Origin of the sequence: Providencia sp. 2024EL-00732, from assembly GCF_044006275.1 — a bacterium.
In the GTDB taxonomy this organism is placed as follows: Bacteria; Pseudomonadota; Gammaproteobacteria; order Enterobacterales; family Enterobacteriaceae; genus Providencia; species Providencia huashanensis.
The window spans coordinates 749,729-807,399 of sequence record NZ_JBIPDG010000001.1 but is presented as its reverse complement, the minus strand read 5'-3'; the positions used below and the strand labels follow the sequence as shown (position 1 = coordinate 807,399).

Genomic DNA, 57,671 nt, shown 5'->3' with positions numbered 1-57,671 from the left:
TCCAGAGATATCGCCAAAAATTAACGCTACATGATCACGACCAGTTGCTATTTCTTCAAAACCTACCATTAAGAATTCACCGAAAGGTGTGGGTAGCTTTGCCTCGGCAACACGTTTTAGCTGCATATTTTCATTCATTAGTTAAAGTAACTCTTGCTTAATTAATAACGTTTATCGATATAAAGTACAGTGAGTATAATGTATCGACGATATATGACGTTTAGCATATAGAGGTTGGTTTTCTTTGCACACTACCAATGGTGTATTACTATAACAGAGTTAATAATGGGTGAATGTAATATTTATTGATTTAGTTAGATTTATATTTATGGAATGCATTAAATGAGAAAAACTATTTTGGTCGTTTGTGCTTTTGCGCTGTTGTTGATTATTCCACCCATGTTAATGATTATGGCGGGCTGGCATTGGTCACCAGAAAACCAATCAGGCGTCGGTAAATGGTTACTATGGTTAACTAATTCTGCTGGCGCTCCATACAGCATTTTGACTTCTTTATTATTTATCGGGGCTGTCATTTTCGCGTTTCGTACAGAGAAAACGCATCTGCTAAAAGTTTTACTGGTTGTTATTAGTGTGATCTTACTTCAACAAGGGGTAAAAACCCTGCTAAAAAATTCGTTTAAAGAGCCACGGCCTTATGTGGCCTGGTTAGCAACTGAACATCATATTCCAACAGCCGAATTTTATGATTTAAAAAGATCTGAGCGGGCAGCATTAGTTAAAAATACTGTTAAGCAGGATAACACTGTTGCTAAATGGCAACGTAAGCATTGGCAAGCTGAAACAGGGTATTCATTTCCATCAGGGCACATGTTATTTGCTGCTGGTTGGGCTTTATTGCTGATTGCTCTTTTTTGGCAGCAACGTCTGTATATATTAGCGATAGGCCTCGCTGTTTGGGCGGAAGGTATCGCATTTAGTCGTATGCTATTAGGAATGCACTGGCCAATTGACATTATTGCTTCAGTAGTCATCAGCGCTAGCTTTGCAATATTAGGGTACGGGGTATTGCAATTTCGTTGGTTTAGAAGCAAAGCAGACTAATCTTTCAGCAAGCAGTGATAGATAGGGTATTTTTAGGTTGAATTAAGCGTTGTATAAAATAAATTACTTTGTCTGAATGCGCTGGAAATGCTACCTTATCAGGTAGATATTATTGAATGAATAAGAACTGATAACGGGAAAAAATGTGAAATACTTTCTGATTTTATTACTAGCTGTCGCATTTTTTATTATTTCGATTACGCTAGGTTCAAGCAATGATCAGGTTATTACATTTAACTACCTGATTGCAAAAGGGGATTTCTCATTATCGACCCTGCTTGCATCACTTTTTGGTGTCGGTTTTGTGCTAGGCTGGTTGGTGTGTGCGGTATTCTATCTGCGCATGGTAGTTAGTCTAAAAAATGCACGTCGTAAAATTAGACGTTTAGAATCACAATTAGGTGCTGGAGAAAGTAATATTTCTGACTCAACCTCATTAGTGACGGCTCAGAACAAGGAATAATCCTGTATGTTCGAGTTGCTGTTTCTGCTGCTACCAGTCGCTGCTGCTTATGGTTGGTACATGGGGCGCAGAAGTGCTCAACAAGATAAGCAACAACATGCGAATCGCTTGTCACGTGATTATGTGACAGGCGTGAACTTTCTATTATCTAATCAACAAGATAAAGCTGTCGATTTATTCCTCGATATGCTAAAAAATGAAGATAGCTCCGCTTTTGAAGCCCACCTTACTCTCGGTAATTTATTTCGTTCACGCGGGGAAGTTGAACGCGCCATTCGTATTCACCAATCGCTGGTGGAAAGTGCGGCGTTATCTTTTGAACAGCGTCTTTTGGCAACTCAGCAACTTGGTCGTGATTATATGGCGGCGGGGGTTTATGACCGTGCTGAAAGCATGTTCCAACAACTCACTGATGAGGTGGATTTCAAACTCAGTGCATTACAATCGCTTTTAAATATTTATCAATTAACGAGTGATTGGACAAATGCCATTGAGGCCGCCGGTAAATTGGTAAAGTTAGGTCATAATGAATTACGTGAACAGATTGCACATTTTTACTGTGAGTTAGCGACTCAACAATTAGCCAGTGATGACCTTGACGATGCCCTTACATTATTAAATAAAGCAGAACAAGCGGATAAAAACTGTGCTCGTGTCTCAATAATGAAAGGGCGGTTATTTATTGAGCAAGGTAATTATGATAAAGCAATTAATGTGCTAAAACAGGTCTATGAACAAGATAGAGAACTTGTTGCAGATACTCTTCCTTTACTTTATGACTGTTATCAACATACAGGGCAATCTAATGAATGGGAGAATTACCTTCGTCAATGTGTTGCGGGTAATTCAGGTGCAATTGCCGAACTCTATCTTGCAGATATTATCGTTGAACAACAAAATCATGAAGCTGCGGCGAGTTACATTAATGACCAAATTCAACGTCACCCAACCATGCGCTTATTCTATCGCTTAATGGACTACCATTTACAAGAAGCTGAAGAAGGTCGAGCAAAAGAAAGCTTGATCTTATTACGTAAAATGGTCGGGGAACAAATTCGCACAAAACCGGATTATCGCTGCCATAAATGCGGTTTCACTTCGCACTCATTATATTGGCATTGCCCATCTTGTCGCTCTTGGGACACAATAAAACCAATTCGCGGGTTAGATGGGCAGTGACAGCGTCACTTTTTTCAAATAAATATGACTTTTTAAAGGCTAAGAAATGATTTCCTCAACTGAGAACCAGACATATTCGCCAATCATTGTGGCACTTGATTATGAAGATGCTAACGCAGCTTTGGCGTTTGTTGAGCGCTTAGATCCTCGTGATTGCCGCTTAAAAGTAGGCAAAGAAATGTTCACTTTTAATGGTCCTCAATTTGTTAAATCGCTCCATGAGCGTGGTTTTGATGTTTTTTTAGATTTAAAATTCCATGATATTCCGAATACCGTTGCTCGTGCTGTAGCGGCTGCTGCAGAAATGGGGGTATGGATGGTAAATGTTCATGCTGGTGGCGGTGCTCGAATGATGGAAGCTGCCCGCCAAGCACTTGAGGTCTATGGGAAAGAGGCACCGTTGTTGACGGCTGTGACCGTGTTAACCAGTATGGATGAGTCTGACTTAGTGGGTGTGGGTATTAACGTACCTCCTGCTATACATGCAGAACGATTGGCTTTGCTCACTAAAGAATGTGGTCTTGATGGTGTGGTTTGTTCCGCCCATGAAGCACAACGACTGAAAACATTATGCGGCTCTGACTTTAAATTAGTCACCCCAGGCATCCGTCCTGCTGGGAGTGAGGTTGGTGATCAGCGTCGTATTATGACGCCACAAGATGCAATAAAAGCAGGGGTAGATTATATGGTTATTGGCCGGCCTATAACGCGTAGTGAAAACCCCGCATTGACCTTACAGCAAATCAATCAATCTATTAAAGGTTTAGTATGAGTGAACACAACAGCCGATTGGTCTACAGTACAGATGTAGGGCGTATAGCAGAAGAAAAACCACAAATCGAAAGGCCCAAAGGTGATGGAGTGGTAAGGATACGCCGTGAGACTTCTGGACGTAAAGGGAAAGGGGTTTGTGTGATCACTGGAACTGATCTTGACGATACTGAACTAAATAAACTGGCTGCAGAACTTAAAAAAAAATGCGGCTGTGGTGGTGCAGTAAAAGAGGGTAATATCGAAATTCAAGGTGATAAGCGCGATGTGATAAAACAACACCTCGAAGCCAAAGGTTTTCAAGTTAAATTAGCGGGTGGCTAAAGCCATAAAATAGCGCTCGTAAAGAGCGCTATTTAAAAACTAAGGAGCGTGAATGAAAGTGCGGGCAAAGTGTAGTCAGTAGTGCCTTATTTGCCAACCTGATGACCGATAATCCCACCAATAGCAGCACCACCTACGGTACCTAATGAACTTCCTCCCGTTAGGACAGCACCACCAACAGCACCTACACCTGCACCAATTGCTGTGTTTTTATCACGCTTAGACATGTTGGAACACGCACTGACACTAATAGCGACAGTGGCGATCACCATGAATGATAAAATACGTTTGCTGACTATTTTCATTTTTATAACCCTTAGTGCGTATTAGACAAATCATAAAATACCATGATACGTACAATTACGAATAAGAATAATCAGGAAAATGTTTTGCAAGGACAGCGAAATTTAACGTTTAATGCGAACTTTAACCAAATGACGGATTGTTAGACAAAGAAAAGACCATAAGCATTAACTTATGGTCTTTAAATATTAGCACAAGAATAGTTATTCTGCTGGGCGTGCAACAATATTACGTGTTTCCATACGAACTTCTGCGATAGTAACGTTAATAATATCGTTCAATTGATAGGCTTGTTCACCTTTAATGAGTACAGCCCCGGTTTCTTGGCTACATTGGATTTCATCACGTACACTATGAATAAACGGTGCAGGAACAAATGCGACTGCGCCATTATCCACTAACCGAACTCGTATACCGCCACGGGTGATATCAATGATTTCTGCTGGGAACTTTGTGTCAGTCCCTGCAAATGGTTTTAAGTATCGAGAATATAACCAGTCCCCAACATCACGTTCCGCCATGCGGTTGGCACGACGGCGTTCGGCTAGTTTTATTGATAGTTCCTCTGAGGGTTTATCAGGTGAAGGTTTGCCTGCAATGATGGACTTTAATAGCCGATGGTTAACAATATCGGTATATTTCCGGATTGGGGAAGTCCATGTGGCATATGCATCAAAACCTAAACCAAAGTGTGGACCGGGGTCCGCTTTAACCTCTGCAAAGGTTTGGTAACGACGGATGCGGCTATCAAGGAATTGGGTTGGTTGTGCATCTAACTGACGACGTAGTTGGCGGAAACCTTCTAGGGATAGCAAAGACTCAGCAGTTGTTTCAATACCATGGTCTTTGAGTGTTTGGACAACCTGTTCAATTTGCAGAGGTTCAAACCCCATATGCACGTTGAATACGCCAAAACCTAATTTTTCTTTTAATACAGCAGCTGCGCAGAGGTTAGCGGTGATCATTGCTTCTTCAACAATACGATTTGAGCTGCGACGACGTTCAGAAACGATATCTACTACATTTCCTTTATCATCTAGCACGAAACGATAATCTGGGCGGTCTTTAAAGACTAAAGCATTATTTTCACGCCATTGTAACCGTTTATCAGCCATTTCTTTGAGTAGTTCGATTTGCTGTTTATCTGTATCATTTGCTGGTTGCCAAGTACCTACATTTTCAAGCCAATCAGAGACTTCCTCATAAACCAGTTTTGTTTTTGATTCAACCCAAGCACTGAAAAACTCAATATTATTATCGATACTACCATCTGATTTAATTAACGTTGTACAAACTAAAGCAGGGCGACGTAAATTTGGGCGTAAGGAGCACAGGTCATCAGATAATTTACGCGGCAGCATCGGGATATTGAAACCGGGCAAATAGTTGGTATAAGAGCGCGCTAATGCCAGTTTATCAAGTTCACTCCCTTCGTGGATATAGCTTGTAGGGTCGGCAATGGCGATGAAAAGTTTTAAATCGCCATCTGCTGTTTTTTCAACATACAGGGCGTCATCCATATCCTCAGTGCTTGCGCTATCAATAGTAACGAAATGCAAATGGGTTAAGTCAGTCCGTTCAATGCCTTGATCGTCACGTTCACTATCAACCATTTGCGGTTCGTCACGGTCTAATTGGTGACGCCGTAACGTTACCCACCAAGGTGCAAAATGGTCATCACCCTCAGTAATGTATTCGGTAATTTCTGCATAAAAGCCTTTATCACCTTTTAAAGGGTGACGGCGCATGTGGGCAACAACCCAATCATCTTGCTTAAATTCGTGGGTAAGGCCGTTAATGGGACGGCAGGAAATCATATCTTTGAGTGAAGGATGGTCGGGAATGACAAATAAGCGATTATCATTTTCTTTTTTCTGAATTTTCCCAACAAACCTATCTAAAAAAGGCTCAACAAGCTCTTCCGGTTCAGCAAATTCACGGTCTTTATCTGTATGAACACTGGCAATTACACGGTCACCGTGCATTACTTTTTTCATTTGTGGAGGTGGAATAAAGTAACTTTTTTGGCCATCAACTTCGAGAAAGCCAAAACCTTTTTCTGTGCTTTTTACCAGCCCTTCAACGCGTGGGGTCTGGGCATGTAACGTCTGTTTAAGTTGCGCGAGTAGTGGGTTGTTTTGAAACATACTTACCGTTTAATTGAGGTTGAGTTTGGCTCTATTGTTACGTAAGACAAAGTCTTAGAGCAAGGAAAAAATGCGTTACAAACAAGATTAGTCGCTAACAGACTGTTTTTCCTATAACCAAATAGAGCCATAACTAAGTTAATCTTCAGGGTATATTTTTTCTTTAAATTCACATAAATCTTCAATAATACAGGAGCCGCAACGAGGTTTGCGTGCAATACAGGTATAACGGCCATGTAAAATAAACCAATGATGGCAATCGACTTTAAACTCTGCAGGAACAACCTTGAGTAGTTTCTCTTCGACTTCAACGACATTTTTCCCCGGTGCAAAATTAGTGCGATTACATACCCGAAAAATATGAGTATCAACCGCAATAGTTGGCCAACCGAACGCGGTGTTAAGCACAACATTTGCTGTTTTACGGCCTACGCCGGGCAAGGCTTCGAGTGCATCTCTATCTTCGGGTACTTGGCTGTGGTGCTTTTCGACTAAAATCTTACAGGTTTTATATACGCTTTCTGCTTTGGTATTAAATAACCCGATAGTTTTAATATATTCTTTAATACCATCGACGCCGAGAGCCATTATGGCTTCGGGGGTATTCGCGACGGGGTATAGTTTTGCCGTTGCTTTATTGACGCTCACATCAGTCGCTTGAGCGGAAAGCAATACAGCTATCAGTAACTCAAACGGGGAGTTAAATTGTAACTCTGTCGTAGGATGTGGGTTGTTATCGCGTAGACGAGTTAGTATTTCAATACGTTTTGATTTATTCATTGCTCACAATAATATCATTATTAAGAAATATGGCTGCCACAACCTTGTTGTTTTTCATACTCACGAGTGGGTTGTTGGCCCAATTGTAAAGCAGCTCTTTTTTTCATTTTTTCATCAATTAGGTATTTTGCCGCTAATAGCAAGGCTAGGCCAATAAAGGCGCCCGGAGGTAGCATAGCGAGTAAAAAAGGAGAATCAAGGTGTAATACCTCAATACGAAGAGATGTTGCCCAAGAACCTAATAAAAGGTCAGCACCATCAAATAAAGTTCCATTGCCTAAAATTTCACGAATAGAGCCAAGCACAAATAAGGTCGCTGTTGCTCCTAATCCCATGGCGAACCCATCTAACGCTGATAATGGAACAGGGTTACGCGATGCATATGCCTCTGCACGGCCAATGACAATACAGTTAGTGACGATCAGCGGGATAAAAATACCAAGAGACTCATATAGCCCAAATGCATACGCATTAATTAACATTTGTACTGCACTCACCACCGAAGCAATAATCATGACATAGATTGGAATACGGATCTCTGATGGTACCCAACGTCGCAGCGCAGACACCGCAATATTAGTGCAAACTAAAACTAATGTAGTCGCTAAACCGAGGCCTAGGGCATTTGTTGCTGTTGATGAAACAGCAAGGAGAGGGCAAAGCCCTAATAATTGGACCAAAGCTGAGTTATTTTTCCATAACCCTTGCAGTAACAGGTCTTTAGTTTCACTCATTATTCTTCTCCACAGCTCGGATAATTCGACAGTTGTTGCGGAACATGTTGCATAAAAACGGCGGTGCGTTTAGTGGCGTTGACCACCGCACGAGGGGTTATGGTTGCCCCTGTAAATTGGTCAAACTCGCCGCCATCTTTTTTAACTGCCCATTTGGGGTCATTATCTGAATTAATCTTTTTACCACTAAAATAGGTGATCCAATCTGAAATGCGTGTCTCAATTTTATCACCTAGACCAGGCGTTTCATGGTGTTCAGTGACTCGAACACCAAGGACTGTCCCGTTGAAATCGGTACCTACTAATAGATGAATTGCACCTGAATAACCATCTAAAGCCGTTGTTTCTAAAGCAGCAGCAACAGGTTCACCATTTTTACGGGCAATATAGAGGTGCTTTGGTTGCGTATTGCCCAGTATGGCTTCATTTTTGACTAAATAACATTCTTTGGTTAAATCATTATCATATAAATTGCTAGGTATAACTTGGTCGAGTAACTTTTTCTGCATAATAGCAGCTTGTTTAGCAATGGTATCTTTAGTTAACGTATAGACAACTGCACTCAGAGCGGTAGTTCCTGCTGCAAAGATAGCTAAGATGACACCATGGCGTCGCATTGTATTTAACATCGGTGGCCCTTATTTATGTCCATGACCGTACGCACGTGGCTGCGTATAGTAATCAATTAACGGTACGGTTATATTCGCCAATAACACTGCAAATGCGACAGCATCTGGATAGCCGCCAAATACACGGATCACCCAAACCAAGAAACCAATTATTACACCAAAAATAATTCGACCTTTAGGGGTTGTTGAGGCAGTCACTGGGTCTGTCGCAATGAAAAATGCGCCTAACATCGTGGCACCTGAAAGTAATTGAACCAGTGGTGGTGCAAAGCGGCTGTCATCAATTAAATAGCTAACTACGGATAAAATTGCCAATGTCCCTAAGAACGAAAGCGGTATGTGCCAGCTAATTATCCGGCGGTTGATCATAATTAAACCACCAATCAGGTAAGCAACGTTGACCCATTGCCAACCAATCCCTGCTAGTGACCCTTGTAAAATAGGTTGCTGTAGTACTTCGGTGACTGAATGGGTCAGCAAACCGGTTTTAAAACTGTCCAGAGGGGTTGCTTGGCTCATTCCGTCAACTCCTGTTCGAAGCTGTTCAAGAGAGATACCCGTTAAGGTATGACCATTAAAAATGACGGACAAACTATCTAAGGGGGAGATAGAAAGGTTCTGTAACTCATGTGGTGGAAGCCAATTTGTCATGTGGACAGGGAAAGAGATTAATAACACCACATAACCCACCATCGCTGGGTTAAAAGGGTTCTGACCTAAACCACCGTAACATTGTTTAGCAATAGTAATCGCAAAGAAAGTCCCTAAGACGATAAGCCACCAAGGGGCTAAGGGGGGAAGACTAACCCCTAATAATAAGGCAGTGACAATCGCTGAATTATCTTTCAATACAGGAACAATGGGCTTTTCACGTAGCCTAATAGAAACAGCTTCCGTTAATACGGCTGTTAACATGGCTAACAATATTTGGAACAGAGTACCAACCCCAAAAAAATAAATTTGAACTGCGATACCGGGTATTGCAGCTAAAAGTACCCAAAGCATGACTAAACTCGTGCTTTGTTTGTTATGAGTAAATGGTGCACTCGCAATTTTTAAACGGCGATTTTTTGCGTCAATAGGCCTAAATTTCATCTGGTTATCACTTACTCTGTCGTCATTTGTTCATTTTGTTTTTGAGCCTGCTTCGCTTTTACTCGAGCTATAGCAGCAGCAACCGCAATTTTCCGCGGGTCAGTTTCTTCTTCAATAGGTTGTTTTGCGGCTGGAGTTAACTCTTCTTGGGCAACTTGCTCTGCTTGAGCCGCTTTTTTCGCCTTAGCACGGGCAATAGCAGCCGCTACCGCTGCTTTGCGTGGGTCGACATTTGTATCGGGAGTCGTTTCTGCCACCGGTTCAGCCGCAGTAGGTTGCTGAGCCGCTTTTTTCGCCTTAGCACGGGCAATAGCAGCCGCTACCGCTGCTTTGCGTGGGTCGACATCTGTATCGGGAGTTGTTTCTGCCACCGGTTCAGCCGCAGTAGGTTGCTGAGCCGCTTTCTTCGCCTTAGCACGGGCAATGGCAGCCGCTACCGCTGCTTTGCGTGGGTCGACATCTGTATCGGGAGTTGTGTCTGCCACCGGTTCAGTCGCAGTAGGTTGCTGAGCCGCTTTTTTCGCCTTAGCACGGGCAATAGCAGCCGCTACCGCTGCTTTGCGTGGGTCAACATCTGTATCGGGAGTTGTTTCTGCCACCGGTTCAGCGGCAGTAGGTTGCTGAGCCGCTTTCTTCGCCTTAGCGCGGGCAATGGCAGCCGCTACCGCTGCTTTGCGTGGGTCATCGTGAGTGTCTGGATTGTTCTGCTCAACTTGAGCCGCTGCTAATTTCTCAGCTTGTTTAGCTCGAGCTTGTGCTTTACGTGCTTCACGGGCTGCAATGACAGCACTATTATCTGGTAATTCGCCTGAAATGATTTTAACCGGATCAGAGGCGGTACTTTGTTTTGCTTTGACCCGAGCTAAAGCCGCATTAACAGCGTCTTTACCTGCGCTATCAACTTGTACGGCGGCTTTCTTATGCCGCTCTTCACGTGCTTTCTTATCTCGTTCCATCCGTAATTGCTTAGCTTCAAAACGAAGTTTTGCTTCTGCGGCTCGGCGTTCCTCTTGGGCAATTTCACGAATTTCTGCTTTTTCTTGGCGGTAATATTGAACTAGCGGAATATTACTAGGACAAACATAGGCGCATGCTCCACACTCAATACAGTCGAACAGATTGTGCTTTTGTGCTTTTTCATGTTCTTCGCCTTTGCTAAACCAATAAAGCTGTTGGGGTAACAAAGCAGCTGGGCATGCTTCTACACACAGCCCACAGCGGATACAAGCTTCTTCGGGAGATTCAGCCCCCATTTCTTCAGATGTTGGAACCAACAGGCAATTACAAATTTTAACAACAGGTACATTTAGGTCCGGTAGGGTAAAGCCCATTAATGGCCCGCCCATGATTACCATTTGTTCCGGCTCGGGATTAAAACCTGCTTGTTGTAATAGGTGTTTAACAGGAGTGCCTAAACGAGTCCAAAAATTCCCCGGTTTGCTAATAGCATCACCAGTAACGGTCACTACACGTTCAATCAATGGTTGCCCATCAATAACCGCGCGTTTTATCGCCACTACGGTGCCTACATTTTGCATTAATACGCCAATTTGTGATGAACGGGCACCAGAAGGGACTTCCTTACCGGTTAATATTTTTGTGAGCTGCTTAGCACCACCTGATGGGTATTTGGTTGGTATAACCCGTATGAATATCTGTTGATCTTGTTTGCTCAGCGCGTGTTTTAAAGCGCGGATCGCTTCTGGTTTATTATCTTCAATCCCAATTAAGACTTGGTCTGGGTTTAATAAGTGCTGTAATACTCGGCAACCTTCGATAACTTCCTGAGCATGTTCTTGCATTAACCTATCATCTGCAGTGATATACGGTTCACACTCGGCAGCATTAATAATTAAGGTTTTAATTGCTTCTTTTCCACCTGCTAATTTTGAGGCAGTAGGGAAGCCAGCACCACCAAGACCCGCAATACCCGCTTGCTCTATTTTTTGCAGTAATTCAGCTTGAGACAATTGTGTGTAATCTGCTTCAGGACTCAATGTGCACCAGGTATCATTGCCATCCGATTGAATACGAACACATAGCTCTTTCAAACCTGATGGGTGCGCTGTTACCATCGGTTCAATGGCTGTTATTACGCCAGATGTAGAGGCATGAACAGGTACTGTACGACCCAATCCTTTAGTGAGGGGCTGGCCTTTTAGGACATATTCACCCACTTGCACAATTAATTCACCTTCAGGGCCTAGATGCTGCTGTAATGGTATAATTAACTCATTAGGCACTGAAGCAATACGCATGGGAGTTTGACTTGATTGCAATTTCATTTCAGGCGGATGAATACCGCCGTTAAAATCCCAAATATTCTCTTTTTTTAACCAACTAAACAGCTTAAGCATGAGTATTACCTCTCGCTTGCGTTAATGGCTGTTCATTGGGTTCAACATTAATATTTTTAACGGGAATGGCGTTTAAATCCCATTTCCAGTTAGCGGTAGTCGTTTTCACAGGAACAAGTTCAATACAATCAGTAGGGCACGGGGCAACACACAGGTCACAGCCCGTACATAAATCTTCAATCACAGTGTGCATAGCGCGGGTCGCGCCAACAATAGCATCAACAGGGCAAGCTTGAATGCACTTGGTACAACCAATACAGTTTTGTTCATCAATGATAGCCACTTTACGCACAGGGTTTTGCGCCGCTTCGTCACCATCAATAGGTTGTGGATCAACATTTAGTAGCTCAGCAATTTTTAACATAACTTGCTCACCACCAGGTGCACATTTGTTGATCATTTCCCCATTGTTAGCCACGGCTTCTGCATAGGGGCGGCAACCTGGGTAGCTACATTGACCACACTGGCTTTGGGGTAAAATCGCTTCGACTTGTTCAACGATAGGGTCGGCTTCAACTTTAAAACGCAAAGAGGCATAGCCCAAAATAAGGCCAAATATAAGACCAAAAACGGCTAATATACCGATAGCAATCCAGACTGACATCATTAGAATTTCACCAAACCACTAAAGCCCATAAATGCGAGTGACATCAAGCCGGCAGTAATTAAGCCAATTGATGAGCCACGAAACGGGGCAGGGACATTGGCAACAGCTAGCCGCTCTCTGATTGCGGCAAATAACACCATTACTAATGAGAACCCAACAGCTGCACCAAAGCCGTAGACGGCAGATTGCATAAAAGTATGGGACATGTTGATATTTAGTAATGCAACGCCAAGAACCGCGCAGTTAGTCGTAATTAGTGGTAAGAAAATACCTAATAAGCGATAAAGCGTAGGGCTAGTTTTTCTGACAACCATTTCAGTAAATTGAACTACTACAGCTATCGCCAAAATAAAGCTTAGCGTGCGTAAATAGATAAGATCGAGTGGAACAAGTATCAGGGTGTCAATCAACCATGAGCTTATCGAAGCTAATGTTAGAACAAAGGTTGTTGCTAACCCCATTCCTATAGCGGGTTCAAGCTTAGTTGACACCCCCATAAAGGGGCATAAACCAAGAAATTTTACAAGGACGAAGTTGTTAACCAACACCGTTCCAATAAAGAGTAGTAGATAATCAGTCATGCTATTGCCTGAAATGAAAAAAGAACAAAAACTGACCTAAGCCAGCTAAACTATCATTATGATATCAAGCAATTTATCTGGCGCTTATCGATCTTGTGTGAAAGTCATTTTTACACGCTGTGAACGTTTTAAGTAAGGGACGAAGAAACCGGCTCCAAGTAATGGCCAGGCAAGCACTTGTAAGGCGGTATTATCATCAATAGGTGAAAATGCAAATGTTTTTATACCTAATAACAATAAGATAAGTAACCAAATAATAAAACGACGTGGAAAATGTTTTGAATGAGCAAACATCAGTTGCAGTACATGAATACTAAATAATGTCATGGCAATTGCGATAGCAAATGATAGATACCATGCCAAGGGAATATAGCTTGCCCAATTATCAACTGTGCTCACAATTTCATAAAATTTAATGCAATACATGACTGTCATACTGCATACGGCTAAAAACGTTAGCAACAGATACATAGCTGGCAGCAGTAACCAGCCAGTGATACGGTTAGCATTATAAATTGAAGACATAAGTAAACATCCATTTTTGCAAAATAGCGGTAGAAGATCCTAGGGTATTTTATAATCCTATCATAGATATATTTGCCATTTAATTCATTCTGATGGTACTTTTTATATCTTTCTGAGTTTGTTTTTGTATGAGGTCAATATGTCTAAACCGATTAAAGTAGGGGTCATAGGTTATGGCTATGCAAGTAAAACCTTTCATGCGCCTTTCTTAGGTTTTCTAAAAGAGTATGATTTAACTGCAATTTCAACGAGTGACCCTAATAAAGTTAAGGCGGATTGGCCAAATGTCAATGTTGTTGCATCTCCAGAAGCTATTTTTGCTGATAATGACATTGAATTAGTGGTGATCCCAACGCCAAATGAAACTCACTTTCCTTTAGCTAAAGCGGCATTATCCGCGGGCAAACATGTGGTTGTTGATAAACCATTTACTCTAGACGTTGCACAAGCAGAACAACTTAAACAACAAGCAGAACAGTCAGGGAAATTGCTTTCTATCTATCATAATCGTCGGTGGGACTCTGGCTTTCTAACTGTCAAAAAAATACTTCAAGATGGTTGTCTTGGTGATATTAAATATTATGAGTCACACTTTGATCGCTACCGGCCAATGGTAAGGCAAAGATGGCGTGAAGCGAATATTCCGGGCTCAGGTATTTGGTATGATTTAGGACCGCACTTATTAGACCAAATACTGCAATATTTTGGTAAGCCGATGGGGATCACCGCTGATCTTGCTATGATCCGCCCGAATGCGGAAGCGGTAGACTACTTTCATGTCATATTACAATATGCAACTAAAAAGGTGGTTTTACATGCGACCACGTTAGCAGCCGCACCTATGCCAATTTATGTTATTCATGGTATGAATGGTAGCTATGTAAAGTATGGTTTAGACCCGCAAGAAGATTGTCTAAAAAGTGGAATGAAACCAGAAGGTGAAAAGTGGGGCGTAGATGACAACACTGGAATCGTGACCCTGTCACAAGGTGAGGCGCTTATCACACAACCTTGGCCTAACGAAAAAGGTAATTATGGTGGGTATTACCAAGCTATTTATGATGCGATACGCCATAATAAACCCAATCCGGTCACACCAAGTGAAGCCATTGATATCATGAAGCTTATCGAAGCAGGAATACGTTCAGCAACAGAAAAGCGTACTATTGAATCAATTTTTTGAGTCCACGACCTATCATAAAGCCAGTCTATGTAACTGGCTTTTATTATGGAAAACAGAATGAACCTGCTAGCTAAACTAAGAATAGACCCATTTTTACTTATCATGATAGGCGTTGTAATTATTGCTAGCCTTTTTCCTTGTGAAGGGGAAATAAAAACGGGCTTTCAATATCTAACAACTGCCGCAATCGCATTGTTGTTCTTTATGCATGGTGCAAAGTTATCAAGGGAATCAATAGTGGCAGGTATAGGCCATTGGCGTCTGCACCTGTTAGTTTTTGCGAGCACGTTTATTTTATTTCCTATTGTAGGATTAGGGCTCGCTGTCATCGTTCCTGAATGGATGTCACCCACTGTCTATATGGGGTTTTTGTACCTTTGTGCATTACCTGCAACGGTACAGTCCGCGATTGCCTTTACTTCAGTTGCAGGTGGTAATATAGCGGCGGCGATTTGTAGCGCTTCAGCATCCAGTATTCTTGGCGTATTCCTTTCTCCTATTTTAGTCGGTGCTTTAATGGATGCAGATGGTAGCCAGGCGGTCGATACGCTTAATGCAATTGGCTCAATATTATTACAGTTAATGTTACCATTTGTAGTAGGGCACTTAGCGCGACCTTTAATTGTTAATTGGATTAATCGCCACCGTAAATTAGTCAATATAACTGACCGTTCCTCTATACTATTAGTTGTTTATGTTGCATTTAGTGAAGCTGTCGTTGAGGGAATATGGCAGAAAATCGACGCATTTTCTTTACTGATGATAGTGGTTGTCACTTGTGTCATTTTATTTATTGTCATAGTGGTTAACACATTAGCCGCACGCTTGCTTGGTTTTAGTAAAGAAGATGAGATTACTATTGTATTTTGCGGGTCTAAAAAAAGTTTAGCTAATGGGGTTCCAATGGCTAATGTATTGTTTCCTGCGGCAACGGTAGGGGTGATCTTACTTCCTTTAATGATTTTCCACCAAATTCAGCTGATGGTTAGTGCTGTATTGGCTCAGCGTTACGCTAAACGGTTATTAACTAAATAATATATTATTGACTTGAGGATATGGCACCACCTCAAGTCAATGCTGTTTACTTTCATTCTATTTTAGTTACAACATGCTGTGGGTGTTTTTTTATAAAGATCATACATTAACTCTGTGCTAATTAATGGCTTACTAGGGAAAAAGGGCGGGTCAAAATGCAGTGAGTGGAATGGATGAGGGCACCCAGTGTGATGCCCTTTAGTTTTTATCGTTTAGCTGCTTTTTCTAACAGTGCATTTTTCTCATTTGTGGATAAAAATGCGATAGCAAGGCCATTACGTTGAGCTTGCTCGATTTCAGCAGCGGTCAAGCCTGCTTGTGGTGCTGCGACTTCATATTCATAACGTAACTCAATTCCTTGCACTGCTGGGTCATCAGTATTTATTGATGCTAATACCCCATGCTGTAAAAAGGCCTTTAACGGGTGTTTAGCTAATGATGAGACAGTGCTAGTTTGGATATTGGAGGTTAAGCAACTTTCCATACCGATTTGGTGCTTCACTAAATAATCAATTAGAGCGGGGTCTTCAATTGCTTTTACACCATGGCCAATTCGTTGCGCACCTAATACATTAATTGCATGCCAAATACTCTCTGCTCCCGCAGCCTCACCTGCATGAACGGTAATATTTAAACCTGCATCTCTGGCTTTTATGAAGTGAGACTCAAATAATTCCCCTGGAAAACCAAGTTCATCTCCAGCGAGGTCTAAAGCACACAAATGATGGCGATGAGCTAAAAGCCCTTGTAATTCAGTAGAGCAAGCATGCTGCCCAAACGTGCGACTTAAAATTCCGATCAAATTAATTTTGATTTCAAATTGTTTGCAACTTGCTTGTACACCATCAATAATCGCTTCCACGACACCTTCGACAGGTAAGTGGTGCTTCATCGCCATGTAGTAAGGTGAAAAACGAAGCTCTGCATAATCAATCCCCGCATTAAACGCATCTTCTACATTTTCAAATGCAACACGGCGGCAGGCATCTAAATCAGCGAGTACTGAAACTCCCCAATCTAATTTTGACAAAAAACCGACTAAATCAGCTTCCTGTCCTATAATTTGTACATGAGGGCGTAATGCCTCAAGTTCTGTTGCGGGTAATTGAATATGGTGCTGTTCAGCTAGTGAAAGAATAGTTTCCGGTCGGATATTACCATCAAGGTGACGGTGTAAGTCGGTTAAAGGGAGACGGGTATTTATCACGGGATGATCCTTTATCTGTTTTCTTTCCTTATTTTGGCCGTTATTTAGCTAAAAGCAATTGTAAATCACGTAAAATGTGAAACATGATAAAAAATTACATTTAATTTGTGATGTGCGTCACCGAAATGTTGGTGATAAAAAAAACGCCAGTCATAATTGACTAGCGTTTTTTCTATTAGCTTGAGTTTGATTAGTTAGCAGGTGTTTCAGCTTGTGGTGCTAACTCAGGCTCATTACCAATTTCTGGTGCGATTTCCGCACCTGGAGCTGGTTGAGCGTCATATTCTAACTCGTCTTCAGGTCCAGACATGATTTTCATCTTAGTCAAGAACTCAGCTAAGGTGTACTTATCATTGTTGAATGTCAGGTCGTTACCAGCGAATTTGATCGTCATTGTTAAATCATTTTCGCTATCAATCATCCAAGGTGATTTTTTCTGTTTAGCTTTTTCAGCGCGTTCTTCATCGGTCATAAACATTTCTTCAAACGGGGAAGAGAACATATCCGAAGTCAACATTTGCTGTACACCTGCAAATTCAGATGTCACCATACCTTTCATTTCTTTTTTAGTTTCAGCATCAACTGGAACGCCTTGGTCTAAAATCATGGCTTGTGTCATGGATTCAATTACCATTGGCTTATTCAGCTTCAGGTTAAAATCAAAAGAAGAAATCAATTGTTTGAATGCTTCATCAACTTTATTAGACATTGCCAACGCGGTGATTTCGTCTTGGTTCCATTTATTGAAAGTGACATTTAAGTCAACAGAGCTTTGGCCAGCTTCATTTTTCCAATATAGCGGGCTAACTGTGAATACAGGTTTGCTTTTCATTAGCTCAGGCAATGTGGTTGACATCATTTCCATGGCTAAACGTTCAGTAGCTTCTGATGGGTCACCAGTTGCTAAACCTTCTGCTAAGGCTTTGTTGTATTGTTCTACAAATTTACCTAATGCTTTAGCATCTAGTTTTTCAATTGCAACAGTGACTTGGCCTGAACCTAAATTTTGTTCTAATGCTTTAATGTCACCAATACTGTAAGAAATGTTGCCTTTAACATCTTCACCGTTGATAGAAGTATCACTGGCGATTTTAAAATCTTTAAATGAGAATTTTGTTTCTGGGATATTGAAGTCTGTATCTGCAATCACAAATTCTTGTGTTCCTGTGTAGAAACCATATTGTGATTTTTTGACATTAGAAACTAATTTTAACCCTTTAACGGTCATTGTTTCTGATTTATCTGCTTTACCCATCACAAAGTTATCAGTGATTATTGATGCATCGACAGACTCTAAGTCTGCTGTAGTTGAAACATCAAATTTAGAGCCGCTAAACGATAGCGAAATATCATCTTTGCTATATTCAACTGGGATAAGCTCTAAGTTAGTATCGATACTTTTGCTATAACCAATGACAGCAGAACCATTAACAAACGGCTTTCCTTTGGTTGCTTCAAAAAGCTCTTTAGTTGTTGCATTATTTGCTAATTCTATTTGAGTAGCAGCCAGTTTTGGCAACAAATTAAACTTAGCAACTTGTGATAATGGGAATGGGCCATGATCAATATTTGTCTTAAATATGATAGAATCATCAGGTGTTACTGAATCAGCTGAAGTAATTACGATGTCAGCTTTAGAAGAGAAAACGCCTTTTTCATAGTTTTCTACTTTGAAATTCAAACCTGCTTCAGGCACATTTACAGCAAAAAAATCGTTGGTTTTGAGGATCACTCTGTCAAGTTCATCTTTTACTTTTGAACCTGTATACCACGATGCACCCGTCCATACAGCGCCCAGAGCTACAATAACACCAACCGCGACTAATGACTTTTTCATTATAAACATCCATCCTTTCAGTACGTTATAAACGTACTTATAAAATTATATAAGTTTTAAATAACCGTTTTTTAACAAAATAAACGGTTAAATACAGAATATGACACTACTTATTAAAAACTCGGGCAAGCTTACCATTGCCGTTAATGGTAATACTTTTCTCATAAGCAGGTAGAAAAACAGACTCACCAGAATCTATGCATATTTCTTCATTACCTGAACGGAAAACTAACTGACCTTCAATACAAAATAAAATTGAGGCTGTATCGTTAGATAGAGTAACCTCCGAGTTGTTTATAGAATATATATTAAATGAAAAATCTTCTACTGGAATATTATATTTCCAGATATTTCCAGATTTTTCGGGGATACTTAATAAATCCTTTGCTGACGTAGGGTTAAAGTCAATATTCGCAATCAGTTCAGGGACATCTATGTGTTTATTTGTTAACCCTGCACGCAGAACATTATCTGAATTAGCCATGACCTCTAACCCAACCCCTTCTAAATAAGCATGCGGTGTTCTTGCATATAAAAACATCGCTTCACCGGGTTGCAGTTCAACAACATTAAGAAGAAGTGGGGTAAATAAACCATTATCTTCAGGGTATAAACTTGCCATTTGCTTTATTGAGTTCCACGGTTCACCTTGGCGACTATTTAAAGCCGCTTTTAGTACTCCAAGTGCGAGCTCTTTTTGTTCACCTGTTAAATTAAGAATTTGTGCAAATAGGCGTGATAGCTTTTCTTCTGTTGGGTCTTGAACAAATAGTTGGATGTCCGGATGAGCCGCTGAAACAAAATCAAGCAATTGTGCTATTTCATTCAATGGACGAAATGCATTCATTGCTTTAAAAGGTGTTAAGGCATAAATTAATTCTGGTTTATGGTTATCATCTTTATAGTTGCGAATAGGTGAGTCTACTGGAATACCCGCTGCATTCTCTTTAGCAAACCCGACCTCAGCATAGGTTTTGTTGGGATGTACTTGTACTGACAGCGGTTGAGCAGCGCACAGTACCTTAAACAAGTACGGTAATCGATGATAAGTTTGTGCGATATGCGAACCCAAATAATATTCAGGGGCGCTCTCAATCAAGGTGTTAAGGGGGACAGTTTGATTTTTTTGCGCATCGAGAACTTCTGAGCTCGCTTTGGGGTGAGCCCCCATCCAAAGCTCAGCCATTGGTAGGTGGTTAGGGTTAGGGAGCCCATATAGCTTAGTTAGGGCCGTTTTACTACCCCAATCATAATTTTGGACTTTGTTTATCATTTTAAGCATAGCAAAATTCTCTTTTTTATAAAAATCAACTCATTTCCTTTTCATTACAGTACAATAAGCTCGACTAAGTCTCATAAATGAAATTCAATTTGTGGCATTATACTGCTCGGTTATTTGCTTACCTGCAAGCAGATGATTCTAAAATCAATTATTCTGTATATGTACCTAAGGAGATAGTAATGGCAGCCACTCGCATTGAAAAAGACTCAATGGGACCTATTGAAGTACCTGCTGACCACTTGTGGGGCGCGCAAACGCAGCGTTCTTTAGAACATTTCCGTATATCTGTAGAAAAAATGCCTGTCGCGTTAATCCACGCACTCGCTATCACAAAAAAAGCCGCCGCTAGTGTAAATATGGATCTAGGATTATTAGCCAAAGAGCGTGGCGATGCAATCATTGCTGCTGCTGATGAAGTATTAGCTGGCAAACACCCTACAGAGTTCCCACTGGCTATATGGCAAACGGGTTCTGGTACGCAAAGTAACATGAACATGAATGAGGTATTAGCTAACCGTGGTAGCGAAATCCTCGGTGGGCAGCGTGGTAATGATCGCCTTATTCACCCAAATGACGATGTTAATAAAAGCCAAAGTTCAAATGATGTTTTCCCAACAGCCATGCATGTCGCTGCGGTGGTTGCTATTCGCGAACATCTACTACCAGAACTAAAAGTTTTACACAAAACTTTAGATGCAAAAGCAAAAGAATTCAAAGATATCGTCAAAATTGGTCGTACCCACTTACAAGATGCAACCCCATTGACGTTAGGCCAAGAAATTTCTGGCTGGGCTGCAATGTTAGCACACAATGAAAAACATATTGAGAATTCAATACCTCATGTTTGTGAACTTGCTCTGGGTGGTACTGCTGTCGGTACAGGGTTGAATACTCATCCTGAATACGCAGTTCGTGTTGCTAAAAAAATTGCCGAATTAACGGGTCAGCCATTTATCACTGCACCTAATAAATTTGAAGCTTTGGCAACGTGTGACAGCTTAGTTCATGCTCATGGTGCACTGAAAGGCTTAGCGGCTTCATTAATGAAAATTGCGAATGATGTTAGGTGGTTAGCATCAGGTCCTCGTTGTGGCATTGGTGAAATTGCGATACCAGAGAACGAACCAGGCAGTTCAATCATGCCAGGGAAAGTTAACCCTACACAGTGTGAAGCATTAACAATGCTATGTGCGCAAGTGATGGGAAATGATGTTGCAGTTAATATTGGTGGCGCATCAGGCAATTTCGAGCTTAACGTTTTTCGCCCAATGGTAATTGATAACTTCTTACAATCTGTCCGTTTATTAGCTGATGGTATGCGTAGTTTCAATGAACATTGTGCTATTGGTATTGAACCAAATCGTGAGCGCATTGAAAAATTACTGCATGAATCATTGATGTTAGTAACCGCTTTAAATACCCATATTGGTTATGATAAAGCCGCTGAAATTGCTAAGAAAGCTCATAAAGAAGGGTTAACACTAAAACAATCAGCATTGAAATTAAACTATCTGACAGAAGAACAATTTGATGAATGGGTTCGCCCAGAAGACATGGTTGGAAGCATGAAGTCATAAACTTTATGGCTTGCTAAAATATCATGTAATAAACTGAGGAAACACCCATATTGGTAACAATTGGGTGTTTTTTAACGTTCTATATATAAATTTAAACGTGGGATTAATAATTCTACTGGTTTAGCTTTTGGCCGGTTACGTAGTGGGATATTATCTACATGGTAATCGTGTAATTCACCAACTTTTATTTCGGCAACTGTTTTCTCTAGGGCAAAAACAAATAAGGGGGTAGAGCAAGCAAATTGGGTTTGTTTTTGTTGAGAACTATCCCAGACTCGCGCTATCGGCTGAACTTTTACAGGGCGTTGAGTTTTTAAAATCGCATCATGGGGTAACGAGTAGATCAATTGAATATCGCTTTCTATTTGTAATTGCCAATGTTCTTTAGGGATATGTAAAGGGCAGCGACCACTTTCTAAACTTGCTTGTAAACGGCTTAATACGGTTTCTTTGGTCACTTTATTGATGATTTTTTTATTGGCCCATCCAAAATTAATGGTATCAATATCGACTAGTGAGGTGAGGGTGCGATAGGTATTTAATGTTAATAACCCATGAAGGCTTTCTCTAATAAATTCAAAACGTTGAGTTTCATTTATTTGTGTGACGATTGTTTTTATCTGTACTTTCAATTCATTAATCTTTGATATTAATGCATTAAATTCCCGATATGTTTTTAATTCAGTTTGGATACAGATAACACCAGGTAGACGGATAGCCGATTTATTGCTAATTTCTTCAGATTTATTATGGATAAACAGTAGGTTAATTAACTTAATTGTTGCTTCAATAGCACTATGACTAGTTAATTTTTGAACCGGAATATGGCTAATCTCGTTATTTTCTTCACCTTTGATTATATTAGGTAAAATAAACGTACTTGCTATAAATGGGACGAGTTGAGCTTGTTCTAACAATAAATGACTAAGTTGTTTTATTTCAATCTCTAAGTTATTGAAAGTGTCGATAAGTTTTTGTCTAGGGTTCATTTTTAGTTACAACATTCTATTTGTGATAAATAAAATGTAGCATTAACAATCATTATTAGCAATTTTTTAACCAGACTACGGGGGATTTTAGCGAAACTTAACGTTAGCGGGCAGGGGAACTGGTAGCTTTTTCTCTTCATTGGTACTTCAGGATGAGTTTTCCCCCCTGTACCGATAGCAGTACCATCGATATCTTTTCGATATAAGGCTTTGGAATACGCCATTATCCTCGAATAAAATTCAGTAAATTATATATTAAATTGAAAGTGTTAATGTCTTAATTATGGAAATATTAAACATTATAAATGATGTAATACTCACTCAATTTTAAAAGGTAAGGTATGCTGACTATCCCACCGCTGATCCAACCGTTTGTTGACCTTTTTCAAAAAAATACAACTACACAAGCTAATTACCAATATCTTGGTACCATTCAACATATTCAAGATGCTTTACCCGAAGGGGCAACACCAAGTCATCTTCGTTGTGCTTTACAAGGGGAAGGCGTTTTATCTAGTTACAGTACTAATAATGAGAATAATTATTTATGTTCTGTGAATGCGCAAACCTGTGTGGTCGCAACGCTATACAATAAAAATAATCAGACTGGAGCCGTTATTCATTTTGACCATAATATAATAAGTTTGATAGACCAAGCAGTTACAGCAACTTTATTACAAATAGCTCCTCAGAATAATAGCGATGTTGTATCAACGCTTACGGGAGGAATTTGGCTTATGGGTGGGGATAACATTGGTGAGCCGGTAAAAAAGGTATTAAGCAATCATGGAGTAAATTCATCTTGGGAACAATGGGCGATTTCATCGTGTATACCACATAATTATGGGGTTGTATTGAACTTACAAGATGGAAGTATTAACGCTTTTGAACAACCAATTCACTCAGTTATGCAATTTATTAATCCGTTATTAGCAGAAGCTGAGCATGCTAATAATTTTAATAGTTATTTGAGACCAGAAGTACGTCGAGCCAAAGACTTTATGGAACGTTTTCGATTACCCGCAATAAGTGAAAGAGAAAGTGGATTAACATTTACTGAAGGTACAAGGAGTAGCAAGGTAACGGTGGATGATGTCAATAAATACCATTTCAATATACATAACATATAGTATTGAAATGGTTTTAGATATAAATATACAGTTTAGCCTATTACTCAATTTTTGTTATATGAAAAACATTAATCCAATGATAAATCAATAACTTGATAGAATGCCTTTGACGTATCGTCTATCGTCCAAACAGCAAGAACAACCTGATATCCTGTTTGTTCTTGAGGCAACACACAGTTGTGTTTGACTGTGTTATCGGGGGTTTCTATACGGTGAAATTCGCAAAAAGGGGTTAATTCAAATTGAGCACGAGATAAGGGAATATTGGGCTCCCAATCGGGTTTAGTCATAAAATATTCCCATTTGGTCGTTTTATGTTTTGCAGTTAAATACCATTCAAATTCTACATTACGGGTCTTCAGGGGAACAGTCTTCCATCGCTCAGCTGTTTGTACATCGAGCGGTGAAAACTGAGAAAGGCCAGCGCTAGCAATTTCACCATCAGCAGGGCCTTGTTGTGGGAAACCTTTTGGACCTTCTAGTGACTGAGGTTCATATTGAATTTGACCACAATTGGTATTTACTTCTTTGCGGCACAAATACGAACGGCTTTCTGGAGACTTTACATATCCGTGGGGGTAGGCCAAAAAACTGCAGAAAAAAAGGATAGGTACAAGTAGTAATTGTTGTTTCATAGAATTTCCTCGTCATTAATAGAATAACTATCATCACTAACAACGAGGAGGATCGAAATTTCAACCTTTATTAAATACTAAGATAATTAATCATAACATCCTAATTTCAAACGATAGGCGATGATAATACCGATAAGTAATATTCCAGCAATAAATAAAGCAACACCGTTCCATCCAAAATAAGTCCAAAATACTCCACCTAAGGTGCCTGCAATACTTGAACCGGCATAATAACTAAAAAGATACATCGATGATGCTTGACCGCGAGCACGTTTCGCTCTTCGCCCAACCCAACTGCTTGCAACTGAATGTGCTGCAAAAAAGCCCGCCGTTAATACCGTCATACCAGATAGGATCACCCAAATATTTGGGTGTAATGTTAATAATATACCCACTAACATCATACAAATTGCAGAGATTAGTACACTACCTAAACCATATTTTTGTGTGAGACTACCAGTTTTAGTTGCGCTATATGTTCCCGTTAAATAAATGACAGAAAGAAGGCCTACAGTGGATTGTGAGAAATAGTAGGGGGCGTCAAGCAAGCGGTAACCAATATAGTTGTACATTGTCACAAAACCCCCCATCAGTACAAAGCCTTCTACAAAGAGCCAAGGCAAACCTCGGTCCCTAAAGTGTAGGTGTAAGTTTACCCATAAATTTTTAGGTTTTAATGAGCTTGCACGGAAATGTTGAGATGGAGGTAATAACCGCCAAAAGCCAATTGCAGCGATCAACGCTAATGCCCCTAAAAGAACAACAGCGACCCGCCATGAATAATAATCTGAAATTACCCCAGTCATTAACCGCCCACTCATACCGCCAATAGAGTTACCGCTAATGTATAACCCCATGGAAAGCGCAACATAACTCGGGTGAATTTCTTCACTTAAATAAGTCATTGCAACGGCTGCGACTCCGCTAAGTGATAGCCCAACCAATGCTCTAGCTATCAAAATACCATTCCAGCTTTGCATTACAGAGCTTAATAAAGTGAATAGCGCAGCACACATCAGTGCAATGACCATGACGTTTTTTCTACCAATGGCATCTGAAATTGGCCCTGTAATTAATAGACCTAGAGCCATTAAACCTGTACTGAGTGATAGCGACAAACTCGCGGTTGCAGGAGAAACATTAAAATCCTCAGACAACATTGGTAAGATAGGTTGAACAAAATATAACAGCGCGAATGTAGCGAACCCAACGGTAAAGAAAGATAAAGTGACACGTAAATATAGAGCATCATCTCTTTGAATATAATGCTTTTTAGGTTCGGTATGGGCAGGGGCGTCCGTTTTTTTCCCTTTGGCTGGTTGCTCAGAAGTCAGACTATTTGATGAATGTTCCATATGTATTCCTTGTCATACCAACTGGTTTGATTTCGATCAAAGAATAGAAATTTTTCAGTTTTTTGTCTAATATATTAATTATACACAATAATACTTTAAAGATATCAAATGAACTATGAGCATAGAACTTCGACACCTTAGATACTTTATTGCTGTCGCCGAGGAACTACACTTTGGCCGAGCAGCAGAGCGGTTGCATATGTCACAACCACCTTTAAGCCAACAAATACAAATACTTGAAGAAAAAATCCATGCGAAATTATTAGAAAGAAATAATCGTAACGTCGCATTAACACCTGCGGGAACGATGTTCTTGAAAGAAGCCTATCAAATTTTGGCTCAGGTTAATGCTGCGGCGACTAAAGCAGCGCGAATGGAAAAAGGCGAACTTGGTGAATTATCTATTGGGTTTACTTCCACCACACCCTTTATGCATAAGGTTACAATGAGTTTACGTCAGTATCGGGAGTCTTATCCTGAAGTTTCTATTCATATGCATCAGATGAATACTAAGCAGCAGATAGCTCCTTTAATTACTGGCCGTATCGATTTCGGTATTATGCGAAATACAGGGTTACCAGAGCAATTAGATTACAAATTATTATTCAAAGAACCTTTTATGGTGGCGGTTTATGAAGGACACCCATTGCTCGAATATGCTGATGTCGGCATTGATATAGAACAACTTGCTAATTACCCATTAGTTTTTTTCGAGCGCGATGTCGGGACTGCATTATACGATGAGATAAACCAGCTATTGACTTCTGCTGGTGTCGTACCAAAAATTTCTCAAGAAGCAGGTGAGGCAATGACTATTTTAGGCCTCGTCTCCGCAGGGATGGGGATTTCAATTATTACTGAGTCGTTTACACGTATGAAAGTTGATGGTGTGAAATATATAAAACTCGCTAATATTAATGCTTCATCTGAGGTTTGGTTAGTTTACAATACGCGTAGAACCTTACCTGCTGCGGCTAAAAAGTTAACCAACCTGTTAATGTCTAATATTGTTGGTGAATAAGTGTGATTAACATCACACTTATGCTGTATGCGAAATCATTAATATGCAGATTAAGGCATAATAACTAATTGCTTTATAAAGGATTTCAATTATTGCCATGGTGAATCAAACAGGTCATATTGACCAGATAAAACAATTAAATACGGGGATCGTATATCGAATAATTGATCAACATGGTCCTATTTCGCGTATTGCATTATCCAAACAATCACAACTTGCCCCAGCCAGTATCACTAAAATCACGCGTGAACTCATGGATGCTCATATAATAAAAGAGTTAGAGTTTCCTGTTCTCGGGTTGCGTGGTCGCCCAGCAGTAGGCTTAGTCGTTGAAAGTGAAGGGTGGCAGTTTTTAGCAATCCGCATACAAGACAAGAAAATCACTATTTCACTAAAGGAAATTAACGCTACAACATTAGCTCAAACAGAATATCCTTTTAAACCTATTAATAATGAACAATTTATAAATAAATTATCTGAATTAATTAGTCATTTTTTTGCTAGCCACCAGAGTATATTAGAAAGAGTTACAGCAATAAGCATTCTGTCTGATGGCGTCTTAGATCCTTATACCGGCGTTATCCATCACCATGCTCACTTTAATATTAACCAATTAGCTATTGGCGAATACTTAACTGAACATACAGGGCTACCTATTTATTTACATCCATCAGTGGATGCTTTGGCATTAAAAGATTATTTTTCCCATTTGGCAAAACGAAAAGCAAAAAACATTATTTATCTTCAACTACAAGATGTTGTCAATATTACAGTTCTAAACCATGGTATAACGTTAGATGCTAATACTCAGCGCCCCAATTTATTTGCTCATACCCAGTATAAAAAAACGCAAAACATCCCCTGTTATTGTGGAGGTGTTGGTTGCTTAGAAACACACACATCCCTACCTGCAATATTGCAACAAGCAAATAACTTACTCTGTAATTATTCAGACTCTTACTTGCAACATAATATTATTTCTATTGATAGCATTTGTAGCGGCGTAAAATTAGGCGATACTCTTTGCATTCAACTTATCGACAATATTGCGCAGTTATTGGCAAAACCATTAGCTTTAATGGTCAATGTACTCGGAACCGAATTAATCTTAATCAATTCGCCTATTAATCAAATCTCAGAATTATTTTTTGATAAACTTCATCACTACATCGACCAGCAGTCAATTCCTCTTTACTCATCAAAAATAACAATAGAAAAATCCACGTTAAGTGTTAGTGATAGTGAATCATCATTAATACAACGTGCTTTATATGATGGTTCGCTATTGATGCAGTTATTACAAGGTTAAATTAATTCGATAATCTTTACATTATCCCACACAAAATTGAGCTAACGCAAACTTATCACTTTCCCATTCCAATAAACTGAATCCATATCATTTTTGCAGCTTATTGCTGTGTAAGTCTGTCACTTCAGGATAGAAAAAGACCATGATCAATCTATTTATTACCGGGACAGATACAGATGTCGGGAAGACAGTATCGACGCTTGCCATATTGCAGGCACTAAATGGCCAAGGAATTAAAGCCGTCGGATATAAACCCATCGCGGATCAATGCATTGATACGCCAGAGGGGATAAGAAACAAAGATGCATTATTAATCCAAAGTGTATCTAAAGACCGTGTTTCCTATGATGAAGTCAATCCAGTGCGGATCAGCGATAATTATAGTCACGAAAACAGTATTGATTTCAATCAAATCAAACAAGGCTTAGAGCATTTACACAGCCAATGTGACATGGTTGTCATTGAAGGTAATGGAGGATGGCGATATCTTCTTGATGATAATACGTTTTATGCAGATTGGCTAAAAGGGCAACCAGTAGGTGTTATTCTTGTTGTAGGTATTCAACATGGCTGTGTTAACCATGCCTTGTTAACTGCGGAAGCGATTAGAGCTGACGGACTACCTTTGGTTGGTTGGATGGCAAATCGCATTAACCCTGGGCTCGCACATTACGCTCAAATCATTGAAAGATTACAACACCACATTAAGGCCCCACTAATTGGTGAGATACCCTATTTATTGCGCCCTGAAGAGAAAGAACTTGGGCATTATCTAGATGTGGAAAAACTTCAACAATTTATTGCTATACCCGCCTAACTCGCAAAATAAATCAAGGGCGCGTAAAAAATATCGCGCCCTTGATTTTAGCCATTAGAAATCAATCAATGACGTGTATAAATAATTTTATACGAATCATTTTGGCAGTGCCCAACAACTTGCCCTTTAGATGAATCGACCTCATCATTAGGGACTGCGACTAAACTAAAATTGTCAGCAGGTACACCGTTATTGATGATTTTCTGCTTGATCTCTTCAATTACGCTTTCACATGAAGCTTGTGCAAAAACCGGTGCTAGCGTTAATACTAATAATGGAACTAATAATTTCTTTTGCATTATACCTCCTTGGTAATCAATCCATAAAACAGCAAGCTAGAAATTATGGATTGATTGGACGGCCTGTACTGACATCAAGACAGCGCTTGGTGCTAGGTTCCCAATAAGCATTCAGATTAAGGCTTTTTTCACATTTATCTTTTGCATCAAAAGCGGCATCTATCTTATCAAATTCTTTTTCAGTACGAGTATTGACTTTATTACGTAGCATACGGGTATTATCCCATTGCTCTTTTTCCTGACGCGCTTGCTCTTTGTTAAGGGAATCATCACCTTTACCAACAGAAACACATGTGCTTCCGGCGGTACAGGATGTGGTTGCTTGTGCTGCCAAAGAGGATGTTACCCAAAATAAAGGGAGACAAAAACAAAACGCAGTTAAGCCAGTTTTCAAAGTTTTATGTGGGCTCATGTAAAAATTCCTTACTTGAGTAGGGGCAATAACCAAAGTATAGCCAAAAGTATATGATTGCGTCAGTATAGAATAGTACTAAAAATCAAAGTTGTTTATGTACGGTTAAACCTGCAAAGGTTTGGCATACTGGCATCAATTCAAGTGTATTCACATTCATATGAGCAGGTAATGTTGCCACCCAATAAACCGTTTCAGCGATATCTTCAGGCGTCAAGGCTTCTGCACCTTGGTACGTATTAGCGGCTTTATCATCATCACCTTTAAAACGAATATTGGAAAACTCTGTTCCACCCACTAAGCCTGGTTCTATATCAGTAACCCGGATCTTTTTGCCTTGAAGGTCAGCACGTAGACCTAAAGAAAATTGTTTTACGAAGGCTTTAGTTGCGCCGTATACATTACCGCCTTTATAAGGCCAGCTCGCAGCCGTTGAACCGATGTTAATGATATGACCATGATTATTCGCGACCATACCTTGTAGTACCTCATAAGTCATATTAACTAAACCTTTAGTATTGGTATTAATCATAATTTCCCAATCATCAGGGTTAGCATCAAAAGCAGGTTCTAAACCGAGCGCTAAACCAGCATTGTTAACTAGTACATCAATATTTTTGAGATGAGCAGGCAAACTTGCAACAGCTGATTGAATTGCTTTTCTATCTTGGACATCCAAAGTTAATGGATAAAATTTTTCACCTAGTTCCTGATGTAGCGCTTCTAAACGTTCTGTTCTACGGCCTGTTCCAATAACGGTATAATTATGTTGAATAAATTTGCGAGCTATAGACTCACCAAAGCCCGATGAAGCACCTGTTACTAATATAATCATGAGAACCTCAAATTGTTATTGTTGTGTCAGCATGTAGCGATTTTAACGCTTTCTAATGTGAACTACAAAAGCTGTTATAATCCTAGGATATGTTTATCCTTAGGGTAACTTAATGTGTAACTAAATGGGATCTGAATCTCTTCATTCGGTTTTAGCTCAACATTCCAAGTTATTTTCCCTGTTTTTTTGTTGATCACAGCGTCTTTATTATCTACATCTGACACTTTTATATCACTGTCTTCACTAATAGGCAGTTGGTCATAAATAGTTAATTTAACAGGGTTTGGATGTATGTTTTTAGCTTTGATGAGATAACTCTCTTTTTGCTCTACCGTTGAACCAATGAAGCTTGGTTTTTTCTTCATTTTTTCATTGTTTTCACGTGAAATCTGAATATTTTTATCGATACCAAAAGGAACTTGTAAAGTATCAGTCAGTCGATTTGCATCGATTTTAACGTTTCCAATATACGTATTTCCATAGTAAATATTGGCATTTCCGTTCAATAAGTTTAGAGCTTGCCAATTTTCAATATTTGCTTGTAAGAAGACATCCTCTGCAAGTTTTGGTGTTGCGGTGTACTCATACTTAGCCGCAATATCTTCTTGTTTAATCGTCAATGAACTTGGCTTGGATGTACTTTTCAGTGTGAAAGGAAGGGTGATTTGATAGTTTAGGCTAATACCGTTATTTGCGGTGGTCACAAAATCAGCAATACCTGACCCAACCTTTTTTTTGCTAGCAGTCATACTTTCTTCATACATAGCAACAGGTGCAGCTGGCATTGGTTTCATACGGACTTGACGTTCCAACTGTTTATTTTCATCATAAATTGACAGACGCCAAGGCTGTAAATCAAAAGGGGTGATATTCTTTGATGGATTAATGGTCGATAAGGTTAGGTCAATATTTTCCCAATCAATACCTGTATTTTGAATGACATCCGCTTTATAAGTTAAAACTATAGGTGATTCTGTGTTCTGACTGCGTATATCATAGCTAGGTGACCAAGCGGCATCCTGTGTTAAATAAGAAAGCTGTAGTTTTGCTGTTGTGGCTTCAGGTGCGTCTATCGACATAACAACCTGTGTTTGTTTGCCAAGGGAAGCCGGCATATTTTGGTCAATTTGAGCTTGTAGCAGTGCTGATTTTTCTTCAAGCTCATCGATAGTGAGTTGGTATTTTTGTTGTTCTTGTAAAATTTTCGTCATTTGCTGACGTATAAAGTCTAGCTTTTGGGATGATTGCTCTAAAGATTGAGCATTATTTTCCCCAAAAAAGCGTTGGTCTTTCAATAAGCTTAATTGTTCTTCTCCGACTTTAATCGCAATAATAGCATCTTCTATTTGCTGCATTAATTGCTTTTGTTGAGTTTGAAGTGCCTTGATATTTTCGGGATAAACAACTTCAGTAGGGACAGTTTGAATATTAACAGAACGAATTATTACATTTTTATCATTTAGGTTAACTGATAACGTACGTGGGTCAACGTTATGGGCTATATTCGTTAAAATTACCTTATTTTGCCCCTTATTAAGTGACAGCGTCACATCATTATCTAATTCAGCCCCGTGTAGAAATACAGTGGCATGATTTAATTTAACTGGTTGATTTAAATTGTTTTTAGCTTCAGCAAATGCATATTGAGACGTAAAAAGTGCCGTCAATATCAAACTACTTGCCAGTCGAGTAGATACGGTCATATGTGAACTCCAATAATGATAAAGTTATTACACACGAAATTATGTAACCATCCTATTTAACTGATCTTTTCAGCGATAGCAGATAAAACCGAAAAGTTGATTATAAAAATTAAGTTATTAAACCTAAAAATATCCATAAACAGAAAATAGCTAAAGGAAAATAAAAAAGATTAAGGTAAATATTGAAAGATGTTTTTTACTTTTGTGGAAAAATAATACATCAAATTTTTTAAATTGAGAATAGGTGTATTTTATGAATATAGCCCCGACTAGCTCCACATTTTATTACAAAGCTGATCACAATGATGCTACTACAGTTATAAAGACGCTAAATAATGAATTATTAAAAATTGAAAAGGAGCTTTACAATCAATACGAGCCTAGCCCCGAAAGAAAAAATGAACTGAACAGTAAGGCATTTGAAAATATCAATATAATAGAAGATATCTTAAAGAATAAGGAAGAGATAAATATCACATCAATCAAAAGGTTACAAGAATTAAACGTTATGTATGGTATGGCAGCAATGAAAAGTGGAGATACGGAGTGGGAGAGCTTTGGGTTATCCAAAGAGGTTTTTGAAAATAATGAGAAATTCTTTAACTCTACAGATTGTTTACTTAGTACCAGTGAACAATTAAAACAAAAGATAGATATAGAAAAAAGACTTACGTACTGGAATACCTGTCAATATAATTTTGCTTATAACATTGTTTATGAAGGAATGTCTGCACCAAGTGATCTAACACAGAATGATTTTCATCATCATTTTGAACAATGTAGCCGAAGTAATATTTCTAACGATATTGCAATCGCAGCAGCAAATGCAAAGTGTGCAGAAAATTTATGTAAATCCTCATTAACTGAGCAACAGAAATCATCTGATATATTAATGAATACAACATTAAGACTCAATAAGTTCTATCATGATTATATAAATACGCCTTCCGCTGATTTAAATGATGACATAAGGTCTGATGCATTTTTTTTAGTCAAAAATTTGTCAGTTTACTTACCTTTTGAAATAAAAGAAAAATTTGGTATTAATTAAATAATATTAAGGAAGAAGAAATGCTCAGTTCTAGGCTTTATTCAGTAAAGGATACCAGTAGTCAATATGGTATTAATCTTGAAGAAAATACCAAATATTCATCATTAAAACATATTCTAGAAAACATAAAAAACATATCAAATAACAATGTAGAAATGAGTACTAGTGGGCCATCAGGGCATTCAATAATCTATACAAATGGTGAGATAAAGCAACCTGCAGCAAATGGTCATTTAATACTTAATCCAAATGGGATTGACCTACGAGTTATCCCTGGGAAAATTAAAAACGTTAATTATAAAAAAATTAGTGATAATAGATATAAAGCTAATTTAATGTCTCATGATGGAAATAAAGTATTGTCATTAAGTTTTTATTCAAAAGAAGATTTAAACATAAATCCAAGTGAAATCGTCTCTCAAAAATCAACAATGAAAACAATAAATAAAAGTAATGATATTGAAAACTTATGGAGAAACATGGCTGATGTACACCATTTTTATCCAATGCTACAACAACTTGGAATAAGCAAACTTGAAGCATTCCAAAAAGTACCAAATGACTTGGCAAGAAAAGTAAGTACAGAAAGTTTATTGACAACTTTAAATAAGATACATAACGACAATAAAAAAATGATGATTTTTGTGGGTAATGATTCTGCAATCCAGATCTATACAGGCCCAATAGATAAAATTACTGAAATAATGAATGGCAAAAAAATAGTCATCCACGGTACAACTGAAGAAGGAGGGAAATCAGTAATAAGAATAGCAAAAGATGAGGTTGGGGAAGCTTGGGTTGTTAATAAAAACTCTCGTGATGGGTTTATTACAAGCCTAGAGTTATTTAATAAAAATGAAGAGCATATAGCCCAATTTTATGGAGTTAGGAGAGAAGGGCAAAAGCAAGATGAATACTGGGGGGATTTAATGAGGAAATTACCGAATCACTAGCTCATTGATCATTATTAATAGAATTATAAAATAGAAAAATGGTGGATAATCAAATGATAAATAACATTTTTGATATTAAAACATTTTCATCACATCAAGGTACAGATGCAGAATCTGCGCTCTCGGAGCACGAACCAAACATACACCAAAAAATTAACCATATCAGCAATCTCCCACTTGAGCTAAAACAAAATATTGCATTTAGGCTTGATGCTTCAAGTTATGAAAACTTTCGCAATGCATCAAAGGAAATGACAGATGATTTACCGTCTTTTCGTTATATGCTTGCGAGTTTAAAAAATAACAACTGTACTGGCCAATTAAGAGAAGATTATAAATCAGTGCTCTATGGTAACCTTAATCAGCGCTATGACGAACAATTAGATGGTATATGGACCGGGTAGTGATAATGTTAGCAATAGAAGGCTAAACGTCAAAACCTCAAACTAAGATTGAAATATCCTATTTTAAGCATGTAGTATTAGAAGAACATTAAGAAAGCCTTTATGGAGAATTCATGCTAACAGTTTGGGGTCGTAAAACTTCATCTAACGTCCAAGCACTAATGTGGTGTATTGGTGAGTTAGAATTACCTTATAAGAGGCTTGATTTTGGGCATCGCTATGGCGGTACTGATACTGACGAATTTTACCGCTTAAATCCTAATCGTACTGTTCCTGTTATTCAGGATGGTTGCAACCCTCCATTATGGGAAACTGGGGCAATACTTAGGTATCTTGCTAACCGATATGCAAAAGGGAATTTTTGGCCTGATGAAATATTAGCAAGAACCGAGGTTGATCGCTGGATGGAATGGTCAAAGTTAAATGTAGCATTGGCATTTACGGCGCCTATCTTTTGGCAAGTAGCACGCACTCCAAAGGAATCCCAAGATATTAATTCCATCAAACTTGCTATCGACAAATTTGAAAATAATTTAATGATTGCAGAAGAGATATTAGCATCCAGAAACTACTTGGCCAGTGATGATTTTTCACTGGCTGACATCCAATTCGGGCATGTGTTGTATCGTTATTATGATATTGATATAAAAAGAAAATCGCTTCCTTACATTGAGGCTTACTATAAGCGTCTTCTTGATAGGCCTGCATATCGCGAGCATGTTGCTATTTCGTATGATGAACTCCGGCCAGCAAAACCTTAATCTTAGATGTATAAATAGCACTTTATGTGACGCTGTCACTTATTCATCGATAAAATGATGGGTATATCTACAGCTTAAAAATTTAAATCAACACCATAGTGTTGATTTAGTTTTGTTCGTATTAAATATGCAGCGGGCATTTAACTACATAGGTTATTTTTTATGAAAATATACACTTTTCCTAGAAGTCGTTCTCTGAGGGTTTTATGGACATTAGAAGAACTTGGTGTTGACTATGAAACAGTTAGAGTTGATATGTTCAGCGATAAACCTAAAGTTAAATCACCTCATTCACGAGGTAAGGTTCCGTTAATGGTAGATGGGGATGTTTCAATAGAAGAGACATTTGCGATATGTCATTATTTGTGTAATAAACACCCAAAGGAAACGTTCTATCCATCTGATATAAAAGAACAATCAGTTATTTATTCTTATATAAGCTTTGCTTTAACAGATTTAGAATCTCCTATCTGGAATCTACTAAAACAACTTGTTTTTATTCCTGAAGAGAAGCGTTCTTTATCGTTAGTTGATTACTTTAAAATAGAATCTGAAAATGTAACAAGGCAATTTAAGCTTAATAAAGATAACGAGTGGGTCGCTGGTGACAACTTCACTTTAGCTGATATTTTTCTATCTCATACGCTTTTGTGGGCTAGGTTATGCCATGTTAACCTTAGTCCTACAATTAATGATTACATTGATAGGGCTATTAGCCGGCGGTCATACATACAAGCCCAGGAAAAAAATAATTTATAAAACAACAAACAATAACATTTTGATTAACAGGAAAAATCACACCAATGAAAGCCATATCTATAGTTTTTCCAGCAGGTAAAAATATTGCGTTAGGAATAAAAACGTTAGAAATAAGAAAATGGGCACCAAACATCGATTGTAATGAAGACTTACTAATTGTTGAAAATCACCATTATCTTTTAAAAGATGGCGATGAAGAAATGGGGAAAGCAGTCGCAATTGTTAAAGTGAAAAATGTGAGGCCATTCGTTGAAAGTGATATTGATGCAGCCTGTGCATTTTACTATGAAGCAGGTTGGCTAGCTTGGGAACTAACTGATATCCGAGCTATTGAAACCCCAGTAAAAATGATAGCAAAACGTAAGATTTATGAAGTCGAGTTGAGCTAAGATTCAATCCTTACGATTAACCAATTCAGCGATAAAAAAGCCAACATGATTAACCAGCCAGAACGCTGGATTTCTTCATTTCATACTTAGGTTCGCATAACACATATTATGTTAAATAGGATATTGAATTAAGAATCGGTCTTGATAGATCAAGCATTGTTAGTTCCCTATTGACTTAGAGCCGTGTTCAGCTTATTTATATGCGCTCAATGATAACCTAACCTATAACTTCGGATATGCCGTAATGAGTGAATTTAAATCGAAATCCCCTTTACATGGAGTTACACTAGAAATGCAAGTTAATGCATTGGTTGACAGATACGGTTGGAACCAACTTGGGCGTACTATAAAAATAAACTGCTTTAACAAAGATCCAAGTATTAAATCCAGCTTAAAGTTTCTGCGCCGAACACCTTGGGCAAGAACTCAAGTCGAATTACTCTATTTGGATATGATAGAAAATAATTCGATTGATAATACTGATTTAGATTCTGATGACCCTTGGTGTAATTCACGACATTAAAAATAAACTGTAATTAACTGGCTACTGAAACTTAAGCTGTTTTATTTCTTAGCTTATAAGTAAGAGCCATCTCAATGCTTATGGCCAATTCTTTTATTGGCAGCGCTTCATTGATATCTAAGATAATTGCTCGGTTCTTTGAGTAATTAAGTTCAGGAAAAAGCGTTCTAAATGAATCAATTAAGGTGGTTTGACAGTGAACAAAAAGAGCAACGGAGCTCTGATTGAACCGGCCTATTCGTATCGTTGTTCCTGAGCCCGTTTCAATTGTTTGATAACTTGGTTGCCCCCATTTCAGAGTCTCAGTGATTGTTCCTACTTTTTTATTTTCTGCTGCTGTTCTAAAAATCAGCTCTCTAATCATTAATAACACTTTTTGGTATTGAATAGGATAACTGCCAAATACCAAATTCACTCTATCATCCGAAATGGTTTTCATATAACTACCGCTAATTTATTTTAAGACATCCTTGTCATACCTATGTACTTTAACCTTCCTAGCTGATATTTACATAATATATTCGTTACATTCTGCCCTGTTGTATACTAAATTCAATCAAAGATTCGAGCACACTTTGTTGTCCAGTTGGTAAGACTGGTAATAATGTTTCCCTTCTTTTTTCTTTGTCGTATAGCGATTCTATTAGCCATCCAACTAGATAAAGGGCGGAAAGGCAACCACCTGCTGTAGCTACCCTTCCATGACATACAAGAGGTTGCCCTACTGGCTCAAGTTGTGATGCTAATAATGCATTCCTAGCATCTGGATGAGTGGTGGCTCTTCGTTCAGGTAATAGGTTTAATGCATTAAGAATTAAAGTGCCTGCACAAATAGAACCGATATACTGTTTTTCAGGGTTTAATTTAAATTCGGATAAAAAATCTGCATTTTCAATCGCCTTTGGTACGCCATTTTTACCACTACTAAATAATACCGCATCAGCTGAATTCGCTTCAGATAATGCCCCTTGAACATGTATGTTTAAGCCATGTGCTGATCGTAAGCTTGATTTGTTCCCTAATATTTTGACTTGCCAATCTATATGGTTACGACCAAGAATATCCCACATAAAAAAAAGGTCTATATCCGTAAAATCATCAAATGCAACAATCACAATTTTTTTCATAAATTTATTCCTTTTAGCGGAAATACAAATTAAGCTTTAACGTATCAGAACTTGAATCACCATACACAGACTGTATTGAAAATGAAAAAATTAACGAGAACATCTTGGATTAACGCAGGTTTTAATATTTTGGATAATGAAGGATATACACGTTGTTCTGTTGAGAGAGTTGCTAGGAAACTAGATGTTACCCGAGGCTCCTTTTATCATCATTTTAATGACCGTGAAGATTTTATCCGTTCAATGCTTTCTTGTTGGGTTGTTGAATATACTGATAAAATATTAAATGAACTAGAACAAGAAACGAGTATCAATAAGGTGCTTACAGAGTATATTAATTTCACATCAAGAAAAAAAACAGCAAGAGAAATTTCCATCAGAGCTTGGGCATTACATGACCCTATCGTTGCAGAGTATCAAACGATTGTTGATGAGAAGCGTTTAAATTTTGTTATTAATAAATTAGGAAGCCTACCTATTCCGGCTCAACATGCTCAAACAATTGGTAAATTAGTACATCTTAGTTTAATTGGTGGCACCATATCTGGAGAGAGGTTAAATAATCTAAACTTCAATAAATTAATTTTAAATGGCGTAAAACTTAAAAAATTTTTATTTTAAATAACCCGTTGTTAATGGCATTTACTACCCCTCCTACTCCACCTATCTACATTTCAGGAAAGACTCATTTTTTAGCTTGGCTAAAGATAAATGTTGATTAAAACCATAGAACTCTATTGATATTATTGAATTATTCGATTTTCGAATGTCACCACGCTGATTTATTTGATTTTATAATCAAGTTCAGTAAGTTAAGTTCAATAGCATGATATCACTCTGAATATTAAAAATATTGCTGACTATTTTTAAGATCTAAAAATACCGGCAAGTGAATGAATTTCAGTATATGAAAAAATATTATAAGCAATAAAGAGGAATATATGGGAGTAGACAAACTAAAATCATTAGTTATCACTGGTACTTTTGTTTTACTTTGGGGCAGTGCTGCAATTTTTACTAAGCTAGGAATCGATAATGCTTCTTCTATGATTTTATTAGTATTTAGATTTAGTATCGCACTAATTGTCATTTTGATATTTTGCAGATATAAACAACAATATTTACCTGAAAAAGGAATGATATTACAAACGGCATTGGTAGGAATTATTTTAATCGGTGGCTACTCTATTTGTTATTTTTTATCAATGGAAAATGGTGTTACTCCTGGTCTTATCGCCACTATTATGGGAGTACAACCAATACTTTCACTCTGTATTACAGAACGAAAAATTTATGGCTACAGGTTAGTTGGGTTAATTATGGCGTTATCCGGCCTAATTGTGCTTGTATGGCATAGTTTAATAACTTCCCAGTTACCTATTATGGGCATTGTACTTTCGCTAATGGCACTGTTATTTATGACTATCGGAGCTATTTCACAGCAAAAAATTAAGCAATCTCCATATAGAGTGTTACCGATTCAATACGCTGTCAGTTTGGTACTATGTTTGTTATTCATTCCAATGCAAACTGTACATTTTAATTTTAACTTGAATTTTCTGATATCCATCCTATTTCTAGGTATATTTATTTCCGTTATCGCTCAAATATTACTTTATTATTTATTAAGTAAGGGGAATGTAGTGAATGTAACTAGCTTATTTTATTTTGTTCCGATTGTTACGTCATTGCTTGACTATTGTATTCTTGGGAATAAACCTTCATTATTTGGCATCTTTGGCATGGCTGCAATTATACTGGGGATTATATTGGTTTTCTATAAGCCTAAAAAGGGGGCCCTTAGCCATGTTAGCAGTTAGTTAAAAAAGTAGTAAAACATAAAAAATGGAGGCTTCCTTTAACTAACCAAGTATATGTGTTTTATCTTTCAAACTCATTTAGCTACTCTTAGAGTTTGGATTAGGAGATTATAAAGGCTATCAACAGCTTGATCTCCAAGAGACTGATTACTTCTATATGCTGCGACACCCATTGGTTCCAAAGGCCCTAACCCATGCAATGCGCCTAATATTTCCAGATTGGGGGGAACACTACATTGAGTCAGTACAGCAACGGCCAGCCCACTTTCAACAGCAGCAACCTGCCCTGGCAAGCTCGAACTATTATAAACAATTTTATATCTACGCCCCTGTAATGAGAGCGCATTGATGGCGCTTCGTTTTGCCAAGCTGGTGTGCTCATATACCGCGATCGGTAATGGGTCACGTCGCCAAATTTCAAATTGTGAAGAACCGACCCATACCATAGGCTCATAAAATAATAATGCTCCCTGAGTATTATTTTCTCTTGAGACTAAAGCTAAGTCTATTTCACCCTTTTCTACCTTTGGTATCAATGAGGTAGATTGCTCACAGTTAAGCTCTATTTCAACGGAGCTATGGTATGCGGCAAAACGTTTTAATACAGGGGTCAGATATTTTTCAGCATAATCATCTGGAACACCAAGTCTGATTCGCCCTTCTAACTCACCACCATGAAATGCAATAATAGCTTCATTATGTATATCCAGTATCCGCCTTGCATAACCCAATAATTTTTGACCTTCGTAGGTTAATTGATGTTGCCGAGGATTACGTACTAACAATTGACAACCGAGTGATGACTCAAGCTTTTTTAGTTGCATACTGACTGCAGATTGTGAGCGATGAATCTCCAAAGCAGCAGCAGAGACAGACCCTGTATTTACTACAGCGACAAAACATTTTAACCAGTCAATTTGTAAGTCTGTATATTTCATAACCAATCCATTCGTAAATCGAATTTATAAATTTCGAATTATTCATTTTAATAAAAAAACCATAGACGATATTATTCTTATCGAAGATGAAATTACATTATAAGGTCATATATGGATAACTCAAAACGACAGTATTATAAAAAACACTTAGAACAAATTACTTCTTTTCAAACGAGTAATCCAAATGAAAACCCATGGGTACTAGGAAAACCCAAAATAGAAATAATTGATGTGGTTGATTATGACCCAAACTGGCAGGCGCAATTTAAACAGATTAAACAAAATATACAAAACAAGTTAGGTCATAAGGCGCTTGCTATCGAGCATGTGGGCTCTACCGCAGTTTCAGATCTATCAGCAAAGCCAGTAATTGACATTGATTTAATTGTCAAAAATCCGGAACAAGAACTTAATTATGCTCCTATATTAGAAGAGTTTGGTTTTTTACTAACTGTAAGAGAACCTTCGTGGTACCAACATCGCATGTTTCGCCTTGAACAACCAAGAGTTAATTTACATGTATTCGGGCCTGACTGCCCTGAGCACCTACGTCATATCTTATTTAGAGATTGGTTACGTACACATTCCGATGATAGAAGATTATACGAAGAGGCGAAAAAAATGGCCTCGGTTAAAGTAACCAATGTACAGGTATACAACCAAAACAAAGAAAACGTAATTAAAGAAATATACGACAAGATTATTAAAACAATAAGTGAATAAGCAGAACAATATAATGAAAAAAATTATACTCATTAAATCATCGGTTATGGGAATGCAATCCCATACTAAACGTATGCTTGATTCTTTTGAGCACTCATGGACTGAAAATCATAAGAATACCGCCATTATTCAACGAGATTTAATAGCATCTCCTCTACCAATTATGGATGAAGATATTTTTTCTGCGTACTATTCGGTACCAGAGCAGCAACAAAGTGAAAAACAAAAAGAAGCTCTAGCTATATCAGATAAGCTTATTGAAGAACTTAAAATTTCGGAACTAATCGTAATCGCAGCTCCGATGTATAATTTATCAATTCCTAGTCAACTAAAAAACTACTTTGACCTTATTATCAGAGCAGGTTTAACGTTTAATTATGTAAATAACGAACGCATTGGTTTACTTAAAAATAAGAAAGCTTTAATTTTAACAAGTCAAGGTGGATTAAAAAATGCTAATAAATCTGATTATTTTGTTGATTATCTAAGGGATATGCTCAGTTTTGTTGGAATTGAGCACACTACTTTTATTGGTGTTGAAGGTATTGCTATGGACACAAGCCGTATTGAGTTAGAGCATATTAATGCTGAAACTCAAATGAAAAATTTCATTAACAATTACTAAATAGCTAGTCTTGAGTAAGAAGAACTGTGCTTAATGGTATAAAATGAGGTATAAATAACACTAAAAAATCATAATTAACTTAATTAAATTAGAGTCTATTTTTCATAACGCATAAATAAACCTTACGTAAAAACTTTTATTTACCTTAAGGTTGTTAAAGAAAAATACTCTGATTTAAATTTAGGCCACATTCTATTTATATGTTTTTGCAAAAAAACTGAGGTTAAGAAAAAACAAGTGGTTGGTAAAATTCACCTCAAACACCATATGCTTACTATAATACAAAAAATTTAATAATGTTTTTATAAAAAAACGGCCAGCATAATGCGGCCGCTTTATTTATCGGTGATATAATATAAAAGATATTTAGCTAATTAATTGATAAAATCTTCTCTCATAGGAACAAAGATATCTAATATTTCACCATCCAATAAACATTCACATTGGTGTTCTTCATTTGAAGGTACATATATAACATCACCACAGCTTACTACTTTAACTATTGCCCCTACGCGATAGTTAAATGAGCCAGATAAAATATAACTCATTTGTTCATGTTGATGTTGGTGTAACTCACCTAATGTTCCTGTAGCTAAGGATATTTTTGCTATCATCATATTTTTACTACCTAAAAATATTTTCCTTAACGTACCCGGAGCAATATTTTTCGCCATGATGTCTTTATCAAAAATAAACATATTTTATATATCCAAATAATAATTATAATTTAGAGTTAATTAGTTTGTTCGATTTCATGATCTGCTGGCACAATTGGCTTAATATCTCTTAACATAACCAAATAGACTAAAGCACCGATAGCGCAAGCAATCCCTGATACGATTAATGCCCAAATAAATGACCCTGTAGCAGCAATAATATAACCCGTTACGATAGGCCCTAATATTCCACCACAATTTGATACCGCACTTTGCATTCCACCGAGTACCGAAGTCATATTACGAGGTGCAACATCTCCTGGTAGTGACCAAATCGCGGATGCAGCAAATGCAAGGGCTGCATAAGATAAACATAATAATGCCATCATCAGTGTTGTAGACTCTACGAGACCGGAGAATGCAATACTGGTTGCAATTAACATTCCGCCGACAATAGGTATTTTACGTGCAAGACTGACGTTATTATATTTAATAAATAAATAATCTGTTGTCCACCCACCTAACCATTGCCCAGCGATACCACAAAGAGGTGGCAACATCGCGGCAAAGCCCATTTCTTCTAAACTCATTCCCCTTTCCATCATTAAATAAGCAGGGAACCATGTAATAAAGAAATAAATGGCATAGTCCAACATAAAAAACCCAATACACATTGCTTGTACATTGCGATAGCGGATTAAGTGGTACCATTTCATTGGCTGAATATTATCAATGCCTTCTTTTTTTACCTGACCTTCGCGAATATAAGCAAGTTCTTCAGGGCTAATCTTAGGATGTTGTTCTGGGTCGTGATAAACTTTAAGCCAAGCAAATACCCAAAGTACACCAAGCGCACCACAAATAATAAATGCAGCTTCCCAGCCCCATTTTGCAATGATCCAAACAACTAACGGCATGGCAAAAGCTGTTCCGAATTTTGAACCACTATCGAATAATGCTGTAATGCGGCCACGTTCTCTGTCTGGAAACCATTTTGCCGCAATACCGCTATTACATGGGTAAGCCCCTGCTTCCCCCATCCCCATTAAAATACGAGTAGAAATAAAACTCAGCGGTGTTTTTGCTAACGCAGTTGCAGCTGTAGCTAGAGACCACCACAAGACTGACCCTGCTAACGTTTTTCTTTGGCCATATTTATCTGCAATAAACCCCGCAGGTATTTGGCAAAGTGCATAGCTAAGAAAGAATGCAGACATAATCCAGCCCATCATTTCAGGCGAAATCTGTAACTCTTCTGAAATAGTTGGCGCAGCTGCCGACATTACTGTTCTGTCTAGATAATTAATGACAATAGCAAGAGTCATTAATATCGCTATCGAAAATCTGACTTTAGTACCCTTATTCTTATATGCCATAATAACCAAACCTTTTTAAAAGAATGGAAAGCCAGGCAAATATTATGACTACCTGGCTTATAATATAAGTTACTTAAATAAACGTTCTGGATTTATTGTAAACTTAGCTAATTTATCTACATCAAGCTCAATACCAAGCCCTGGTTTATTCGGAATAGTGAGATACCCCTCCTCGTCAACTTTAAATGGAGTTTTAACAATGCCATCGATATATTGGCTACCGCCAATAAACTCAACAAAATCAACTTGAGGGAAAGCGGCCGCCATTTGCAGGTCGGCAGCCAGCCCCATCGCTGTATTCCATCCATGCCCAACATATTTAACGCCAAATTCATCGGCTAACCATGCAATCCGGCGCTGCTCAGAAATACCGCCAACTTTTGTCACATCGGGTTGTACAATGTCAAAAGCGCCTTGGGATAACCAAGGTAAAAATGCTTGGCGACGAGTTAGCACTTCACCACCGGCTATTGGTACTGGGCTTTCTTTACGTAACACTTTAAAATCTTCGATATCATCAGGTCGCAAGGCTTCCTCAAACCAACCCACTTGATATTCAGCCAACATATGAGCTGTTTGAATAGCCCATTTCAACCCATTTGGCCAGTAAGCATCACTTGCTCCTGCATCAATAAATAGCTGGGAATCTTGCCCTGCCGCATCCCTTGCAGACTCTACTATTGCACGGTCTAATTGATGATCATTACGACGACCAAATGGACCCCAACCAATTTTAAATGCCTTAAATCCAAGTGCTTTATACTCAGAAATAACCTGATGCATGGTCTCTGGCTCTTCCATAAGCAAAGAGCAGTATGGTTGTACCTTGGTACGGTAGTTCCCGCCTAACAATGTGCTTACAGGTAGCCCAGTTGCTTTCCCTAAAATATCCCATAGGGCAATATCAATCCCACTGATGGTGTGCGTTAATGTTCCCCCACGCCCCATCCAAAAAGTATTTTGTCTTAATTTTTCAGAGACACGCTCTGGTTGCAGTGCGCTTTCACCAATACATAATGATGCCAAAATGGGAATGGCTGCCTCTACAAGTCGTCCATCGGTAAACACGCTGCCGTACCCTGTAATACCTGCGTCCGTATGTATTGCCACAATGGCATGAATAGGATCTTCAGGTTTTATTTCATTCGACCACCCCCCTTTAGGGCTCTCGCCAAATAATGGCACAGCAACAATTTCGGTAATTTTTATATCTTCCAACAGATTTAACATGGTTTTTCCTTCTTTAAGCAGAACTGATTTTCAATGCATTAAACATGATTGTATAATTGTATACAATATTCAATAGAGTAAATTGTGATCTAAATCTGGTTTGTAAACCCACCAGCACATAGGTAATTTTTTGTTTTTTAGTGGTCTATTATTTGATGATGTGGTAATTTTGTTGGATAGGATTTAACATAAAGAAGATAATTAATCTTTTGATTAATAAAAATTTTATAGGCTTTCACTATGATTGACGAAAACAAAAATCGCCCTTTTGATACGCCTTCAAAAGACGATTATTGGCAACCGATTAAAGCAAGAACACTAACCGATGATGTTGTAGATAAAATTGTTGAGGCAGCAACTCGAGGTTATATTCTCCCCGGCGATCGAATTGTCGAAAAAGAAATCGCAGAAAAAATGAATGTTAGCCGGGTCCCTGTAAGGGAAGCTCTACGCATTCTCGAAAGCCAATGCATCGTTATCAATGAACCATTTAAAGGCATTCGCATGGCTCCAGTTTCTGAGGAACGCCTTGATGAACTTATTGAAGTTCGTGTTTTACTCGAATTACACGTCATAAGAAAATTCATTACTGGGAAAAAGCATCTCGATAATCAATGCATTGAAAAACTAAAAGAGTGCATTGATAAAATGACAATGGCGGCAAAATTAGAAGATAGTTATTTATTTTCCCTTAGTGATGTCAATTTTCACCGTACTCTTTGTGAATTGAGTGGCAATAAAACACTCACCTCGTTATGGGAAAACGTATCAAAACAATTAACGATTATCATTGGAATATCAACTTTTACTAAACCAATGGAAGAAATCATCCAGGAACATAAAGTCTTGCTTGATAAAATATGTGCGGGTGATTTGCCTGTTTTAGAAAAAGAAATCAAAGAACATATTCGTAACCAAAACAAAAAGATTAACTTTAATTTAGCCGTTGATAAAAAAAGAGATAAATAATTTTAATAAAAATATATTAGAATATTTTTTCAATCCAAATATAGGGTTATAAATTACCATCTTTTTAAACAATGTAGACAATAAGTTAACTTGCCTACATTGAATGCTGCCATATATACGATCCCAAAAGCGGTAAATTAATTATAAGTGAAATAAATTTCAAATTTTAAGCCGTAAAACCACCGTCCAATACAAGGGTTTGCCCTGTAAGGTATTGGCTATTATCACTGATTAAAAACTCAACCGCTTTAGCCACTTCGTCTGGTTGACCAAGGCGACGTAATGGAATATTTTTTAGGATTGCTTTCAGTTTTGCATCAGGGATCGCGTTAGTCATATCACTTTCAATCAAACCTGGTGCTACACAATTTACCCGGACCCCAAACCGGCCTACCTCATGTGCTAAAGAACGCGCAATACCAAACATTGCGGCCTTACTAGCCGCATAAGCCGTTTGCCCGATATTACCTTTTAGCCCAGTCACAGAAGACATCAACACAATAGAGCCATGCCCATCAAGTAACATGGCAGGAACAAGGTGCCGGTTCCAGTTAATGATTGAAATAAGGTTATTATCCATAACATCTTGCCAAATAGCGGCATCTTGATGAATATGAAGGGCATCCCTAGTAATACCAGCATTATGAATGATGGCGCTTGGAGGGCCTAGTGACTCAAGTAACATTAGCGCAAGCTCTTGAACTTGTTGTTCATTTTTCCCATCGCAGGCGTAACCTTTAACCCATAAATCTGAAGGGTTATTCTCTACGATGTTCAACGTCTCAGCCAAGCCTTCTTCACTTCGGCCTGTAAATACAATATTCCAATTTTTATGTAACTCTATTACGAGTGATTGGCCTATCCCACGGCTACCACCTGTAATTAAAATCCATTTAGTAGACATATTATGAGCTAGACTCCTTGCTAATATACTCAATTAATTCCTTGATGGTCATCGTTGAATTTTCGATGAAAAAATCGGCAGTGAGTGCAACGTTATATTCACGTTTAACTAAAACCATCAACTCAACATAATCTAAACTATCAAATTTAATTTGATCGAGTGTTTGGTTAGCGTCAATGTCTTCATCTAAATCTTTTGCATCACAGATCATTTCATTAATTTTAAGATAAATTGTTTGATAATCACTCATTAGTCATCCCTTCATTTAAGTTATTGGTTGAACTTATTTTCAATGTAATCGCACTCGTTATAAATTTACGTTGGTATTCAGCCACCAGCGATAGACAAACCAACAGACCAGAATCAATAGTCCCTGTTACAATCGCTGGCTGAATATCAATATTAAGTGCCACAGTCTTGTCTTCCAGCATTTGTGGTTGTAAAAGCGTAGGATCAAACCGCAGCTCTTGGTGTGTTTGCACAACGAAGTAATCAGAAAAAAGGGTTTTAAATGTGGTGTCTTTAGGTAACCAAACCGCAATATTCTCCTGTTGAAAAAGTGTTTGGTCCTCAATAAGGTATTGAAAAAGTACCGCATCTAAAAACATCCACAATGGCAGCTGTTGAAAATGGGTATCAAACAACTCCTGCTTTTTTACCAGTTCAATTGCATTGATTTTCTTTGCATTTTTAATTGAATAAACCTCAGTTTTTTCTGTGATTGATAAATTACAGGTTATGCATTTTTGGTCATCTGCCGTTAAAATCGCTGAAGTCCCCACTTTACTCCCTGCAACTAACGAGTATTCAATATTGTTCCATAATGGTTGGCGAATTCGGACCACACACTTAACATCACTATTCGCATCAATCTCACTGACAGAAACTTGTTGGCTTGAAAAATGCTTTATATCTAATAATGCACGCATGCCATGTACACTAAGACGCTCCCCTCCGTTAGCTTGAACCCAAGGTAAATCAAAGTGGACCGGGTTATAATCCCCTGAAAATTCTGCCCAACTGTGGGCGTCTTGTAGGCTATAACACAAGGTTTTCATTTTATTTTTCCAAAACAAGTGCGGCATTTGCGCCACCGAATCCAAAACTTAGATTCAACGTTGTTGATACTGTCCCTTCACGATGTTCATTCGGGATATAATCAAGGTCACAATGGGGATCTGGGTTATTTAAATTAATTGTTGCCGGCATCACCCCTGTTTGCATGCTTTTTAAGCAAACAATGGCTTCAAAACTGCCTGCCGCAGCAATCAAATGCCCTGAATAGGATTTGGTACTTGAAATAGGGATTTTATATGCTGCAGATCCTAGAGCCCTCTTCAATGATTCAGTTTCATTTAAATCATTAAGCTGAGTTGATGTACCATGGGCATTAATATAATCGAGCTGTTCTGGGGTAATATTGGCTTGTTTTAACGCTGTTAGAATCGTTTGAGTACGCGCAACACAGTCATCCGCGGGTGACGTAAAATCAAAAGCATCAGAAAAATTCGCATAGCCCGTAATTTCGCCGAGAATGGTTGCACCCCGAGCCAAAGCACTTTCCTGCTCTTCAAGGCATAGTACTGCCGCGCCTTCTGAAAGCACAAACCCACTACGGTCTGCACTAAATGGGCAACTAGCTCGTTCGATATTTTCTGATTCATGGGATAGTGCGCCTAAAATATCAATATTCCACACAGCACAATTACTGCGTAGTGACTCTCCTGCGCCTGCTAGCATCATAGAAGCCTTACCACTTCGAATAACTTCAAATGCATCACCAATGGCAATCGTTCCTGTAGCACAAGCGGCAATAGAGGTATTTTGATAGCCTCGTAAATTCCAATATTGGCTACAAGCTGCCGTCGTTACATTAGGCATTGAAAAAAAACAGTTAAATGGGGATGTCATGCCTGTCTTATTAAACTCATCAATGGACAGGTAACTTTCATCTAACCCAGCCCATCCCGTCCCCATAATGACACCGCAGGATAACGGGTCATAGTGCTCACTAGGTTCACTCTGACCAAAAGCCATTTGCATGGCTTCGCGTGCTGCTGCCATTGTTAAACGCGCATAGCGAGGCAGGCGCCGACGAATAGCAGCGGGTATACCTTTCATACTAGGCTCTTTATCAATTAAGCCTAAGAAATGACTAGAAATATTACTTTCTGTTTTATCAACATACTGATAGCCTATTTTCTTATCCATTATGGCTTGCCAACATTCAGTTACCGTCTCACCTAATGGTGTAACAGCGCCATATCCCGTAACGACAACACGCTTAAATTGTGACATTGGCTTGATATCCTCTCATATTAATTCTCACCACCCTGGGCTAACCAAAGCTGTAACGTGGCATATAAATAATCGTATTGGTTTTGTGCTAATGAATTTTCGATGGACAACAAATCATCTTGAGCCGTTAACAAAGTTTGGTAATTAACAGCGCCTGCTTGATAGCGGTTTGTGGTCAGTGCTAAGCGCTGCTGGCCGAGTGATAATGTCTCGAAAAGCTGTGATTTTTGAGTCTCAGCCATTGTTCGAGCATTAATGGCATTATTAACCTCCATAATGGCGTTATAGGCGCTATTACGAAATTCGATTGCCGTTTGCTGCACTTGCAAATCTGATTGCTCGATTGTCAACCGCACGGTATTCCATTGAATAAAAGGTAATGAAACGGCACTACCAACTACCCGAGTTGGGTCGCTGAACCATTGGCTAAACAATTGGCTCCCTGCATTCAGTGCAGCTTGCAGTGATAAGGTTGGATAAAAACTGAGCCTAGCCACATCTGAGTTGGCGAGCATAGAACGTAACCTTGATTCGATGGCACGCACATCCGGTCGGGTCGAGATCACACTTAACGGTGCTGAATACTCAACAAGCACATTTTGACGAAGATTAATCGGTTTAATATCAATAGATTCAGGCAATACCGTACTGTTAAGCAATAAGGTCAATGAATTCTTTGTATTCTGTTGTTGATTTATAAGTTGCTCTAACTCATTTTGCCGGTTAATTACAGTTTGTTTCGCATGCAATACATCCAACTGTCCGACTTTCCCAGCGTGGTACCAAGATTCTGTTTGTGCTAATATTTTTTCAGCAATCACCTTTCCCGCTATTTGGTTATCAATTTGCCGGTTGAGTAAGGCGATACGCCAATAAAGTTGAGAGGTGGTATTGATTAGCGTTAGTCTTGTCGCTTGGTAATCATATTCACTAGCAACGGCTTCCCATTCATCCTTTTCACGTATACGTGCAAGCTTCCCCCACAAATCTAATTCATAATTCAATGAAAGCCCTGAGCTATAATTTTCTTGTGGGCGGCTACCATGCTTAATAGATTTGGTATTTGAAGCACTGCCTGTAAATGAAAAATCAGGGGTAAGATTGGTATTTGTTAACCCTGCACTGGCACGCGCCAATTTCAATTTAATGCCTGCTAATGCCAAATCATTATTACTTTCCAATACTAACGTAATAAGTTTCATTAATGCTGGGTCATGAAAATTAAGTAATTGAGTCTGGCTATTAAGAGGCTTTTGCGAGCTAATTATCCGTACATTTTGTTGCCACTGGTCTGGCAGGTCCAATTGAGGACGCTGATATTCAGTCCGCATTAAGCTACCGCATCCTGTCAGTAGAAATATTACGCCATAGCCAATAGCCTTGATTATTTTCATTCTCTGGCCAATGCCTCAGTTGGGTTAAGCTTCGCGGCTCTGTATGCGGGAAAATATCCAAACATAAAACCGATTAAAACGGAAAAACCGCAAGCAAATAAGATTGGCGTGAGCGTAAAAACCATCCGAAATTCAACTGCTAAATAAGAAAAAACCGCACCACTCGCTAATGCTCCAGCAATACCAATTACTCCCCCTAACAAACAAATCATGACAGCTTCAATTAAGAATTGAGTCATAATGTCGGAAGGTCTCGCACCAACGGATAAACGGATGCCAATTTCATGTGTACGCTCGGTAACTGAAACCAGCATAATGTTCATCACACCGACGCCTCCAACTAAAAGAGATATCGCCGCAATCGAGGTGATCAACAATGACATTGAATCTGATGTTTTTTGCAAGGTCATCGCAATTTGGTCGTCCGACTCAATGAAAAAATCTTTTGTGCCGTGGGTTTTCATTAAATGGGATTCAACTAGAGAGGTCGCTTGTTTAAGATCTAGCGTATCCACAAAATTAACCGAAATGGCTTCGAAGGGCTTATCACCGGTTATTCGTTGTGAAACGGCGGTATAAGGTGCCCAGCCAATCATAAAATTATTGGTCATTTTTGGGCCTGCTTTTTTCGCTATACCGATGATACGCCAAGGTGTCCCATTAATTTGAACCAATTGGTTTAATGGTTCCTCATTTGGACCGAACAAAATATGACGGCTATTATCATCTAAAATAAAAACAGGTTCTTTATTGACGATGTCTAACTGATGGAAGCTATCCCCTTGTATAATGGTGATCCCTTGTCCGGTTATATAGGAATCGGATACTCCATTTAACATAATAGATGAATCTAGCCCTTTATAAATAATAGTAGGGACACTTGTAATAACGGGTGAGACCGTAGTAACCCATGGAAGTGTCGCAAGACTGTTGACATCATCTAAAGAAAGCGCCCTTTCTAAATCAGGGCGTTTACTCCCCCAGCCTAAGCCAGGGCGGAGCTCTAACGTCGTTTTACCCAACTTACCAATTTCTTCTATAATGGTACGTTTAGCGCCTTCGCCAACAGCAACAGAAGAAACGACCGAGGATATGCCGATAATAATGCCTAACATAGACAAAAATGCCCGCATCCTATGCCCTAATAAGGCACGAAAAGCCATGCGTACTGACTCTAAACCTCTACGCCATAATGAAGCGCGCCCATTGCTGTTAACAACTGGTAAACACGGGGAAATTGCCTCATCTTTCAGCACATTATTCGCATTGTCGGAAATAATTTCCCCATCGCTAATTTCGATGATCCGCTGAGTCTGTTGGGCTATATTTCGGTCGTGTGTGACAATAATAACGGTATGTCCCGCTTGATGAAGCTGATGAAGTACACTCATCAACGCTTTACCACTAGTACTATCTAAAGCCCCTGTGGGTTCATCCGCCAAAATGACTTTTGCGCCATTGACCAGTGCTCGACAAACACTTACGCGTTGTTGTTGCCCCCCCGACAATTGAAACGGTTTATGCGCTAACCGCGTTTCTATTCCCAGTTGCTGGGCTAATAACTGTATGCGTGATTGGCGTTCTTGTTCTGGCATCGCAGTATATAATGCAGGAATAGCAATATTTTCTTCAGCCGTTAAGTACGGCATCAAATGATAGCGCTGAAATATAAAGCCTAAATATTGACTGCGCAGTTCAGCGAGCTTTTCGCTATCCGCCGAGTGCACTGCAATACCATTAATATAAATTTCCCCGCGTGTTGGTTTATCCAAACAGCCGAGAATATTCATTAGTGTGGACTTTCCGGAACCTGACGCACCAACAATCGCTAACATTTCGCCTTGGTTAATAGAAAACGATATATCCTTCAGTACCTGAATTCTCTGAGTGCCGGCAAGAAACTCACGATAAATATTTTTTACAGTGATCATAGGAGCCATTAGCTTACTCCTATATTATTTGAAACAATAACCTGCTCACCCTCTTCAAGACCCTGAATAATTTGAACAAAATGGCGATCGGTGATCCCAACAACAACCGTTTTAGTCTCGGGTTGATTACCATTAAGTACCGTGATTTCATATTCATTGGCGGCAATTGAACGACCTAAAGCATTAACCGGTATACGCACAACCCCTTTAACCTGAGCAACACGAATAAATACTTGTGCTGTCATAGACGTTTTTAATTCGCGATTTTTATTATCAACTTCAAAGGTCCCTGAGTAATATACGGCATTATTCTGTTGGTTATTTGCGCTTGCCATATTCCGTTCTTCTAAAGCTTCTTGAGGCACTGGTTGAACATACCCCATCGTTCCCTCATAACGTTTATCTGGGTCTGCAAGCACATAAAAATATAACGGTTGACCTGAATGTACGGATTGAATATCTGCTTCTGAAATACGCGTTTGAATTTGCATTTTATCCAGATTAGCTAACACCAAAATCGTTGGAGCCGTTTGGGAAGATACTATTGTTTGCCCTTCATTTGCGACAATCCCTAATACTTCCCCAGCAATTGGCGCTAAAATTTGTGTGTAACTTAAATTTGCATTTGCTGTTTCAACTTCCATTTCTGATTGAACAATTAATGCTTCATTCATTTTGACTTGATACTGCTGCGCTTCATATTGTGCTTGTGCTTGTTCATAATCACTGTCGATGCCAGAACCGTCTTTACGTAATTTTTTTTGTCGTTCAAAGGCTTTTCGATATTGAACTAATATAGCTTCTGAAGACGCTTTTTGGGCTCTAACACTCGATAACTTGGCTATTGCATTACGTAAATCAGATTTTTGAATGGCGGGGTCAATCTCAGCAAGTATTTGCCCTTTGAAGACTTTATCTCCCTGTTTAGCATACAAATACTTTATCTGCCCATTAACCTGAGCACCTACATTCACCTGTACAGAAGGCTTTAACGTCCCGGTTACCATAATGATTTTTTCGATATCACCACGGTCGGCTGTTATCACCGTCATTTCTTGAGCAATATTCGACTCAGTGCGTGTTGTAGCGAAATACACGATAGCAAATAGTGCAGCGGTAATACCGAGCACGATCAGTAGGTTGGAACCCCGTAATTTAAATCGCTGAGCCCACTGTTTCATGGCACTGACTCAGCGAATAAAAGTGGATTGTTCAACTGAGCTTCCTGCTGACCACGGTTGTTATCAATAGTCTTTGTTAGCTCACCATCAATGATTTGATAAACCACATCAAACCTTGAAGTTATCTTATCACTATGTGTCACGACAACTAACGTCTTGCCCATTTCATGGCAATGCTTTTGAATAGCTTGAATAACTTTAGCGGCGGTTTCTTCATCTAGATTAGCGGTTGGCTCATCAAGTAATAATATCGGCCTAGTGCTATACATAGAGCGAGCTAATAATAAACGCTGCCGTTGGCCTAAAGATAAAGCGCTATGGCTCTCGCGAATAAGGGCATTTATTCCCCCAGGGAGGTTATTAACCACTGAATCTAATACTAGGCTTTTTAACAGTTTATTAATGATTTTTTGTTCTTTTTCCTGAATATTCGGTGCAAACAGTGTGATGTTTTCCCAAACTGAGGTATTAAATAAAATATCTTCTTGGCTTTGTAAACACACTAACTGCGCCAATTGTTGATACACAATCGTATCCCCATCAGAATGACAAAGGCCATGTTGATATGGAATTAACCCTGCAATCACACGCAATAGTGTGCTTTTCCCGGCGCCAGACTCCCCGACGATAGCTATTTGAGCGCCTGTAGGTAAATCCAAAGAAACATTTTTTAAAATTTGCTTGGCCGGATCATAACTAAAATCAATATGTTCAAATGTTAAATGCGGAGCGCCACCAAGGTGCGACTTAGCGTGGAAATTCGCTACCGCAGGTTCAATTCGCTCTGGAAATAAGCTATTCGCACGTGTATCAATAATATGTAATTGAGATTTATGAATAATCGAATAAAAAATTCGGGTAATATAGGAAGTAAAAATTTGGCGAATAAAGCTATAAGCAAAAAAATCACCAAGGGATATCATTTTACTGGCGACCATTGGGAGTATGACTAACATAAATACCACCATTTCTAGGCTACCGGTCAATTGGTAAAGAGTCCCTTTAACTTGCTCATAAACATTTCTTTTTTGAATACAAGTGAATAAATCCCGACTTAACCATGCAAATTGTATTTTACGTTGCTCTTCCAATCCCCCTGCTTTAATAGTCAGTATCCCTTGAAGGGTTTCCATGAAAAAATCATTCAATGAAGCTGTTTTTAATTGCAATTGTTGGGTATACCAGCGGTCACGAATAATAGCCCAAACACTGATTAACCCCATCACAGTTACACCAACAGATGAAATTGCAGCTAACACAGGCGCTATCCAAAACATAATTGCCAGCGCAATAATGCCAATAACCCAATCTGTACGTAATTGGTTATCAAGCTCTATTTTCTGTGCCATTGCCGATTGCCAAGCCATAAAACGACTAAAAACATCGCCTGGTGCACGCTTTTCAAAAAAGCGTAATGAATTACTCAGTAATTTAGAGAAACCCACTCCACTATTGACTAATACAAAGTGCTTAATAAACCGTTCAGTTACCGCTCTAACACCAAGAGCCAGTAAAGAGGCAAGTACAAAAGCAACAATAAATAACCCATAGGGGAAATCCGCATTTTCAATATCAGAAAATGCTTTATTAACAGCATTACTTACCATTATTGGCATAATAAATAATGTTAAACCAACTAAAAAAGTCAGTAGCATTAACCAATAAATTCCCGAAATAGCACTGGTTTCTTTTAAACTCATTATCCCCAAAGGGCGTTTTTGAATTGTTTGTTGCTCTTTGCCGCCTACCGTATTTGCCTCATCTGATTGGCTTTGGTTATTCGGGTCTAAAATAAGTGCATAACCACTAATTTCTAGCTTTAACGCTGAATACGGTAACCATTGCTGACCAATCGCTGGATTGATCACACAGACATTATTCCCTTTCCGATAAGCTAAAATAACAAAATGGTTAGCGCCATAATGCAAAATTGCGGGAAGCGGAATACTTTTTAGCTCATCATGTTCAAAAAGAACGGGAGCAGTTGCAATACCGAAGTCTTTAAGTATTGTCGAAAGTTCTAACAAAGAAGTGCCATGATCTGTCGCAGGATAGCGTTCACGCAGAGTATCAAGTGAAACAGTAACACCTTGCGTATGGGCTAACATAGAAATACATGCTAAACCACATTCATTCGTTTCTTCTTGATAAACAGTATTAGGGATAATCTTGTTCATAAGAGGTCAATGATTAATAAAATAAAGTGAATGGCTATGCCACAAAAGCCAATCATTAGGGTAATCTCGAATCGTTTTTTCAATAATGATTGGCAATTGCTTAGCAATATCTGTTGCGTGCACAGGAGGATAAATATTGATTTGTATTCCATTTTTGCAATATAAGTTATAGAAAACGACTTGCGCTGAAATCACTTTGGATAACCGAACAACACCACTATGTAATTTCGCTGGACGATTAAATAAACGGCAAGCTAATTTATTATTTATCCCTTCCCCCGTATGAATCGTATAATCTGGGGTAATATCAGGGAAAATAATCATATTTTTCTGTCCTGATGCCGTTTCAGTCATTAATGTCATTAAATTTTTTGCTAATGACTTATCCTCTTGATGTATTGAGCAATAAGATAAATTAATTCCCCCAAGAATACGGGCGGTATCATCAAATTTAGTTTGCTCAGCACTTGAAGACACAATAACCGTCGCATTTTTAGGTGATGTTCCTGCCCCTACGATAGTAGCTAATACATCAGAAACCATATGCAATGGCGCTAGAATAACGGGGACTTGTTGTTCATGCAGAGGCTCAACAATTTGATTAAGTTTGTGTGTACACGCTTCTATTTGTGACATGATTTGTCTGTTTTGCCCCCAAGTTGCGCCCTCTTCTAAAATATACCGACGTACCGCGATCCATGCGGTATCAATACGCCCTGGTTTATCCATTAAACACTGGTAATTTTGAGTAGCGACCTTAGTTCTATTACGATAATTCCTACCGATAACCCCAAGGCGGCATAATGTATAACTAACTATTAATAATAGTGGTGTAGATATATAACGCAGTAACCACCTAAATAGAGTCACCGCACAGGTATTTAATTTCACAATACCTACAAGTGCTGCGTCAACGACACTTCTAATACCAAAAATTAGCCATACAATAATAAAGCGGCCCACAATTACTCCTGCTTACTCTTTTCTAAAAGTTCTGCCATATACTTAGTAAATTCAGGAAAATCACGGTCTTGATAAACAACATAGCGCTTATTGATAATGAAAGCGGGTGTTGCCGTAATATTGTAGAATTCAGCAATGCTCTCCATATAATCAAGTTTTTCAGCTACAGCTGGGGTATTGCTAATTTCAAGGTACTTTTCAGTATCAACATTATGCTTTTTCAACCATGCCAATAGTTCGACTTGATTTTTAAAATCAACATTATCATTTAAAACAGAATTAAAAATGGCTGAGCGTAAACTAGGCTCAATATTCATTTCTTCTAAAGTCGCA

Annotated in this window: 61 protein-coding genes (2 of these 61 running past the window's edge); 24 read left to right on the top strand and 37 right to left on the bottom strand. The window is 38.6% G+C overall.

Annotated elements, in window-relative coordinates:
- On the bottom strand, positions 1–126 hold the beginning of the coding sequence (gene ribA / locus ACHB7C_RS03750; protein ID WP_042844326.1) for a GTP cyclohydrolase II. Its footprint begins 471 nt before the window's first position; only the first 126 of its 597 coding nucleotides appear in the window; it begins with the start codon at positions 124–126; its stop codon lies beyond the left edge, outside the window.
- A gap of 216 nt (positions 127–342) precedes the next feature.
- Between ribA and ACHB7C_RS03745 the strand changes: the two genes are divergently transcribed.
- From ACHB7C_RS03745 to yciH, 5 genes are all read left to right on the top strand, one after another.
- Complete coding sequence (locus tag ACHB7C_RS03745) at positions 343–1,065, top strand: phosphatase PAP2 family protein (RefSeq protein WP_131680779.1); 723 nt, start codon at positions 343–345, stop codon at positions 1,063–1,065.
- A 145-nt stretch (positions 1,066–1,210) separates the two neighbouring features.
- On the top strand, positions 1,211–1,528 hold the full coding sequence (locus ACHB7C_RS03740) for a LapA family protein (protein ID WP_042843684.1): 318 nt from the start codon (positions 1,211–1,213) through the stop codon (positions 1,526–1,528).
- Positions 1,529–1,534: 6 nt separating this feature from the next.
- A complete protein-coding gene (lapB, locus tag ACHB7C_RS03735; RefSeq protein ID WP_042843685.1) occupies positions 1,535–2,707 on the top strand; it encodes a lipopolysaccharide assembly protein LapB in 1,173 nt (390 codons plus the stop codon).
- A gap of 46 nt (positions 2,708–2,753) precedes the next feature.
- Positions 2,754–3,479: an orotidine-5'-phosphate decarboxylase gene (gene pyrF, locus ACHB7C_RS03730; RefSeq protein WP_166685037.1), complete on the top strand. Its 726-nt coding sequence runs from the start codon at positions 2,754–2,756 to the stop codon at positions 3,477–3,479.
- The gene (yciH, locus tag ACHB7C_RS03725) at positions 3,476–3,802 is read left to right on the top strand and encodes a stress response translation initiation inhibitor YciH (RefSeq protein WP_042843687.1); all 327 of its coding nucleotides are present in this window, start codon (positions 3,476–3,478) and stop codon (positions 3,800–3,802) included. Before pyrF ends, yciH begins: the two co-directional genes overlap by 4 nt.
- An 86-nt stretch (positions 3,803–3,888) precedes the next feature.
- Here yciH and osmB read toward each other — a convergent pair whose 3' ends face one another.
- The 10 genes from osmB to ACHB7C_RS03675 form a co-directional block, all read right to left on the bottom strand.
- Complete coding sequence (osmB, locus tag ACHB7C_RS03720; RefSeq protein ID WP_042843689.1) at positions 3,889–4,107, bottom strand: osmotically-inducible lipoprotein OsmB; 219 nt, start codon at positions 4,105–4,107, stop codon at positions 3,889–3,891.
- Between the two features lie 201 nt (positions 4,108–4,308).
- Positions 4,309–6,252, bottom strand: coding sequence for an exoribonuclease II (locus tag ACHB7C_RS03715; protein WP_071548123.1), 1,944 nt, complete (start codon positions 6,250–6,252; stop codon positions 4,309–4,311).
- Positions 6,253–6,390: 138 nt separating this feature from the next.
- Positions 6,391–7,032 (bottom strand): endonuclease III, encoded by a 642-nt coding sequence (nth, locus tag ACHB7C_RS03710; protein WP_042843692.1) that lies wholly within the window; start codon positions 7,030–7,032, stop codon positions 6,391–6,393.
- A gap of 20 nt (positions 7,033–7,052) precedes the next feature.
- A complete protein-coding gene (locus ACHB7C_RS03705) occupies positions 7,053–7,766 on the bottom strand; it encodes an electron transport complex subunit E (protein ID WP_048607238.1) in 714 nt (237 codons plus the stop codon).
- Complete coding sequence (gene rsxG / locus ACHB7C_RS03700; protein ID WP_210831442.1) at positions 7,766–8,395, bottom strand: electron transport complex subunit RsxG; 630 nt, start codon at positions 8,393–8,395, stop codon at positions 7,766–7,768. Before rsxG ends, ACHB7C_RS03705 begins: the two co-directional genes overlap by 1 nt.
- A gap of 9 nt (positions 8,396–8,404) precedes the next feature.
- Positions 8,405–9,490 carry an electron transport complex subunit RsxD gene (rsxD, locus tag ACHB7C_RS03695; RefSeq protein ID WP_042843695.1) on the bottom strand — a complete coding sequence of 362 codons (1,086 nt, stop codon included), beginning with the start codon at positions 9,488–9,490 and terminating at the stop codon, positions 8,405–8,407.
- 11 nt (positions 9,491–9,501) lie between these two features.
- The gene (gene rsxC, locus ACHB7C_RS03690; RefSeq protein ID WP_395346425.1) at positions 9,502–11,847 is read right to left on the bottom strand and encodes an electron transport complex subunit RsxC; all 2,346 of its coding nucleotides are present in this window, start codon (positions 11,845–11,847) and stop codon (positions 9,502–9,504) included.
- Positions 11,840–12,454, bottom strand: a complete 615-nt coding sequence (gene rsxB / locus ACHB7C_RS03685; RefSeq protein WP_071548120.1) for an electron transport complex subunit RsxB — start codon at positions 12,452–12,454, stop codon at positions 11,840–11,842. The genes rsxC and rsxB overlap by 8 nt, the downstream gene beginning before the upstream one ends.
- Positions 12,454–13,035, bottom strand: coding sequence for an electron transport complex subunit RsxA (gene rsxA, locus ACHB7C_RS03680; RefSeq protein ID WP_042843698.1), 582 nt, complete (start codon positions 13,033–13,035; stop codon positions 12,454–12,456). Before rsxA ends, rsxB begins: the two co-directional genes overlap by 1 nt.
- An 84-nt stretch (positions 13,036–13,119) precedes the next feature.
- Positions 13,120–13,560, bottom strand: a complete 441-nt coding sequence (locus ACHB7C_RS03675) for a DUF2569 family protein (RefSeq protein ID WP_166685991.1) — start codon at positions 13,558–13,560, stop codon at positions 13,120–13,122.
- 139 nt (positions 13,561–13,699) lie between these two features.
- Between ACHB7C_RS03675 and ACHB7C_RS03670 the strand changes: the two genes are divergently transcribed.
- The gene (locus ACHB7C_RS03670; RefSeq protein WP_198860647.1) at positions 13,700–14,743 is read left to right on the top strand and encodes an oxidoreductase; all 1,044 of its coding nucleotides are present in this window, start codon (positions 13,700–13,702) and stop codon (positions 14,741–14,743) included.
- 57 nt (positions 14,744–14,800) lie between these two features.
- Positions 14,801–15,778, top strand: a complete 978-nt coding sequence (locus tag ACHB7C_RS03665; RefSeq protein WP_042843702.1) for a bile acid:sodium symporter family protein — start codon at positions 14,801–14,803, stop codon at positions 15,776–15,778.
- 205 nt (positions 15,779–15,983) lie between these two features.
- On the opposite strand, the gene add is transcribed toward ACHB7C_RS03665, so the two are convergent.
- From add to manA, 3 genes are all read right to left on the bottom strand, one after another.
- Entirely contained in the window at positions 15,984–16,985 is a 1,002-nt protein-coding gene (add, locus tag ACHB7C_RS03660; protein WP_166685989.1) for an adenosine deaminase, read from the bottom strand.
- Between the two features lie 190 nt (positions 16,986–17,175).
- Entirely contained in the window at positions 17,176–18,822 is a 1,647-nt protein-coding gene (locus tag ACHB7C_RS03655; RefSeq protein WP_042843704.1) for a YdgA family protein, read from the bottom strand.
- Between the two features lie 106 nt (positions 18,823–18,928).
- On the bottom strand, positions 18,929–20,104 hold the full coding sequence (gene manA / locus ACHB7C_RS03650; RefSeq protein ID WP_042843705.1) for a mannose-6-phosphate isomerase: 1,176 nt from the start codon (positions 20,102–20,104) through the stop codon (positions 18,929–18,931).
- 179 nt (positions 20,105–20,283) lie between these two features.
- Here manA and fumC point away from each other — a divergent pair, with 179 nt between their 5' ends.
- A complete protein-coding gene (fumC, locus tag ACHB7C_RS03645) occupies positions 20,284–21,681 on the top strand; it encodes a class II fumarate hydratase (protein ID WP_042843706.1) in 1,398 nt (465 codons plus the stop codon).
- Positions 21,682–21,752: 71 nt separating this feature from the next.
- Here the strand turns inward: fumC and tus are convergent, their stop codons facing one another.
- The gene (tus, locus tag ACHB7C_RS03640) at positions 21,753–22,670 is read right to left on the bottom strand and encodes a DNA replication terminus site-binding protein (protein WP_042843708.1); all 918 of its coding nucleotides are present in this window, start codon (positions 22,668–22,670) and stop codon (positions 21,753–21,755) included.
- Between the two features lie 341 nt (positions 22,671–23,011).
- Here tus and ACHB7C_RS03635 point away from each other — a divergent pair, with 341 nt between their 5' ends.
- A complete protein-coding gene (locus tag ACHB7C_RS03635; RefSeq protein ID WP_129465941.1) occupies positions 23,012–23,800 on the top strand; it encodes a hypothetical protein in 789 nt (262 codons plus the stop codon).
- 68 nt (positions 23,801–23,868) lie between these two features.
- Here the strand turns inward: ACHB7C_RS03635 and ACHB7C_RS03630 are convergent, their stop codons facing one another.
- On the bottom strand, positions 23,869–24,435 hold the full coding sequence (locus tag ACHB7C_RS03630) for a lytic polysaccharide monooxygenase (protein ID WP_048607228.1): 567 nt from the start codon (positions 24,433–24,435) through the stop codon (positions 23,869–23,871).
- Positions 24,436–24,521: 86 nt separating this feature from the next.
- The gene (locus ACHB7C_RS03625) at positions 24,522–25,790 is read right to left on the bottom strand and encodes an MFS transporter (protein WP_129465940.1); all 1,269 of its coding nucleotides are present in this window, start codon (positions 25,788–25,790) and stop codon (positions 24,522–24,524) included.
- 115 nt (positions 25,791–25,905) lie between these two features.
- Between ACHB7C_RS03625 and ACHB7C_RS03620 the strand changes: the two genes are divergently transcribed.
- The 3 genes from ACHB7C_RS03620 (at position 25,906) to bioD (ending at position 28,937) form a co-directional block, all read left to right on the top strand.
- Positions 25,906–26,811 (top strand): LysR family transcriptional regulator, encoded by a 906-nt coding sequence (locus ACHB7C_RS03620; protein WP_042843713.1) that lies wholly within the window; start codon positions 25,906–25,908, stop codon positions 26,809–26,811.
- A 97-nt stretch (positions 26,812–26,908) separates the two neighbouring features.
- A complete protein-coding gene (locus ACHB7C_RS03615; RefSeq protein ID WP_181468495.1) occupies positions 26,909–28,120 on the top strand; it encodes an ROK family protein in 1,212 nt (403 codons plus the stop codon).
- Positions 28,121–28,262: 142 nt separating this feature from the next.
- Positions 28,263–28,937 (top strand): dethiobiotin synthase, encoded by a 675-nt coding sequence (gene bioD / locus ACHB7C_RS03610; RefSeq protein ID WP_166685981.1) that lies wholly within the window; start codon positions 28,263–28,265, stop codon positions 28,935–28,937.
- 65 nt (positions 28,938–29,002) lie between these two features.
- Here the strand turns inward: bioD and ACHB7C_RS03605 are convergent, their stop codons facing one another.
- The 4 genes from ACHB7C_RS03605 to ACHB7C_RS03590 all read right to left on the bottom strand — a co-directional run bounded on the left by ACHB7C_RS03605 (position 29,003) and on the right by ACHB7C_RS03590 (position 32,186).
- On the bottom strand, positions 29,003–29,236 hold the full coding sequence (locus tag ACHB7C_RS03605) for a DUF1161 domain-containing protein (protein ID WP_042843716.1): 234 nt from the start codon (positions 29,234–29,236) through the stop codon (positions 29,003–29,005).
- Positions 29,237–29,279: 43 nt separating this feature from the next.
- The gene (locus tag ACHB7C_RS03600; protein WP_042843717.1) at positions 29,280–29,648 is read right to left on the bottom strand and encodes a DUF1283 family protein; all 369 of its coding nucleotides are present in this window, start codon (positions 29,646–29,648) and stop codon (positions 29,280–29,282) included.
- 85 nt (positions 29,649–29,733) lie between these two features.
- Entirely contained in the window at positions 29,734–30,483 is a 750-nt protein-coding gene (ydfG, locus tag ACHB7C_RS03595) for a bifunctional NADP-dependent 3-hydroxy acid dehydrogenase/3-hydroxypropionate dehydrogenase YdfG (RefSeq protein ID WP_042843718.1), read from the bottom strand.
- 74 nt (positions 30,484–30,557) lie between these two features.
- Positions 30,558–32,186: a DUF4139 domain-containing protein gene (locus tag ACHB7C_RS03590; RefSeq protein ID WP_272677965.1), complete on the bottom strand. Its 1,629-nt coding sequence runs from the start codon at positions 32,184–32,186 to the stop codon at positions 30,558–30,560.
- Between the two features lie 253 nt (positions 32,187–32,439).
- Between ACHB7C_RS03590 and ACHB7C_RS03585 the strand changes: the two genes are divergently transcribed.
- The 7 genes from ACHB7C_RS03585 (at position 32,440) to ACHB7C_RS03555 (ending at position 37,026) form a co-directional block, all read left to right on the top strand.
- Positions 32,440–33,237, top strand: a complete 798-nt coding sequence (locus ACHB7C_RS03585; RefSeq protein ID WP_166685978.1) for a hypothetical protein — start codon at positions 32,440–32,442, stop codon at positions 33,235–33,237.
- A gap of 20 nt (positions 33,238–33,257) precedes the next feature.
- Positions 33,258–34,190: a ChuX/HutX family heme-like substrate-binding protein gene (locus tag ACHB7C_RS03580; RefSeq protein ID WP_395346416.1), complete on the top strand. Its 933-nt coding sequence runs from the start codon at positions 33,258–33,260 to the stop codon at positions 34,188–34,190.
- 53 nt (positions 34,191–34,243) lie between these two features.
- On the top strand, positions 34,244–34,594 hold the full coding sequence (locus tag ACHB7C_RS03575) for a hypothetical protein (protein WP_198860642.1): 351 nt from the start codon (positions 34,244–34,246) through the stop codon (positions 34,592–34,594).
- Between the two features lie 113 nt (positions 34,595–34,707).
- Positions 34,708–35,355, top strand: coding sequence for a glutathione S-transferase family protein (locus tag ACHB7C_RS03570; RefSeq protein WP_042843723.1), 648 nt, complete (start codon positions 34,708–34,710; stop codon positions 35,353–35,355).
- A 162-nt stretch (positions 35,356–35,517) separates the two neighbouring features.
- Positions 35,518–36,114, top strand: coding sequence for a glutathione S-transferase family protein (locus tag ACHB7C_RS03565; RefSeq protein ID WP_166685976.1), 597 nt, complete (start codon positions 35,518–35,520; stop codon positions 36,112–36,114).
- 44 nt (positions 36,115–36,158) lie between these two features.
- A complete protein-coding gene (locus ACHB7C_RS03560; RefSeq protein WP_198860640.1) occupies positions 36,159–36,503 on the top strand; it encodes an ASCH domain-containing protein in 345 nt (114 codons plus the stop codon).
- 244 nt (positions 36,504–36,747) lie between these two features.
- The gene (locus ACHB7C_RS03555; RefSeq protein ID WP_166685974.1) at positions 36,748–37,026 is read left to right on the top strand and encodes a VF530 family DNA-binding protein; all 279 of its coding nucleotides are present in this window, start codon (positions 36,748–36,750) and stop codon (positions 37,024–37,026) included.
- Positions 37,027–37,057: 31 nt separating this feature from the next.
- Here ACHB7C_RS03555 and ACHB7C_RS03550 read toward each other — a convergent pair whose 3' ends face one another.
- Both ACHB7C_RS03550 and ACHB7C_RS03545 read right to left on the bottom strand, forming a co-directional pair.
- Positions 37,058–37,465, bottom strand: a complete 408-nt coding sequence (locus tag ACHB7C_RS03550) for a DUF1801 domain-containing protein (protein WP_349483532.1) — start codon at positions 37,463–37,465, stop codon at positions 37,058–37,060.
- Positions 37,466–37,550: 85 nt separating this feature from the next.
- Positions 37,551–38,153, bottom strand: coding sequence for a DJ-1/PfpI family protein (locus ACHB7C_RS03545; protein WP_042843738.1), 603 nt, complete (start codon positions 38,151–38,153; stop codon positions 37,551–37,553).
- 81 nt (positions 38,154–38,234) lie between these two features.
- Between ACHB7C_RS03545 and ACHB7C_RS03540 the strand changes: the two genes are divergently transcribed.
- Together ACHB7C_RS03540 and ACHB7C_RS03535 are read left to right on the top strand one after the other, a co-directional pair.
- Complete coding sequence (locus ACHB7C_RS03540) at positions 38,235–38,774, top strand: TetR/AcrR family transcriptional regulator (RefSeq protein ID WP_071548109.1); 540 nt, start codon at positions 38,235–38,237, stop codon at positions 38,772–38,774.
- A gap of 320 nt (positions 38,775–39,094) precedes the next feature.
- The gene (locus ACHB7C_RS03535) at positions 39,095–39,973 is read left to right on the top strand and encodes a DMT family transporter (RefSeq protein WP_198860639.1); all 879 of its coding nucleotides are present in this window, start codon (positions 39,095–39,097) and stop codon (positions 39,971–39,973) included.
- 74 nt (positions 39,974–40,047) lie between these two features.
- Here ACHB7C_RS03535 and ACHB7C_RS03530 read toward each other — a convergent pair whose 3' ends face one another.
- Positions 40,048–40,911, bottom strand: coding sequence for a LysR family transcriptional regulator (locus ACHB7C_RS03530; protein ID WP_042843741.1), 864 nt, complete (start codon positions 40,909–40,911; stop codon positions 40,048–40,050).
- Positions 40,912–41,022: 111 nt separating this feature from the next.
- Between ACHB7C_RS03530 and ACHB7C_RS03525 the strand changes: the two genes are divergently transcribed.
- Entirely contained in the window at positions 41,023–41,634 is a 612-nt protein-coding gene (locus ACHB7C_RS03525; RefSeq protein ID WP_198860638.1) for a GrpB family protein, read from the top strand.
- Positions 41,635–41,647: 13 nt separating this feature from the next.
- On the top strand, positions 41,648–42,259 hold the full coding sequence (locus ACHB7C_RS03520) for an FMN-dependent NADH-azoreductase (RefSeq protein WP_395346410.1): 612 nt from the start codon (positions 41,648–41,650) through the stop codon (positions 42,257–42,259).
- 374 nt (positions 42,260–42,633) lie between these two features.
- Here ACHB7C_RS03520 and ACHB7C_RS03515 read toward each other — a convergent pair whose 3' ends face one another.
- The 3 genes from ACHB7C_RS03515 to ACHB7C_RS03505 form a co-directional block, all read right to left on the bottom strand.
- The gene (locus tag ACHB7C_RS03515; RefSeq protein WP_395346408.1) at positions 42,634–42,957 is read right to left on the bottom strand and encodes a cupin domain-containing protein; all 324 of its coding nucleotides are present in this window, start codon (positions 42,955–42,957) and stop codon (positions 42,634–42,636) included.
- A gap of 35 nt (positions 42,958–42,992) precedes the next feature.
- Complete coding sequence (locus ACHB7C_RS03510) at positions 42,993–44,291, bottom strand: MFS transporter (protein WP_042843744.1); 1,299 nt, start codon at positions 44,289–44,291, stop codon at positions 42,993–42,995.
- 69 nt (positions 44,292–44,360) lie between these two features.
- Complete coding sequence (locus ACHB7C_RS03505; protein WP_042843745.1) at positions 44,361–45,521, bottom strand: mandelate racemase/muconate lactonizing enzyme family protein; 1,161 nt, start codon at positions 45,519–45,521, stop codon at positions 44,361–44,363.
- A gap of 240 nt (positions 45,522–45,761) precedes the next feature.
- Between ACHB7C_RS03505 and ACHB7C_RS03500 the strand changes: the two genes are divergently transcribed.
- Entirely contained in the window at positions 45,762–46,490 is a 729-nt protein-coding gene (locus ACHB7C_RS03500) for a GntR family transcriptional regulator (RefSeq protein WP_052219276.1), read from the top strand.
- A 166-nt stretch (positions 46,491–46,656) separates the two neighbouring features.
- Here ACHB7C_RS03500 and ACHB7C_RS03495 read toward each other — a convergent pair whose 3' ends face one another.
- The 10 genes in view from ACHB7C_RS03495 to ACHB7C_RS03450 are tightly spaced (at most 20 nt apart) and all read right to left on the bottom strand, a layout consistent with a single transcriptional unit that may run on beyond the window.
- On the bottom strand, positions 46,657–47,394 hold the full coding sequence (locus ACHB7C_RS03495; protein ID WP_198860635.1) for an SDR family oxidoreductase: 738 nt from the start codon (positions 47,392–47,394) through the stop codon (positions 46,657–46,659).
- A 1-nt stretch (position 47,395) separates the two neighbouring features.
- Positions 47,396–47,644 (bottom strand): acyl carrier protein, encoded by a 249-nt coding sequence (locus ACHB7C_RS03490; RefSeq protein ID WP_042843749.1) that lies wholly within the window; start codon positions 47,642–47,644, stop codon positions 47,396–47,398.
- On the bottom strand, positions 47,637–48,452 hold the full coding sequence (locus ACHB7C_RS03485) for a protein dehydratase (protein WP_349488555.1): 816 nt from the start codon (positions 48,450–48,452) through the stop codon (positions 47,637–47,639). The genes ACHB7C_RS03490 and ACHB7C_RS03485 overlap by 8 nt, the downstream gene beginning before the upstream one ends.
- Before the next feature lies 1 nt (position 48,453).
- Positions 48,454–49,692: a beta-ketoacyl-[acyl-carrier-protein] synthase family protein gene (locus ACHB7C_RS03480; protein WP_349483533.1), complete on the bottom strand. Its 1,239-nt coding sequence runs from the start codon at positions 49,690–49,692 to the stop codon at positions 48,454–48,456.
- 20 nt (positions 49,693–49,712) lie between these two features.
- The gene (locus tag ACHB7C_RS03475) at positions 49,713–51,086 is read right to left on the bottom strand and encodes a TolC family protein (RefSeq protein ID WP_217008312.1); all 1,374 of its coding nucleotides are present in this window, start codon (positions 51,084–51,086) and stop codon (positions 49,713–49,715) included.
- Entirely contained in the window at positions 51,083–53,026 is a 1,944-nt protein-coding gene (locus ACHB7C_RS03470) for an ATP-binding cassette domain-containing protein (protein ID WP_166685963.1), read from the bottom strand. The genes ACHB7C_RS03475 and ACHB7C_RS03470 overlap by 4 nt, the downstream gene beginning before the upstream one ends.
- Entirely contained in the window at positions 53,026–54,198 is a 1,173-nt protein-coding gene (locus tag ACHB7C_RS03465; RefSeq protein WP_129465927.1) for an efflux RND transporter periplasmic adaptor subunit, read from the bottom strand. The genes ACHB7C_RS03470 and ACHB7C_RS03465 overlap by 1 nt, the downstream gene beginning before the upstream one ends.
- Positions 54,195–56,375 carry a peptidase domain-containing ABC transporter gene (locus ACHB7C_RS03460; protein WP_166686540.1) on the bottom strand — a complete coding sequence of 727 codons (2,181 nt, stop codon included), beginning with the start codon at positions 56,373–56,375 and terminating at the stop codon, positions 54,195–54,197. The genes ACHB7C_RS03465 and ACHB7C_RS03460 overlap by 4 nt, the downstream gene beginning before the upstream one ends.
- A gap of 6 nt (positions 56,376–56,381) precedes the next feature.
- Positions 56,382–57,338 carry an ABC transporter gene (locus tag ACHB7C_RS03455; protein ID WP_042843755.1) on the bottom strand — a complete coding sequence of 319 codons (957 nt, stop codon included), beginning with the start codon at positions 57,336–57,338 and terminating at the stop codon, positions 56,382–56,384.
- Between the two features lie 2 nt (positions 57,339–57,340).
- Positions 57,341–57,671, bottom strand: the 3' end of a protein-coding gene (locus ACHB7C_RS03450; protein WP_042844330.1) for a DsbA family protein. 350 nt of this gene lie beyond the right edge of the window; 331 of the gene's 681 nt are visible here — the last part of the coding sequence; the start codon falls outside the window, past its right edge; its stop codon occupies positions 57,341–57,343.

Bases quoted from the DNA above. Each gene is read 5' to 3' on its own strand.
- ACHB7C_RS03745 (WP_131680779.1), top strand. From the start codon at position 343: ATGAGAAAAACTATTTTGGTCGTTTGTGCTTTTGCGCTGTTGTTGATT.
- lapB (WP_042843685.1), top strand. From the start codon at position 1,535: ATGTTCGAGTTGCTGTTTCTGCTGCTACCAGTCGCTGCTGCTTATGGT.
- pyrF (WP_166685037.1), top strand. From the start codon at position 2,754: ATGATTTCCTCAACTGAGAACCAGACATATTCGCCAATCATTGTGGCA.
- yciH (WP_042843687.1), top strand. From the start codon at position 3,476: ATGAGTGAACACAACAGCCGATTGGTCTACAGTACAGATGTAGGGCGT.
- osmB (WP_042843689.1), bottom strand. From the start codon at position 4,107: ATGAAAATAGTCAGCAAACGTATTTTATCATTCATGGTGATCGCCACT.
- ACHB7C_RS03715 (WP_071548123.1), bottom strand. From the start codon at position 6,252: ATGTTTCAAAACAACCCACTACTCGCGCAACTTAAACAGACGTTACAT.
- nth (WP_042843692.1), bottom strand. From the start codon at position 7,032: ATGAATAAATCAAAACGTATTGAAATACTAACTCGTCTACGCGATAAC.
- ACHB7C_RS03705 (WP_048607238.1), bottom strand. From the start codon at position 7,766: ATGAGTGAAACTAAAGACCTGTTACTGCAAGGGTTATGGAAAAATAAC.
- rsxG (WP_210831442.1), bottom strand. From the start codon at position 8,395: ATGTTAAATACAATGCGACGCCATGGTGTCATCTTAGCTATCTTTGCA.
- rsxD (WP_042843695.1), bottom strand. From the start codon at position 9,490: ATGAAATTTAGGCCTATTGACGCAAAAAATCGCCGTTTAAAAATTGCG.
- rsxC (WP_395346425.1), bottom strand. From the start codon at position 11,847: ATGCTTAAGCTGTTTAGTTGGTTAAAAAAAGAGAATATTTGGGATTTT.
- rsxB (WP_071548120.1), bottom strand. From the start codon at position 12,454: ATGATGTCAGTCTGGATTGCTATCGGTATATTAGCCGTTTTTGGTCTT.
- rsxA (WP_042843698.1), bottom strand. From the start codon at position 13,035: ATGACTGATTATCTACTACTCTTTATTGGAACGGTGTTGGTTAACAAC.
- ACHB7C_RS03675 (WP_166685991.1), bottom strand. From the start codon at position 13,560: ATGTCTTCAATTTATAATGCTAACCGTATCACTGGCTGGTTACTGCTG.
- ACHB7C_RS03670 (WP_198860647.1), top strand. From the start codon at position 13,700: ATGTCTAAACCGATTAAAGTAGGGGTCATAGGTTATGGCTATGCAAGT.
- ACHB7C_RS03665 (WP_042843702.1), top strand. From the start codon at position 14,801: ATGAACCTGCTAGCTAAACTAAGAATAGACCCATTTTTACTTATCATG.
- ACHB7C_RS03655 (WP_042843704.1), bottom strand. From the start codon at position 18,822: ATGAAAAAGTCATTAGTCGCGGTTGGTGTTATTGTAGCTCTGGGCGCT.
- manA (WP_042843705.1), bottom strand. From the start codon at position 20,104: ATGCTTAAAATGATAAACAAAGTCCAAAATTATGATTGGGGTAGTAAA.
- fumC (WP_042843706.1), top strand. From the start codon at position 20,284: ATGGCAGCCACTCGCATTGAAAAAGACTCAATGGGACCTATTGAAGTA.
- tus (WP_042843708.1), bottom strand. From the start codon at position 22,670: ATGAACCCTAGACAAAAACTTATCGACACTTTCAATAACTTAGAGATT.
- ACHB7C_RS03635 (WP_129465941.1), top strand. From the start codon at position 23,012: ATGCTGACTATCCCACCGCTGATCCAACCGTTTGTTGACCTTTTTCAA.
- ACHB7C_RS03630 (WP_048607228.1), bottom strand. From the start codon at position 24,435: ATGAAACAACAATTACTACTTGTACCTATCCTTTTTTTCTGCAGTTTT.
- ACHB7C_RS03625 (WP_129465940.1), bottom strand. From the start codon at position 25,790: ATGGAACATTCATCAAATAGTCTGACTTCTGAGCAACCAGCCAAAGGG.
- ACHB7C_RS03620 (WP_042843713.1), top strand. From the start codon at position 25,906: ATGAGCATAGAACTTCGACACCTTAGATACTTTATTGCTGTCGCCGAG.
- ACHB7C_RS03615 (WP_181468495.1), top strand. From the start codon at position 26,909: ATGGTGAATCAAACAGGTCATATTGACCAGATAAAACAATTAAATACG.
- bioD (WP_166685981.1), top strand. From the start codon at position 28,263: ATGATCAATCTATTTATTACCGGGACAGATACAGATGTCGGGAAGACA.
- ACHB7C_RS03605 (WP_042843716.1), bottom strand. From the start codon at position 29,236: ATGCAAAAGAAATTATTAGTTCCATTATTAGTATTAACGCTAGCACCG.
- ACHB7C_RS03600 (WP_042843717.1), bottom strand. From the start codon at position 29,648: ATGAGCCCACATAAAACTTTGAAAACTGGCTTAACTGCGTTTTGTTTT.
- ydfG (WP_042843718.1), bottom strand. From the start codon at position 30,483: ATGATTATATTAGTAACAGGTGCTTCATCGGGCTTTGGTGAGTCTATA.
- ACHB7C_RS03590 (WP_272677965.1), bottom strand. From the start codon at position 32,186: ATGACCGTATCTACTCGACTGGCAAGTAGTTTGATATTGACGGCACTT.
- ACHB7C_RS03585 (WP_166685978.1), top strand. From the start codon at position 32,440: ATGAATATAGCCCCGACTAGCTCCACATTTTATTACAAAGCTGATCAC.
- ACHB7C_RS03580 (WP_395346416.1), top strand. From the start codon at position 33,258: ATGCTCAGTTCTAGGCTTTATTCAGTAAAGGATACCAGTAGTCAATAT.
- ACHB7C_RS03575 (WP_198860642.1), top strand. From the start codon at position 34,244: ATGATAAATAACATTTTTGATATTAAAACATTTTCATCACATCAAGGT.
- ACHB7C_RS03570 (WP_042843723.1), top strand. From the start codon at position 34,708: ATGCTAACAGTTTGGGGTCGTAAAACTTCATCTAACGTCCAAGCACTA.
- ACHB7C_RS03565 (WP_166685976.1), top strand. From the start codon at position 35,518: ATGAAAATATACACTTTTCCTAGAAGTCGTTCTCTGAGGGTTTTATGG.
- ACHB7C_RS03560 (WP_198860640.1), top strand. From the start codon at position 36,159: ATGAAAGCCATATCTATAGTTTTTCCAGCAGGTAAAAATATTGCGTTA.
- ACHB7C_RS03555 (WP_166685974.1), top strand. From the start codon at position 36,748: ATGAGTGAATTTAAATCGAAATCCCCTTTACATGGAGTTACACTAGAA.
- ACHB7C_RS03550 (WP_349483532.1), bottom strand. From the start codon at position 37,465: ATGAAAACCATTTCGGATGATAGAGTGAATTTGGTATTTGGCAGTTAT.
- ACHB7C_RS03545 (WP_042843738.1), bottom strand. From the start codon at position 38,153: ATGAAAAAAATTGTGATTGTTGCATTTGATGATTTTACGGATATAGAC.
- ACHB7C_RS03540 (WP_071548109.1), top strand. From the start codon at position 38,235: ATGAAAAAATTAACGAGAACATCTTGGATTAACGCAGGTTTTAATATT.
- ACHB7C_RS03535 (WP_198860639.1), top strand. From the start codon at position 39,095: ATGGGAGTAGACAAACTAAAATCATTAGTTATCACTGGTACTTTTGTT.
- ACHB7C_RS03530 (WP_042843741.1), bottom strand. From the start codon at position 40,911: ATGAAATATACAGACTTACAAATTGACTGGTTAAAATGTTTTGTCGCT.
- ACHB7C_RS03525 (WP_198860638.1), top strand. From the start codon at position 41,023: ATGGATAACTCAAAACGACAGTATTATAAAAAACACTTAGAACAAATT.
- ACHB7C_RS03520 (WP_395346410.1), top strand. From the start codon at position 41,648: ATGAAAAAAATTATACTCATTAAATCATCGGTTATGGGAATGCAATCC.
- ACHB7C_RS03515 (WP_395346408.1), bottom strand. From the start codon at position 42,957: ATGTTTATTTTTGATAAAGACATCATGGCGAAAAATATTGCTCCGGGT.
- ACHB7C_RS03510 (WP_042843744.1), bottom strand. From the start codon at position 44,291: ATGGCATATAAGAATAAGGGTACTAAAGTCAGATTTTCGATAGCGATA.
- ACHB7C_RS03505 (WP_042843745.1), bottom strand. From the start codon at position 45,521: ATGTTAAATCTGTTGGAAGATATAAAAATTACCGAAATTGTTGCTGTG.
- ACHB7C_RS03500 (WP_052219276.1), top strand. From the start codon at position 45,762: ATGATTGACGAAAACAAAAATCGCCCTTTTGATACGCCTTCAAAAGAC.
- ACHB7C_RS03495 (WP_198860635.1), bottom strand. From the start codon at position 47,394: ATGTCTACTAAATGGATTTTAATTACAGGTGGTAGCCGTGGGATAGGC.
- ACHB7C_RS03490 (WP_042843749.1), bottom strand. From the start codon at position 47,644: ATGAGTGATTATCAAACAATTTATCTTAAAATTAATGAAATGATCTGT.
- ACHB7C_RS03485 (WP_349488555.1), bottom strand. From the start codon at position 48,452: ATGAAAACCTTGTGTTATAGCCTACAAGACGCCCACAGTTGGGCAGAA.
- ACHB7C_RS03480 (WP_349483533.1), bottom strand. From the start codon at position 49,692: ATGTCACAATTTAAGCGTGTTGTCGTTACGGGATATGGCGCTGTTACA.
- ACHB7C_RS03475 (WP_217008312.1), bottom strand. From the start codon at position 51,086: ATGAAAATAATCAAGGCTATTGGCTATGGCGTAATATTTCTACTGACA.
- ACHB7C_RS03470 (WP_166685963.1), bottom strand. From the start codon at position 53,026: ATGGCTCCTATGATCACTGTAAAAAATATTTATCGTGAGTTTCTTGCC.
- ACHB7C_RS03465 (WP_129465927.1), bottom strand. From the start codon at position 54,198: ATGAAACAGTGGGCTCAGCGATTTAAATTACGGGGTTCCAACCTACTG.
- ACHB7C_RS03460 (WP_166686540.1), bottom strand. From the start codon at position 56,375: ATGAACAAGATTATCCCTAATACTGTTTATCAAGAAGAAACGAATGAA.